Genomic DNA, 57671 nt, shown 5'->3' on the forward strand with positions numbered 1-57671 from the left:
TCGGTACTTTTAGGAACTATTTGGAACGCCTGAATTTATAAATTGGGTAAGTAGGGATCGAACCTACAAATTGCGGATTCAGAGTCCGCTGCCTTACCATTTGGCGATTACCCAATGAAATTTACAACTTTTATAGTATATGAAATATCACAAAGTTTGTCAATTACATATTGTTAATTTCTTGGGTAATGTTACTTATTTCAGGGTGTTGCGGGCTTAAGTTCAGGGGTTGGATGAATTTCCGAAAAAACGAAATCCAGCTTGCCCGTTGGTTGAATATAAACAATGAGTTTCGTGTTTGCCAAATCCATTGTTTCAAAGTGTATTGCAAAAACCTCATCTTGGTGATTTTCATACAATGCTTGCTGATTAATGGTTAAACCGGGGTTACGAAATAGATCCATTTCAAACACCTCCCAAAGAAGTTGCTAAAAAATTAGCGGTTGGCCGTATCCAGCAATTGTTGGGTTAAATAGCGGGGGTCATTTTCAGGTGGCAAAACTTTGACTGGAAAGTTATCATGCACATTTTGCACAGCTTGTTGTAAATTCCCCTTAGAAATGACCTGCTTTTCAAGTGCGGCCTGAACAGCTGTGAATAAATCGGATCTTGCAACTGAATCATATTGTAAAGCTGGGTAACTGTCAAATAAATACAACTTAGACAGACGAGCCAATAAAAGATCAGTCGTTTGATTGGCTTTGGCACTGATTGATTCCAGGATCGTTAAGAAAACCCAAACTGTGTGTAAGTGTTGCTGAGCGTATTCCCAACTGATTTGTTTATCCAGAATTTCTGCGATAATGCTGTAGTCTGAGCGGGACAGGACTTGCATATTTTCTAGCACAAATTCTGTGTTGATAGCTTGTGTTAAGCCATAACGATCTAATAGTTTTTGACTGCGATATTGACTCATAATGGATACCTCATGATTTTTAGGAGAATGGCTACTGAATACAAAAAAAGCGAACCTAGTATTTAGATTCGCATTTTCAGGGTTCAACTGACTTAGTCTATTTTATGATTTTGAATTGATGAACTGTTCCAGAGCAACTTCCGTTTGCGTTCATTCCAAAATGTTTCTTTCATGTCACGATAATAGATATGGACATGACAATTTGGACATTCTTTAAGACCATAAGCCATCGGTTGATGACATTCTGGACAAACAAAGTCTTTTGAAGTTTGATCCTGTGATTCAGACATAATAACAAATCCTTTATTATTTATTAAAGCAGTAGCTTACGATATAATTTGATAATTAATCAGCTTGCTAAGCATATCGGCTTCTTGGTTAACGTGGGCAGCGGTGGTTTGTGGCAAAATAAAGGCTGTCTCCATTTTGTGGGGATCTAAGTCGCCAGTGACTGTGATTAAAGAGTAAAAGGTATTTTCACTCATATCAACTGTATCAACCGTTCTAAACGTATATGCCTTAATTTTATCCAGGTTGTCCGAAAACGGCAACAAGAAGTTCGCAAGAACGCGATAAGAGTAATAAACAGTTTCTTCGTAAGTTTTACCTTTGGCGAAGATCTGAGGGATATTGATAAAATTGATTGTGTAGCCATCATTAGTCTTGGTGTTTTTGACGCCAAAAACAAAATTTTGATTGGATTCAGCTTGAATCATAAACAATCCTCCGAATTGGTGAGAAGTTTTCTTGGTCTGTCATTTCTTAATCATATTCTAATATTAAAGGTTTTTTACCGATTTAGCAAGGGAAATTGTCGATTAATCATTAGAAAACGATAAGAATGTTATAATCTTGCAAAAGTTGATTTACTTTTTAAAATCGAGCTGGTAAAATAGTACAAGTACGCGGGTGTAGTTTAGTGGTAAAATCCCAGCTTCCCAAGCTGAAGTCGCGAGTCCGATTCTCGTCACCCGCTTTAAATAACTTTCTGTGTTAGACCAATGCTGTGGTGTTGGTCTTTTTTGATGCCTTAATTAACAAGTTCTATGCAGATTCATCTGAGTCATGGGGGAGTTTTTCTTGCCGGTGATTAACCGCAATCAAGCAGAGCACGGTGATGACAATTAAGCTACTCCCGACTAAATCACTCACGGTAAAGCTCACACCTAAAACGGTAACCGCCAGAATGGTGGCTGACAAGGGTTCAAAGGCATCTAAAATACTGGCCAGCGTTGTAGAAATATACTTGAGACTGGTTAAATAAAAAACATACGCCAACAAGGTGCCGAAAATAACCACGAAGCCAATGGCAGCAAAGTCCTTACCGCTCAAATGCAAAGGTGTCTGCCAAAATGGTTGAATGCTATTAAAGATGATGCCACCTAACAACATCGCCCAAGTCATGACGATCAACGGGGGATAATGTTCCAACAGTTTCACCGGCAATAAGGTATTAGTTGCCACTGCCACACCTGAAAGTAAGCCCCAAAATAGCGCTAATGGAGATATCACCAAATGCCGACTGTTACCATGGGTCACTAATAAGTAAGTCCCTAAAATCGTCAAAATGATAGCGATGATTTCAATTAAGTTAGGTCGCTGCCTTTTGGCAATCAAAAGCCAAAGGGTAATGAAAATGGGACCGGTGAATTGTAAAACCGTGGCCGTAGCAGCGTTGGTGAAATTTATGGCCACAAAATAAGTGTATTGGGACATAATAACGCCAAAAACTGCAAAAAGTAGCAGTGAAACAACATTGGTTTTACGCTTCCAAATTGACCAGAGATCACGCTTGGTCACTAAGCAATAGCCAAAAAGTAATAGACCACTACCCAATAGGCGCACGCTGGTTAACCAAAAAGGGGATATGGGTAGATTTTCAAAGAGATGCTGGGCAATAACGCCGGAAATACCCCAAAAAGTTGCCCCCACACCAGCCAGTAACATACCCAATAAGGCACTGTTTTTATGTAACATGATTTACTCCTATGATCATAAATTCTAAACCTTAAATAGCGTACCACATCCTTGGCGGTGAAGGGGAAATAATTTTTCGACTGGCGCGGGTTGACAAGGTTAGACACTTTACATTAGAATAAGAAAGAAATCTAGAGAATAAGCTAATAATTGAGGGATATAGTGACTGGGTGATAGTGAAAACCCAGCGATTCAAGTTAGCAGTCGCGCCCTAGACCTAAATCAAGTATATATTAAGTGGGCTTTTGAGCCAATTAGAGTGGTACCGCGGAATTTTTCGTCTCTTCTGTAAGTTAATTTACAGGGGAGCTTTTTTAATATTAGGAGGCAGTTATGGAGTTTAAACAACAAGTGATTTCAGCATTACAGCCAGTTTTAGGCGACAATGTGGACGAAGCAACTTTGAGCAAGTTAATCGAAGTGCCTAAGAATTCTGAAATGGGTGATTATGCTTTTCCAACTTTTATATTAGCTAAGAGCCTGCATCAAGCACCACAACAAATTGCAGCTGATTTAGTCGCAAAAATTGATCAAGCACCCTTTGAAAAAGTCGTTGCGACAGGGCCTTATATTAACTTCTTTTTAAATAAAGCGGCTTTCAGTCAAGTGACACTACAAGAAGTACTGACTCAAAAACAAACTTATGGTGATCAAGATCTAGGCGAAGGTAAGTCTGTTCCCATCGACATGTCTTCACCTAATATTGCCAAGCCAATTTCGATGGGGCATTTGCGCTCCACAGTCATCGGCAATTCAATTGCTAAGATTTTAACAAAAACGAACTATCAACCTGTTAAGATCAACCACTTAGGTGATTGGGGCACGCAATTCGGGAAATTGATCGTAGCTTATAAAAAGTGGGGTTCTGAAGCCGAAGTTAAGGCGGATCCCATCACAAACCTGCTGCGATATTATGTAAAATTCCATAAAGAAGATGTGGCGCATCCTGAACTCGATGAGGAAGCTCGGGAATGGTTTAAGAAATTAGAAGATGGTGACCAAGAGGCAACTGCACTTTGGCAATGGTTCCGTTCTGAATCACTCAAGGAATTCCAAAAGATTTATGACATGCTAGGGGTTGAATTTGATTCCTTCAATGGGGAAGCTTTTTATAATGACAAGATGGATGAAGTTGTCAACTTGTTGGCAGAAAAGCATTTGTTAGTTAAGAGCCAAGGCGCTGAAATTGTTGATTTATCAAAATACAATTTAAATCCAGCCTTGATTCGCAAGTCTGATGGCGCCACACTTTATATGACCCGGGATTTGGCTGCAGCAATTTATCGCAAACGAACTTATCATTTTGTTAAATCATTATATGTTGTGGGTAATGAACAAAGCGAACATTTTAAACAATTAAAAGCTATTTTAAAGGATATGGGCTATGCTTGGGCGGACGATATCATTCATATTCCATTTGGCTTGATTACTGAAAATGGCAAGAAATTATCTACACGGCAAGGACGGGTCATTCTTTTGGAAAAAGTCTTAAATGATGCCATTGACCTGGCTAAACAGCAAATTGAAGCTAAGAATCCAACTTTGGCTAATAAAGATCAAGTTGCTAAAGAAGTCGGCGTTGGCGCCGTAATTTTCCATGATTTGAAAAATGATCGGATGGATAACTTTGATTTCAATTTGGAAGAAGTTGTCCGTTTTGAAGGCGAAACTGGTCCTTATGTCCAATATACAAATGCTCGGGCGCAGAGTATCTTGCGTAAGAGTGGGGTGGACGTGCCGGATACGGCAGAAACTGGGTTAGATGATCCGGCTGCTTGGGAAATCTTGAAATTATTAAATGATTATCCAAATGTGATTCAGCGGGCGTTGGCCGCCTATGAACCATCGGTGATTGCTAAGTACAGCTTGCACTTGGCTAAAAGCTTTAACAAGTATTATGCCCATACTCGAGTTTTAGTAGATGATGGTCAATTAACAGCTAAGTTACGCCTAGTTAAGGCTGTTAGTACTGTTTTGGAAAATGCCTTAGGCTTGTTAGGCGTCGCCAGTCCAAAAGAAATGTAAATCATGAGGTAATGTCGTATGAAAAAAACAGAACGTCAGATGATTTTAGAACAGATTATCCATCAGCATGTGGTCAGTACCCAAGATGAGCTATTGGCTTTGCTTAAAGATGAAGGTGTTGATGCAACCCAAGCAACAATTTCTCGAGATATTCGAGATCTACAAATTGTCAAAGCGCGGGATGAAAGCGGCAATTTACGTTATATGATTTTTCAAGGTGATTCCGTCAGCAACGATGAACGGCTTGAAGATACGATCAGTAATGTGGTGTTGTCGGTGGTACAAGTTCAATTTCTAAATGTTGTCAAAACATTACCTAGCAATGGCAATGTTTTAGCAGCTGTGATTGATGATTTATCAATGCCCGATGTTGTGGGGACCGTCGCTGGCCATGATACGGTGGTGATCATTTCGCCGGACAATGACGCCGCAAAACGGATGCACCAACGTATTTCAGATAACATCATCGAATAGTTTTTTTCAAACGCATTCAAATAGGCTGTCCGCCAGTGTTAGCGGGACAGCCTATTTTTCACTTAAAAAATGGTTAAATATTGCTGGATATGGCGTTTGAATGGCGACTTGTTGGTCGGTGAAAGGTAGACTCAAATCAAGTTGGTAAGCATGCAACATTAATCTGGGAAAACTTTGTGGTGTTTCATAAAGGGGATCGCCAATAATCGGCGCGCCAATATGGGCTAAATGCACTCTAATTTGATGTGTTCGGCCAGTTTCCAAAGTGAGTTTTAGCAACTGATAGTTATTATTTTCTGCTAATATTTCATAACCGGTTTTAGCCGGCAGACCATCTGTGCGGACTTGACGCTTGCGCTTGTCATTGGGGTCAAGTCCAATGGGTGCTGTTATCTGACCAGTGGCCGGCAAGTTAGGATGGCGCTGAATCAAGGCGATGTAGTGACGGTGGATAATTTTATCACGAAATTTGGCGTTTAAAATTGGCACGACCAACGGATTTTTGGCAAATACAATCAGACCGCTGGTGGCCATATCTAAACGGTGTAAAATATAAGGTTTTTGTTTTGTCTGAGCCAAATAGCCGGCGACTTGATTTAATAATGTTCCCCGTTCCCCTGGTTGGTTAGGGTGGGTTTTGATATTGGCGGGTTTAGCCACTACGATGAGATCTTGATCTTCAAAAAAGATAGTCAGACCATTAAAATCATCCACTAGGTAATCTTGCTCGGAGGCCAGTTTGGTGAACCGTAAGGTAATTTTATCCTGCGCGTGGAGGCGTGAGTTAAAGGGTTGATAGACATCATTAACTAAGATATTATGATCAATTCTTAAAAAATGTTGCCATTTTTTGGGAATAAACCAACGTTTTAATTGTTGACGTATCCCCGTGGTTTGGTAATTGTCCGGTAATATAATTGTTCTAGTAATCATGGCAACCTCATTTGTTTTAAAATCCTTCTAAAGGCGGGTGTGGTCAATGCCATTTAATGTTACAATATTTGAAGTATTTTTGTAAATTAAATTGGAGTTAATGTATGAATAATCCAAATAATCCAGCACCATTTAAGAAATATGCTTTACAATTTTGGCAGTGGTTTAAGGCCGTATGGCATCGATTTTGGCATTTCATGCGCTTGCTAAATCATCGCTTTCAGCTAGTTCGGTGGATTTTATTGATCGGGCTAGTGCTATTCTTTTGTTTAAGTGCTTTTTTAACTTACAAGGCCAAGACATCAGATGTTCAAGATTTAAAATCCGCCCTTAAGACCACCACAACGATCTATGATTCGCAAAATCAAAAGGCGGGGTCACTGTACTCACAAAAAGGTACTTTTGTGGAATTAAACCAGATTTCAAAGAATGTACCTAAAGCAGTTATTTCAACTGAAGATCGCAGCTTTTATACTAATCCCGGTTTCGATATCAAAGGGATTGCTCGGTCTGTCCTCAGCTATGTGATTCACCGAGGACAAATTACCGGTGGAGGGAGTACGTTGACCCAGCAGTTGGCTAAAAATGCCTTGCTGACCCAGCAACAAACCTTTTCTCGAAAACTAGAAGAGTTATTCCTGGCCATTGAAATCAATCGCGTGTATTCAAAAGATGATATCATGACCATGTATTTAAATAACGCTTACTTTGGCAATGGAGTTTGGGGGGTTCAAGATGCCGCTCAAAAATACTTCGGCAAAAATGCTGCGGATTTAACCGTTTCTGAAAGTGCCACGTTTGCGGCCATGTTGCGCTCGCCAAGTTACTATAATCCCATTAATCATATGGATAATGCCATTTCAAGGCGTAATCTAGTGTTGGATTTAATGGTGGATAATAAGCAATTAACTTCCCAAGAAGCCAGTGCGGCCAAACAGCAGCAACTCACATTAAATGATACTTATGCCCAAAGTGACGGGTATCGCTATCCTTATTTCTTTGATGCGGTGATTGATGAAGCTATCAATCGTTATGGCCTTAAAGAAGAAGACATCATGAATAAAGGCTATCGCATTTATACGACGTTGGATCAGACGCAACAAGCTGCCATGCAGCGGTCCTTTAACCAGGATTGGGCATTTCCGGCTGATGCTGCTGATGGGACCCCGGTTCAAGGCGGTTCCATCGCCGTTGATCCTAAAAATGGCTATGTTACGGCGGTGGTCGGTGGCCGTGGCGATCATGTTTTCCGAGGTTTAAACCGTGCAACGCAAATTAAACGGCAACCTGGTTCGACCATGAAGCCTTTAGCTATCTATGAACCGGCGTTGGAATCTGGTTATCACTATGACAGTGTTTTGCAAGATAAACTGACTAGTTATGGCAAGAATCACTATACGCCGGGCAATGCAGATAATACGTATGCCGGACAAGTGCCAATGTATGTGGCTTTGGCCCAAAGCAAAAATGCCCCGGCAGCCTGGCTGCTAGACAAAATAGGGGTAAAAAAAGGCGTGGGTGCTGTTGAAAAATTTGGCATCAATGTACCTGAGTCTGATCAGAACTTAGCCTTTGGCCTGGGTGGTTGGGGCAAAGGTGTTTCCCCTTACCAAATGGCCCGGGCATATACCGCTTTTGCCAATAATGGCAAATTAGCCAATACGCACTTTATCACAAAGATTGTAGATGCCACTGGCGCGGTTATCGTGGATAATAGCGATTTAAAGAGTAAGCAAGTCATTTCTAGCAGTCATGCTAAAGAAATGACCAGTATGCTGTTAGATGTCTTTAAAAACGGCACTGGGCAAACTGCGAAACCAAGTGGCTATACAGTTGCTGGTAAGACTGGAAGTACCGAAGTACCGGATAGTTACGGCTATGGTACCAAGGATCAATGGATTGTGGGTTATACCCCAAATATTGTCGTTGCAACTTGGATCGGTTTTGATAATACTGATCAAACTCATTTCTTAAAGGGGATTAGTGAGCAAGGTGTGGCGCCTATTTTTAAATTAGAAATGGAAAACATCTTGCCAAATGATGGGGATTATCAATTTAATACACAACCGGCTTCCACCATCGCTGCCGACGAAAATGCCAATAATAAAGGTAATTGGTTCGATGATATTGGCAAGAATATCGAAGATGGCATCGAAAATGGAAAAAATGTGTTAAAGAATGCCCAAGAAAAAGCTAATGAATGGTATAATGATTTGAAATCGTTTTTTGGTAACTAAATCACAATTTAAAGGAGATCGACATGGCTGTTAATATTTATGATACTGCAAACAAATTAGAGGAAGAATTACAACAAACCGAAGAATTCATGCTGTTGCAAAAAGCTTTTGCTGATGTTAAAAAGGATGATTTTGCCTTTGCAACATTCAAGAAATTCCAACAACTTCAAATGGAATTACAACAACAACAAATGAATGGTGAAGAAATCTCTGATGACAAGATCAAAGAAATTCAAGATATGAGCGAACAATTATCTAAATATGACTCTATCAAGGGCCTGATGGATACTGAACGTAAAATGAGCACTTTGATGGATGATTTAAACCGGATCATCTCTAAACCAATTGCTGACATTTATAAATTACAGTAAGCTTTAAGCTTTGAATTTGAATATTTCCACTGCGATTTTTGCAGCTGGGAATATTTTTTTGCAAAAAATTGGGAATTTATGCGAATTCTTAAGCTTATCTTTAGCTTTTTTACGTATACTATTATATAAGTCTATACATTTTCACCAAATAAGCATTGGAGGTGGCTTTATGAAATTTATTCATTGTGCTGATGCCCATCTAGATAGTCCATTTTTAGGCTTGAAACAAATGGATGCACAAATTGGGGCGCAATTATATCAAGCACCCTTTACAGCATTTGAAAAAATGATTGAGCGCGCCATTAGTGATGACGTGGCATTCGTATTAATTTCAGGCGATACATTTGATTCACAAAATCAAAGTTTAAAAGTACAGTGGTTTTTAAAGAATCAATTTGAACGCCTCCAAAAGGCGCAAATACAAGTTTATCTTATATTTGGAAATCACGATTATATTAATGACACCACGACTCATGTGAACTATCCGGAAAATGTCCATGTTTTTGGACCAAGTGTTCAAACTTATCGCTTCATTAGTCAAGAAGGTTATAAGATCGATATCAACGGGTTTAGCTATGATCAACGCCATATTCCCACATCACGGACTAGTGAATATCCAAAGCCGGCGCCAGATGCCAAATTAACCATTGGTATGTTACATGGGGGGCTTTATGGCAATGGGGCTAATGACTATGCACCCTTTACATTAGAAGCGCTCCAGCAACAGGGTTATGACTATTGGGCCTTGGGACATATTCACCATCACCAAATTTTAAGTCAGCGGCCTTTGATTATTTATCCCGGTAATTTGCAAGGGCGTCAAGCTGATGAAAGCGGAGCTAAGGGTTTTTATGAAGTGAATTATGATTTCGACGAATTGAAACCAACTTTTATGCCAGTGGCACCATTTCAATGGCAGACCTTGACGGTGGAATCCCCTGAACCACTGAATATTAATGCTGTAGTGGCCCATTTACAAGATATGCTCATAGCTTTTCCAAGACACACTAATTTCTTGTTATCCATCGTTTTAAAGGCCAATTCAGTGGCCAAAGAAGTTCAAGAGGCGTTAATCAACGAGCAGTTATTGAGTATCTTGCAAGATCAACTAGGCAATACCATGGCGAATCAAATTATTTATCCGGTTTCAGTTCGCCTGATGGCTGAAGCAGATATGAATTTGCCAGAAATAGATACGAAGTTTTGGCAAGCCAATGTGGATCAAGTTTTCAATTTAAAAAATTTACGCGAAGTTCTGGGTAATTTAACCAGTGAACGCTTCATTACCCAGGAGTTTATTCATGAAGATAGACTAAATGAATTGCGTAAGAATGCCGAACTGAAAATTTTAAATAATATCCAAGAAGAGGATGCGGATTAATGTATATTCGACAGGTGAAAGTATTTGGCTTTGGGAACTTGATTGAGCGCGAATTTACCTTTGATCCCAAATTAACGGTTGTTTACGGGTTGAATGAAACTGGGAAGAGTACGCTATTAGAATTTATTGTGAGTATTTTATTTGGCTTTGCTACGAAAAAGCGTCCCTTTGAACAATACATTCCTAAGAATTCAGGTCGTTATGGTGGTGAGTTAACGCTCAATATCAAGGGCAAAGATTACCTTGTACGCCGGGTAGACGGCACTTCCGGTGGTGAACTAGAAACGTATATTGATCAGCAAAAAGTGCCCAACGAATTATTCTACAATGCCTTGAAGCCTTTAAATAAAGATTTATTTAAGGAATTATTTTATTTTGATACAAATGAAATGCTATCTATTGCGAATCTAAATAAAAATGAATTGATGCAGCAGATTTTAGCGATCGGGGCAATCAATAGTGGCGACTGGCTCAAGCAGGCTGAAACCTTTGAAAGTCAGGCTAAGGCCCTGTATAAACCTAGTGGCCGTAAGCCGCCAATTAACCAAAAGTTAAATGATTATCATGCGTTGGAACAAAAAATTCAGCGAACACGACAAAACTTGCCCCGTTATTTGGCCTTAGAAAATGACCAAGCTACTGTCAGTCAGAAATTAACAGACATTGTGACCCAACAAGGCCAATTGGATGACGCGGTTAAACAACTGGCACACTTACAAGCAATTTGGCCGAGTTACCAGCAGTATTTGGATCTGCAAGCGGAACAAACACCTGATATGGCAAATCAAGGTGATGTAGTGGCCATCAATGAGAAATATCAGCAAATGCAGACGAAAATTGATATGCAAACTGATTTCATTGAAAAGCGCCGAGGCCAGAGTTTACAACCGACAACGGGGAATACTTATTATGACACCCATGCGGATGAATTTTTACAAATGCAACAAAAATTACCTCATATTCAGACTTTGGCCAGTCGGCATGAGGTATTACAAAAGCGCATCACAGAAAATAAAACACAACTGGCGCAATTACAAGAAAGTAATGCTGCAGTAACGAAAGACATGCAACCGTTGTCCAGTGAAGATTTGAGTCTAGTGAGTCAATACAAAGCGCAAGCGAAAACGCAAGAGACCTTAAAGACCCAATTAGATCAAACCGATGCTGAGTTGCAGTTGCAAGAAAACCAACACGTTCGGACTTTAAATGATTTACAGGCGGTTCAAGCTCAGGGCTCACCGGCTGAGAGCAGTGGCTTTTTAAATGGATTAATGGTCCTTGGTGGGCTTATCTTCATTGTTGGGTTATTTCTACCAAGTTTTGTCAAAATCATTTCTTTGGCTGGTATTGGATTGGTAGCTTTAAGTGTTTATCAAAAGAAAACGGTGGCAACACGCACGACCGATCCGCAAATTGATGGGCAGATTCAAGTGGTACAGGCACAAATTGAAAGTGTCAAACAACAGCGGCATCAATTAGGAGCCAAGCAGCAAGAAGTGACACAAAAGTTGCAGGAATTGACCCAAAATATTCAACAAATTCAACAGAAATATCATTTGAATGATCAAGTGGATCCGTTGCAAGTTCAATCTTTGTTAACTACAATTAATCAACTGCAGGAAGATATTGAAAACCAGACTGCAGAATTAGAAGATATGCAACAACAATTAATCGAATTCGACAATTTAGCAGCATTTTTAAAGGATAAATTAGGACAAGTACCTACTTTTTCAAAAGATTATTTCCAAGTCTTAAATGACGCATTAAAAGATTTTGAGAAGGTTAGCGCCCAAAATCAACAAACGATTTTGGAACAAGAACAATTAAAAACGTGGTTAAAGCAACAAAATGTGGAATTAGCTGATTTGCGTTATCAACAACAACAACTTTTAGCTGATAATCATTTTAAAGATTTTACAGCGTTACAAAAGGCTTTAGGGACGCTTAAAACAGCACGCGACAATCAAGAACGCTATCATTTCTTGAAGAATCAATTAGCCCCTGAACTGGATAGTTTGACGCATTTTCAAACGGAGGCTGAATTAAAGCAGACTTTGGAACAACAGCGCAAACAATTGGTAACACTTAATGAGCAAGCTGAAAAACTGCATCAAGACCATAATGAGCTCACGGTTAAAACGACGCAATTAGCCACCGGTGATCGTCTCCAAGAACTCCAACAACAACTGGCTAACTTGCAAACGGCGTTACTGGCCGACATCAACGACTATTTACTAGCGACTTTAACCGCGCAGTGGGTTCGGGGTACTTTGGAAGCTGCTAGTCAGAATCGCTTACCTAAAATATTAGAACATGCCCAAGCTTATTTTAGAATATTAACATTTGATAATTATCAAAGGATTATCTTCAAGGCCCAAAATATCTACGTTCAGTCTAAGGATATTCAAGAGTTTAACGTCAATGAGTTGTCTTTGGGAACGATGGAACAGCTATATTTGGCGTTACGTTTAGCATTCACAGTGGAATTAAGCGATTTGGTGAAGATGCCAATCTTATTAGATGACGTCTTGGTGAATGCTGACCAGCAACGGTTAACGCAATTGGTCAAACTTGTTGAGCAGATTAGTGCGGACAATCAAATTATTCTGACAACTGCCCACAATGAATTTTTAGATTTGTTTAAAGCAGCAAAAGTTATTCAATTGTAAAGGAGATTCTATGTCAAAAGGGTTAGTAGACTATCAAGATGGGGAACATATCGATCAAAATGTTTTAATTCGAGATGCCGATATTCGCACCGCAAAAAATGGGAAGCCATTCATTGCACTTATTTTCTCAGATAGTTCTGGACAAATTAAGGGAAAATTATGGGGCGCTAAACCAGAAGATATCGCACAATTTGTGAAGGGCACGATTGTCCATTTGAAGGGTTTGCGGGAGATTTATCAAACCACCCCCCAAGTTCGTATCGATAAAATGACGGTGAGTACAGATCCAAATATTTCAGTTGATGATTTAGTACCCCATGCACCAATAAATAAAAGTGATTTAGAAGCTCAATTGAATCAATACCTATTAGAAATAACAGAGGCCAAATGGAATCGGATTGTCCGCTGGTTGTTGGCCAAAACCGATGGTAAATTTTTTGATTATCCTGCAGCCAAATCTAACCATCATGCTTATGCGGGTGGGTTGGCTTATCACACCATCAGCATGTTGAAATTAGCGGCGGCTATCAGCCAAGAATATCCACAAATTAATCAAGCTTTGCTATATGCTGGCACTATTTTGCATGATCTAGGCAAGGTTGTTGAGTTAACCGGCCCAGAGACCACCACCTACACCTTGAGTGGCAATTTGATTGGGCACATCGTCTTAGTTGATGAGGCAATTGTAGAAGCCTGTGAGGCTCTTAATTTTGCTTTAACTGATGAGAAAATTATTTTACTGCGTCATATGGTTTTAGCCCATCATGGGCAGTTGGAATTTGGATCACCGGTTCGACCTAAATTATTGGAAGCTGAAGTGTTGCATCAAATTGATGAAATGGATGCTTCCTTGACTATGATTTCAACAGCGTTGGCCCATACCAAACCTGGTCAATATACACCCCGACTATTTGCATTAGAACAAAGACAGTTTTATCAACCTAAGTTATAAAAACATACAAAAACAGCGCAGCCATCAAATTGGCTGCGCTGTTTTTGTAAGTACTTTTTGATTCAAGATAACCGATTCGGCTATTTACTTTGCAGAAGAAGTAGTTGAACCAGTACCTGAGGTAGATTTGCTAGATTGTAGGTAACCAGCTAAGATATCTTTCATATCATTATCCTTGATGGAGACGTTACCCTTTTTCAAAGACTTGGCGATAACGCCCTGCATAACGGTAGAATCTTGCATCCACTTGTTATAAAGTTGTGTCTTTAATTCAGCAGTGTGGTCTGACATCTTACCCTTACCAGGGTTCTTGATCATTTCAATGACTTCATAGCCAGATTCTGTTTTAACAGGTGTTTTGGTGTATTCGCCATTCTTCAGCTTAAAGGCAGCCTTTTTAGTGGCAGAGTCCATTGAAGTGTCTGTGTTATCAAAGGCAGGTAACTTACCACCATTGTTTTTAGTAGCAGAATCAGTTGAAGACTTCTTAGCCAGATCAGCGAACTTAGCACCGCTGTTCAATTGATTAATAATATCATTTGCAGCATCTTCAGATGAAACGACAATATGTGCCACGGTAACTTTAGGCTCGTAAGATTTCCATTGCGTCTTCAAGTTAGCATTCGTGACTTTCTTGTTAGCTTTTAAAGCAGCTTCCGTTAACAAGTTTGTCCGGATATTCTTTTTGAACGAAGCGGTTGTCATACCGTTTTGTTGGAGCAAAGAACTGAAGGAAGAGCCGTATTGATCTTTATACTTGTTGTATTCCTTAGTCACTTGCTTGTCGGAAACTTTTTTACCATATTGATCTTCTAAAACTTGTGTGATGATCATGGTTTGCAATGTGGATTTACCAGCTGAGGACTTCTTCATTTCGTTATAGTAGTCGTCCTTGGTAATTTTGCCGCCTTTAGTTGTGGCAACGGTGTTGTTATTGGAACAGCCGGCTGCAACAAAAATTAGCATGATACCAGCCAAAGCTAGTAAAAGCTTCTTTAAACCTTTTGACATCAAATAAACACATCCTAATAAAAAAAATTTTACTGTTCAACGCAGTAAGTCCTCGAATAATATACCATAATCAAGAAAATAATGATACGAATTCTCAAATATTCACACTTATTTCAAACTTTCTATATAATTGAAATTATTACTTCGGTGCCACATCGTTAAGGCTTTCCGTCAGCTCAGTGACGGTGTCATTGAGCTGGTCAATTCTAGGCTGTGTTTCAAATTGAAAAGTGTCCAGGGTATCCTTTAAGCCCTCAGCAACGGTGACACCAGTGGTTTGGACAGTGTCGTTAAAGTGATTGACCGAATTTTTGAAGTGGGTTAAACTAGTTTGAAAATCTTGGGTAGCCGCTGTCACATCATCGACATAATTTGTCACGGCTTCAATGTGTTGGGTCCCGGTTTTTTTAGTGGTCAATAGCCCGTAAAGGCCACCGGCAAGTGCGCCCAAAAGTAGCCCGGTTGCAAATTTTGCCATATTTAAACCTCCAAATGCGCCTTGATGTTATCGGCGATTTTTTGTAATTTTTCAGGGGTATATTGATCTGTATGGTCACCCCAATGCATCCAGAAGTCGTCTTTTTTAGAATAGCGGGGGACAAAATGAACATGGGAATGGAAAACTGACTGATAGGCGATTTCACCGTTATTATTACAAATGTTCATCCCAATAATTTTGGGGTCACTGGCCTTAATAGCTTTTGCAATCAAGGGGATCCGGCTGAAAACTTGTGCTGCTAATTCCTCATCATATTCGAAAATGTCAGCCACATGTACTTTAGGAACCAGTAAAGTATGACCTGGGGTGACTTGGGAAATGTCTAAAAATGCTTTGACATAGTCATCCTCATAAACGGTTGTGCTGGGAATTTCATTTCGAACAATTTTACAAAAAATACAATCTTCCATAAAAACTATTCCTCCTTGAGTGGATAAATGAATTTCTAATCTTTAATTTTCATGCTATCATAAAGTGATTAACTTTAACAGAATTCAAAAAATAAGGGGCAACTAAATTGAGTTTAGAGATCAAAAATTTGACTGGTGGCTATGCCCATGTAGCCGTTTTAAAAGATGTTTCCTTTACCGCAAATGACGGTGAGATCACCGGATTAATTGGATTAAACGGCGCTGGCAAGTCCACGACCATTAAACATGTTATCGGTCTATTGATTCCGCAAAAGGGCGAAATCAATGTGAATAATATGACCCTAAAGGCAAATAAAGATGCATACCATCAACAAATCGCTTATGTACCGGAGACACCGGTGTTATATCCTGAACTAACACTAAGAGAACACATTGAATTGGCGATTTTGGCTTATGATTTAGATCATGATGAAACGATGGCTAAAGCCATGGTTTTATTAAAAAAATTTCGGTTAGATAATAAACTGGATTGGTTTCCAAATAACTTTTCCAAAGGTATGAAACAAAAGGTCATGATTGTTTGTGCTTTTATGACGGATGCCAAATTATTCATTATCGATGAACCTTTCACAGGATTAGACCCACTGGCGATTCATGATTTGTTAGACGTTGTTGAAGCTAAAAAAAAGGCTGGTGCTGCCATTTTAATGTCAACGCATATCTTAGCCACCGCCCAACAATATGCTGATCGTTTCGTCTTGCTAAATGACGGTAAGGTTCGCACCAGTGGTACGTTGGCAGAGTTAAAGCAAACCTTTAATATGTCAGATGCTAATTTGGATGATATCTATCTCCAGATGACAAAAGAGGCGGTTGATAACCATGCTTGAGTTATGGCAACAACGTTTACGTCGACATATCAGTCGGCAGTTTAAATACTTGCGCTTAGTGTTCAATGATCATTTCGTGATCGCCCTTATTTTTTTAATTGGTGCTTTGGCCATGGGCTACGCTAATTTATTAAAATTATTGCCCACTGCCCCTTGGTGGGGAGGCTTAGTAGTGGGATTATTGTATGGTGTGGTCCTTGGGGTGGGGCAATTAGCCACCTTGCTGGAACAAGCCGATGATACCTTCTTATTGCCTAAAGAAAGTGACCTTTTCCACTATTTGGTCGCTGCACGTAATTATAGTTTGATATTGCCCACTATTTTTAGTATCCTAGCAGGTATTGCAATTTTGCCCTTAGCGGCGGTTTTGGTGGCAAATTTTGGGCTTTGGGCCGGTGTCATGATGATCTTGACCTTGATCATTTTAAAGGATACCCAATTGTGGCTAGCACTCCTAGGAGCCTATGAAGTCAACGGGAAAACACCGACATTATACCAACACAAAACCTACTTTTACGGTGTGGTCTATGGCTTAATGTTACTGGGGCTTTATTTATCGCCGTTTATTAGTGTTGTATTAGCGTTGGCTTGGAATTTATGGATGCGGCGCAACATTACGGGCTATGTTTTAGAAGGTCAGTTGCGCTTTGAAGCCAACATTGATCTGGAGGCTGCACGCCAGTATAAGATTCTAAAGATTTATAATTTGTTTACGGATATTCCAAGTTTGCAACGGCATGCCAAACGCCGTAAATATTTGGACTTTTTATTAAAACTATTTCCAGCCAATCATCGCAATACTTATTTATACTTATTTGCCCGGGGGTTTTTGCGGGGGACTGAGTATTTAGGTTTTTATTTACGCTTTTTATTGATTGGCACCCTTATTTTATGCTTTGTCCATCAATTATGGGTCAGTCTGGTGCTTTATTTACTATTTTTATATCTATCCGGGTTCCAACTGTTACCATTCTTTGATCAATATGATAGTATTGTTTTTACGAAACTTTATCCGATACCGGCTAAAGAAAAGTTGGCCGGTTTTCAAAAATTATTAATGACAATATTAGGCCTGCAATGGTTTGTGACCTCTATCCCATTAGTGTTTGTGTTTGGGGTTAGCCTCCAGACGGGATTGATGATCATTGGGGGATTGGCGTTGACGCTTGTTTTTGTTTTTGGCTATGCCAAGACACGCTTAAAAAAAGGCTTGGCCGAGTAATAGCTAATTTAAAAACTGTTAATATATAACCATGTAAATAAAATTTGAGGTTTTAAGTTTGTGATTACCTCGGCATTAATCTATTTGAATGCTGATTTAATGGTGATTGTATGCTTTAAAACTTGTTAGAGGAGTTTGGCTGTATGACTTTTGGACTCAGTCAAGATTGGGAGATTGAATCTGCTGGTGGCAGTACGGGTAATGCCTTTATTGGAATTTCCACGCAGCATGATACCAAAAAGATTTTTTTGAAACGAAATACCTCACCTTTTCTAGCTGCACTATCCGCTGAGGAGATCACACCCAAGTTACTTTGGACAAAGCGCATGCCTTCTGGGGACGTGATCACTGCCCAACAGTGGGTCGATGGCTGGACGTTAACCAAAGGGGAAGTTCAAAATCAACGGACTGCACAACTATTGGCTAAGGTGCATAGCTCCAACTTATTAAAAAGTATGCTGGAGAAGATTGGCGGCAGTTTTGTGACCCCAGATCAAATGTTACAGCAACTCAGTGCCGGTTTACCAACTAAGGCCAAGCAAAGTGCTGCAATTGCTACTGGATTACGCTGGCTAGAAAATCATACCTTACAAGTTCCAATTTCCAGTTACCGTGTGTGCCATGGCGACTTGAATAAGAAAAATTGGTTGCAGACACGGTCTGGCAATTTATTTTTAGTGGATTGGGATCAAGCAATGTTGACCGATCCCGCTTATGATTTGACGACGGTATTGTTGAATTATATTCCCTTTGGAAAATGGTCTTGGTGGCTGAGTGCCTATGGGTTAACCTTGGATGAGGTGTTATTGCAAAGAATACAATGGTTTGCAATTTTGCAGCAAGTTGCGCAAGGCTGCGCCCAGAGCACAGCCAAAGATGTGGCGGCAATGCAGCAAACCATTGCCAGTTTAACAAAAATGATTAATGTGAATGATTAGGAGAATGTATGAGATTAAGAAATAAACCTTGGGCCAAAGAACTTATCGCGGCGCATCCGGCGTATATTTTAGTGCGGCCAGAAACCATTAAGGGCCATTGGCAAACCCGGTTTGAAACCGAACAACCCTTAAGAATTGAAATTGGCTCTGGTAAGGGACAATTCATCGTAGAAATGGCTAAAGCTTTGCCACAATTTAATTTTATTGCAGTGGAGGTTCAAGAAGCGGCCATTGCCATGATTTTAAAAAAACAAGTTGCTGCGCAATTACCAAATTTGCAGTTATTGTATGCCAATGGTGCTGATTTAGGCGACTATTTTGCCCCAGATGAAGTGGCACAAATTTATTTAAATTTTTCTGATCCCTGGCCTAAAACCAGACATGAAAAACGGCGGCTGACGTACCAATCGTTTTTGCGGCAATATCAAACTATTCTGCAGCCCCAGGGGAAATTAGCATTTAAAACAGACAATCTTGGGTTGTTCGAATATTCGTTGGTGAGTTTAAGCCAATTTGGGCTGATTTTAGACTTTGTTTCGTTAGACTTGCATCACGACCCTCGGGTGACTTTTAATATTGAAACCGAGTATGAAACCAAGTTTGCCACCAAAGGTCAGCCAATTTACCAGCTAAAGGCACATTTTAAATAAAAAAGCAAACGCCAAAAATAAGGCGTTTGCTAAAATTTAGAATGTAAAATCAATGATGGCATTAAATCTTGTAAACATCTAATAATTCACCAGTAGCTGTATCAGCGGCAAACTCATACTGCTGCAAGCCGTCATCTTCTTGGCGAGTAATACCGCCAAAATAGGCTTTTGTATGACGCTGATTGTCAGAATATTGGGCAGGTCTTTGTTCGATCCATGCGCCTTCAATGGGACCTTCCCGTAAAAATAAGGCTTTAACATGGTCTAAGATCTCATCTCTTCGCTGACGTTTTACAAATTGACAGCCATAAGTCATGGCACCACTTAAAAGCACACCAGCCACAAAGCTAAGACCATACAATTTCAGACCTGAATTAGAGCTGTTTTCTTTTGACATAATAAATGCCTCCTGTTCTCCCAGTTAGTTAACCTGTATATGGACAAGTATAACGTGTTTTCTTGGTAAACAAAATTATTTTCTTTTTCACTTACTTATAGTAAACTGTAGTATAGCATAATAAATGGGGAGTGGATATTTTGAAACAACTTGAAACTTTAACAGATGAATCTTTAGCACAAATTGCAAACACTGGCAAACATGTCTTTATGTTCACCGCGACTTGGTGTGGCGATTGCCGGGCACTAGCCCCATTTTTACCGGCAATTCAAGCAGAATATCCTGATTACGAATTTATCGAAGTTGATCGGGATAAATTTATGGATCTAGCCCAAAAGTGGCAAATTTTTGGTATTCCTTCTTTTGTGGCCTTTGATGGCGGCAAGGAAATCGGACGTTATGTCAATAAAGATCGCAAAACTAAAAAACAAGTAGAAGCTTTCATGGATAGTTTACCCCAGTAAAACAAATCAAAGGAGTTTTGAAACACATGCTGATTGCTAGTTATAATCTTAAAGCTTTAGGGGATGTTCTAATTACCATTGTGGCCCCAGACACTAAAACCCAAGCGGTCACGCAAAAGGGCGATGTGGTTCGTATTTTTGATCCAGAATCTAAGCAAACCCTAGGCTACAATTTCTTTAATATTTCAGACTATTTACCAGGATTAGCTGTAGCTGGTCAAGTAGATACAACGACGCAATTAGTGCAAAAATTAAACGATATCTTGCAACAAAATGGGTTTAAACCAGAGCTTGAAAATGACGATACGCCTAAATTTGTCATCGGTTATGTTGAAACATTAAGTGAGCATCCGGATTCTGATCATTTGCACATTGCCCAGGTGCGTGTTGATCACGACCAAAAATTGCAAATTGTTTGCGGTGCGCCAAACATTGCGCAAGGACAGCGGGTCGTTGTGGCTAAAGTTGGGGCAATGATGCCAGATGGTGCGATTATTTGGCCGGGCAAATTGCGGGGCGTTGAATCTGATGGTATGATTTCATCAGCTCGGGAGCTAGATTTACCTAATGCGCCGCAAAAACGGGGTATTTTAGTGTTAGCTGATAATGCGCCTGTCGGCGCAGCTTTTGATTTTCAGCAAGCTCAAAATACATTTGCTTAATTTTTCAGTTAAATTTGTAAGGCCTAGAAGTTGGTGAGTATTTACCAACTTCTTTTTTGTAAACTGTTTTGAAAATTACCGGAAACGGTCCTATGTGTTCGTCGCAACTTGTTATATAATGAATATTGTCTGAAAGGAGAGTCATACCATGACGCATTACGATGGCCCGGCTTTTTATCGAAAAATCGGTGATAAGCCAGTAACGAATACCAAAAGACAAGCTAGACCAAAAGTGTCTACGGTTAAGACCAGTGTGGCCAAGCCAAAGCCGCCAGTCTCCTCAGGACGGCCAGGTCTGGATGAAAATTTTGCAAGATCGCATATTGTTACATATAAACGCGCTCAAAATGAACAACGCTATTATCAAGCCCTACTAGATGAGATGCAAAAGCCTAGGTGGAGCTATTATTTGTTAGGGCAGCCAGAACAAGTCGCTAAGCCAACTACAAACACGAGTACGACAAGTTATGCATTTGAACCCCAACCGACCCCGCCAGCAACTGAACAGGCTGCTGCTGATAATAGTGACGTGACACTTGAAGAGCCTGAACAAGCAATTAACGGTGCCGATAAAACCAGCGAGACATTGCCACCGGTTGAAGATCAGACTGCTGAGCCAGCTGAACAAACGACTACTGCGGCTGATTCTTTGCAACAGCCGTCCATTAAAGTGCCAGATGTTCCTCAAGATAATGCTCGGCAACAACAGCCAGTTGAGCCGAAAGTCGAAAACACAAGTCAGATTTCTGCAACTGACAGCGCCGCGTCTAAGACAACAGCGGCGCCAGAAACTGTCAACCAACCAGAGAACAAGCGCATGCATACCGAAATGTCTGCTGCCGCATCTATTGCCCCTAAAACGACCGTGTCGTCTGCCGATACCCGCTCAACGGCTACGATGCCGATACAGGCTGAACCACAGGCAACAGCCTCAGATAAGCCTTATGTATTGCCACCCCTAAGTCTGTTACCAACGAGTGCTAAACCGCAACAAGCTGAAATGACGGATTGGGCGGACCAGCAAAAACAGGTGTTAGATGAAACCTTGCAAGCTTTCCATGTAGCCGGGTCTGTAACAAAATATACCATTGGCCCCACGGTGACTCAATTTGAGGTTGCACTGGAACGTGGTGTTAAAGTGAGCAAAATCACCAATCTTAACGATGATTTAAGACTGGCGTTGGCCGCTAAAGATATCCGCATTGAAGCGCCAATTCCTGGGCGTAGTACTGTGGGTATCGAAATTCCTAACTTGAAATCTCGAGAAGTTCGCCTGGCAGAAGTATTACAGTCTGATGCGTTTCAAAACAGTCAATCACCGTTGACGATTGCCTTAGGGGTCAATTTATTTGGTCAACCAGTCGTCGGTGATATTGCTAAAATGCCCCATGCGCTGATTGCCGGCTCAACTGGTTCAGGGAAAAGTGTCTTCATCAATTCGTTATTAACTTCATTGATGTATAAAGCTTCACCAGATGAAGTGAAACTATTATTGATCGATCCTAAAGTCGTTGAGTTGGCGCCATATAATGGGCTACCGCATTTACTGGCACCAGTGATTTCAGATACCCGAGAGGCGGCTGCAGCTTTAGAGTGGACGGTTGATGAGATGGAGAAGCGTTATCAACGCTTCGCTGCAGCCAGTGTGCGCAACATTGGTCAATTTAATCAAAAAGCATTACAAAATCACAAACCCGGCTTAAAGATGCCCTATATCGTCTTAATTATTGACGAATTGGCCGATTTAATGATGACTGCTTCCAACGACGTTCAAGACAGTATTGCCCGGATCACTCAAAAGGCCCGGGCGGCGGGGATTCATTTGATAGTGGCTACCCAACGACCGAGTGTCGACGTGGTAACCGGCACCATTAAAAATAACATTCCAACGCGTATTGCGTTCATGGTTTCGAGCCAAATCGATTCCCGGACGATTCTGGATACGGGTGGTGCAGAACGTTTGCTGGGTAAGGGCGACATGCTTTACTTGGGCAGTGGCCAAAACAATCCGGTCCGACTTCAAGGGACATTTATCAATAATGAAATCGATACGGTCATTGATTTTGTGAAGCAGCAACAAACTAGTGCCTATCAATTTCGCGCCAGTGACTTGTTGAAAAAATCAATTGCCAAGTCCCAAGAAGATGATCTGATGCCGGAAGTACTCACCTATTTAGCTAGTGAGAAGACGATTTCTACATCAAAATTGCAGCGGATGTTTTCCATTGGTTATAATCGGGCGGCTAATATTATCGATGATTTAGAAGCCCAAAATTATATCGGTCAAGCACAAGGTTCTAAACCCCGCGAGGTCTATTTTAGTTCTGAGGATTTGAAAGCTAAAAACATCACGCAATCATCAGGTGGGCCTGTTCATTTTCAACGGCCTGATTCACAAGAATAAAACAAAAATGCATAAGGAGTTTTTATTGTAATGGCAAATTCACCAATTTATTATTTTATCGGTATTAAAGGCACAGGGATGGCTGCTTTGGCCATGATTTTACATGACATGGGCCAAGAAGTTGAGGGCTCTGATATCTCGAAGCATACCTTCACCCAAGGACCATTAGAAGCTGCTGACATCCCAATTTATGATTTTTCAAAGGCTAACCTCAAACCAGGCATGATCGTTATTGCGGGGAATGCCTTTGACGATGACCAGGTGGAGATCAAGCAGGCTAAGGCCATGAATTTGGAGTTTTATCGCTATCACGAATATGTGGGTAAGTTAATGGCCAACTACACCAGTATTGGTGTCGCCGGCACTCACGGTAAAACCAGTACCACTGGATTATTGGCCCATGTTTTGGGTGGTGTTGCCAAAACAGCCTATCTGATTGGTGATGGCATGGGTAAAGGTGATGCCGACGCTCGTTTCTTTGTGTTTGAAGCTGATGAATATCGGCGCCATTTCTTAGCTTATCATCCTGATTATTTAATCATGACCAATATCGATTTTGATCATCCTGATTATTACAAGGATATTAATGACGTGGTGGCTGCTTTTCAAACGGAGGCCAACCAAGTTAAAAAAGCGCTGTTTATCTGGGGTGATGATGCGCACTTGCAACAATTGACAGCCAAGGTGCCAATTTATACGTACGGTACTAAAACAACTGACGATTTTCAGGCGGTCAATATCAAGCGGGGTGTCAATGGTTCAGAATTTGACGTATTACACCATGGCAAGAATATCGGCCATTATCAAATACCGCTATTTGGGGAACATAATATTTTAAATAGTTTGGCCGTCGTGGGTGTGAGCTTCTTAGAAAAAATCAGTGCCCAGGAATTAGCTGCTGAATTTTTGACGTATAAAGGGGCTAAACGCCGCTTTGCTGAAAAAGATATCGCGGATATGACCATCATCGATGATTATGCCCATCATCCTTCTGAAATTAATGCTACTTTAGATGCGGCCCGGCAGAAATTTCCCGATAAACAAATCATTGCTGTTTTTCAACCTCATACTTATAGTCGCTTAAAAGCCTTGTTAAGCGGCTTTGTTCAAAGTTTGAATAAAGCTGATAAGGTTTATCTTACCGATATTTTTGGATCAATTCGTGAGCATTCAGGAAATATTTCCATCAATGATCTGGCTGATAAGTTAGATAATGGTGGGGATGTTTTGAAGGTCGATGATATGAGCCCATTATTGCAATATCACAATGCCGTTGTCGTATTCATGGGGGCTGGTGATATTCCAAAATATGAAGTGGCTTATGAAAACTTACTTCAAGGTAAGAAATCAGTATAAAGTCGGATGGATTGCAAAAATCTCTGAGATACAATAAAATTATAAGGTTAAGATAAGAAGGGGGACTGAACTATGCAACAACAAGTACCTACAAATGAAGTCGTTGCTAAAGATGAAGGCTTGAGCCGGTTCTTTACAAGAGTTTATGGCTACATGGCTGCTGGCGTGTTAGTCTCGGCATTGGTTTCATATTTAGCATTAAATACGTTTAGAGATCAATATGCATCATTACTGCAAGCTCATCCATCCGTGATGTGGTTGTTGTTTATTGTTGAAATTGGCATGGTGTTTGCCTTTAGAGCCACAACTAGACGATCTTCGGCGGTCAATGCGGCGTTGTTCTTTAGTTTTGCAGCGGTCAATGGGTTAGTATTATCTATTACGTTGTCTTATTACAGTGGCCGAGATATCACCATGGCCTTCATCACTGGGGCAGCATTATTTATTGCCTTGGCCATTATCGGCTTTGTAACCAAACGTAATTTGAGTCGTATTGGCCAGTTGTCCATGGCTTTGATTGTGGGGCTGATCATAGCTTCTGTGATTAATATGTTCGCGCAATCAAGCTTTATGCAATTGATTATTTCATATGCTGGGGTTGTGATCTTCTCACTGTTAACAGCTTATGATAATCAGTGGTTAAAACAAATCTACTACCAAGCCACCAATGTAGAATCTGGTGTCGGATCGGTACCATTGACCAACATCGCCATTATGGGTGCCTTGAATTTATACCTGGATTTCATTAATATTTTCTTATATATTTTGCAGATCTTTGGGTATGATACGAATAATAATTAAGGATGTCATTTAACTGAGGCTTTTGAATCAATTCTGTTGATTCAAAAGCCTTTTTTTAAGGAAGCTCATTTTAATCTGAGCCTAAGCTCTGGTAAAATAAGGGTAAGTATTCGAGGAGGGCCAAATGAACAAACAAGATAAATTATTACTAATTGACGGGAACTCATTAATGTTCCGGGCATTTTTTGCACTACACAATGCCTTAGATCACTTTACCAATCATGATGGCTTACATACAAATGCCATTTACGCATTTAAAACAATGTTAGATGATGTTTTGAAACAAGTTGAACCCACCCATATTCTGGTAGCGTTTGATGCAGGCAAAACGACCTTTAGGACAGCCAAGTTTGAGGATTATAAGGGTGGGCGGGCTAAAATGCCCAGTGAATTGGCTGAACAACTCCCTTATATGCGCCAATTTTTAGATGCCTATGGGATAAAATGGTATGAACTAAAGGATTTCGAAGCAGATGATATTATTGGCACCGTGGCCAAGGATGCTGAAGCAGCTGGCTTTAAAGTCACGATTATTACCGGTGATCGGGATTTGACCCAATTGACCACGGCAAACACCACGGTGGAAGTGACCGTCAAAGGGGTTAAGCAACTGGAAACGTATACGCCAGAACATGTTCAAGAGAAGCTTGGCATTGACCCCAAACAAATTGTGGAAATGAAGGGTTTAATGGGGGATACGTCAGACAATTATCCTGGTGTCACCAAAATTGGTGAAGTTACCGCTTTGAAACTGGTGAAAAAGTATGGGTCCATTGCGGCATTGTATGACAACATCGATAGTATGAAAAAAAGTAAAATGAAAGAAAATTTGATCAATGATCAGGCTGCAGCTTTCATGAGTCGGGATTTGGCGCAGATTCGCCAAGATGCCCCAGTGACGGTTCAAATCAATGATTTAGTTTATACTGGTCCAAATTTAGATGCTTTGATTGATTTTTATAAAGAAATGGACTTTAAATCATTTTTAAGCGCCTTAGACGCCGATACCGATGCAGCCACAGCTGCAGAGTCAGACGTGTTGACCTATGAGACTTTAACCAGCGCGAACTTAAAAGACATTGAAGCCCTGCAAGGCCCCCAAGCTTTTTTGGTGGAAATGTTAGCGGATAATTATCATTCGGCAACGCTAGATGGCTTTGCCATTGGAAATGGCAATAAGTGGTATGTATCCAATGATGTCAACTTATTATCTGATCCCATTTTGAAAAATTGGCTGATGGCCAAGGATCAAGAAAAATATGTCTTTGATTTAAAACGCACCTATGTAGCCTTAAATCGGCTAGGCATTCAAATTCAAAACGTAACTTTTGATTTATTGTTGGCGTCATATTTGCTAGATACCAATGAAAATAGCAATGATCTCGGTGAAATCGCTCAGCTGCATGGCTATACTGCTGTCCAAACAGACGAAGTTGTCTATGGCAAGGGTGCTAAGCGGGCAATTCCCAGTGATCAAAGTATTTATTATGACCATTTAGCTAAAAAAGTCCGAGCTATTTTTGAACTTCGGGATAAATTAATGGCAGAATTAGATAAACATGAACAAACTGACCTGTTCAAGCATTTGGAAATGCCTTTAGCCTTGGTATTAGCGAATATGGAAATTGCTGGGATCACTGTGGATGCCACCCGGCTAGTGAAAATGCAAGGGGAATTTAAAAGCCAACTGGAGATTATTGCTGGTGATATTTATGACATTGCCGGAACAAAGTTTAATTTAAATTCGCCCAAGCAGCTCAGTGAAATTTTATTTGAAAAGTTACAGTTACCAGTGATCAAAAAAACCAAGACAGGATATTCCACAGCAGTGGATGTTTTAGAAAAGTTGCGGACAGCATCACCAATTATTGACAATATCTTGAAGTACCGTCAGATTTCTAAAATTCAATCCACTTATGTGAATGGTTTACTCAAACAAATTTATCCAGATCATAAGGTACACACCCGTTACTTGCAGACGTTGACCCAAACTGGCCGCTTATCCTCAGTGGACCCTAATTTGCAGAATATTCCAGTGCGAATTGAAGAGGGGCGTAAAATTCGCCAAGCTTTTGTACCCCGCCATCCGGATTGGGAGATTTTTTCTTCTGACTATTCTCAAGTTGAATTACGGGTGTTGGCCCACATTTCTGGGGATGAAAATATGCGCGAGGCCTTCAGAGAAAATCGGGATATCCATGCCAATACTGCTATGAAGATTTTTAATTTAAAGGATGCCAGTGAGGTTACCCCAGATATGCGGCGGCAGGCTAAAGCTACCAATTTCGGGATTGTCTATGGCATCAGTGATTATGGGTTATCGCAAAATATAGGTATTACGCGCAAAGAAGCTAAGCGTTTTATCGATGCTTATTTTGAACAATATCCTAAAGTTAAACTTTGGACCGAAGACATTGTAAAATCTGCTCGGGAAAAAGGGTATGTGGAAACTTTGATGCATCGGCGGCGTTATTTACCGGATATTCATTCTAAAAACTTCAATTTACGCTCTTTTGCTGAACGGACAGCCATGAATACACCAATTCAAGGCAGCGCAGCGGATATTATTAAAGTGGCGATGATCAATATGGCTGCCAAATTAAAAGAAGCTAATTTACAAGCAGTCATGTTACTTCAGGTCCATGATGAATTGATCTTTGAAGCACCACAATCAGAAATTCCAGTGTTGGAAAAATTAGTGCCTAGTGTGATGGATTCAGCCGTGAAATTAGCTGTACCGTTAAAAGTTGATTCTGGTTACGGCAAAACATGGTACGATGTTAAAAAATAATTAGTTTTCAAGGAGATATTATGCCTGAATTACCTGAAGTTGAAACCGTTCGTAAGGGATTATTGGCTTTGGTTCAAGATAAGAAAATTGCGACGGTCGATGTGTATTGGTCCAAGATTATTACCAACGACACGGCTAAGTTTCAAAAAGCGTTACAGGGCAAAGTGATTAAAACCATTGATCGGCGCGGCAAATATTTGTTGTTTAGGTTCTCTGACAACTTGACCATGGTCAGTCACTTGCGCATGGAGGGGAAATATCATTTAGATACTGCTGCTACACCAATTGATAAGCATACCCACGTGGTCTTTAATTTTACCGATGGGACTCAGTTGCGTTATGCAGACGTGCGCAAATTTGGCCGGATGACCTTAGGCTTGACAGGTTTTGAACAAAGCTTGTCGGGCATTGCGGCTCTGGGACCAGAGCCGTTGTCAAAGGCCTTTACCATCACCGGTTTTACCCAAGCCTTGAAAAAACACCATAAAAATATCAAAGCCGTTTTATTGGATCAGCATACTGTGGCGGGATTAGGCAATATTTATTGTGATGAAGTGTTATGGCTGTGTAAGATCCATCCCCTCCAGCCGGCAGATACGCTGACTGCTGATGAAATTAAAGCCCTACACGCAGCCATTCAAACTGAATTGAGAACAGCTATTGCTGCCGGTGGAACCACCATTCGTTCCTATGTGGATGCCAGTGGACAGCAAGGTCATTTTCAACTACAGCTGCACGTTTATGGCCGTGAAGGCCAGCCCTGTGAACGCTGTGGGACGATTATTGAAAAGTTTAAGGTTGCTGGGCGTGGGACGCATATTTGTCCAAAAGAGCAACAGTTGAGGTGAAAGCATGACGTACGTACTAGGTTTAACAGGTAGTATCGCTACAGGAAAATCTACGGTGGCGCAAGTTTTTCGCGATCAAGGTTTTCCAGTAGTAGATGCTGATGCACTGGCCCATGCTGCTGTTGCCCCTAACACACAGGGGCTAGCAAATATTATTCACGCTTTTGGGCCGGCTATTTTGACGGCAGATGGTCAATTAGACCGAAAAAAGTTAGGTCATATTGTGTTTGCTGATCCGGCAAAAAGAGCATTGTTGAATCGTATCAATGGTCCTTTGATTCGCAAAAGCATCCTTGATGCGGTTGATCATTGGCGGCAAGAAAATGTGCCCTTAGTCGTTTTAGATATTCCTTTGTTATTTGAAACCCACTATGAACCCTATGTAGATGGTGTGATGGTGGCTTATGTCCCTGAAGAATTGCAATTAAAACGCCTGATGGCTCGGGACGGTTATGACGAAAAGGAAGCTCGGGCTCGAATGGCCAGTCAAATGAGCATTGAGACTAAAAAACAACGCGCTGATTTTTACACAGATAACACCAAATCAGTGGCAAGTTTACAAACCCAAGTGTTAGATTTTTTAAAAAATAACCATTTTCTAAAAAATAGTTGAGTTTTCAAATGGCTTGCATAAAATTGATGTTTACGATATTTTTATAATAAGTTTAGTTTGTCTGATAAAACCCAACGCATAAAAATTTTAGGGGAGATTCATAATATGATTTGTCCACATTGTCATCAAAATAGTTCCCGCGTGATCGATAGTCGACCTTCCGATGAAGGTCGAGTGATTCGGCGCCGGCGGGAATGTGAAAATTGTGGTTTTCGTTTTACGACTTTTGAGCGCGTTGAACAAACGCCACTATTAGTCATTAAGAAAAATGGGACTCGGGAAGAATTTAATCGGGAAAAGATTTTGCGCGGCGTGGTTCGTGCAGCGGAAAAACGGCCAATTACCATGGAACAAATGACCCAATTAGTGGATCAAGTGGAGAATAAAATTCGCGCCACTGGTGAAACTGAAGTTAAATCGGGCGAAATTGGAGAGTATGTCATGCAACTTTTGGCAAAAATCGATGATGTGGCTTATATTCGCTTTGCCAGTGTTTATCGAGAATTTAAAGATATGAATGGCTTCATGCAAGAGGTTCAAGAAATGATGGGTAAAGCCAATCAAGATGGCCAAAATTCAACAAAACCAGAATAGAGGTGGCCTGAATGAATGGTCAAGATGTGCAATTTTCACCCCAAGATGGTTTTTTAGTGACCCATGTGGATTATTTTAATGATGCCCAACAAACTTACCTTATCTATCTTTATCAGCCAATTTTAGGACCAGTCGCTACCGCTTTATTTAATACTTTAAAAACATTGGAGAGCCCAGAGTTGATTCGCTCCCAACGACCAATGCACCGCATCTTATTAGATTATTTAAATGTGGATTTAGTTGCGATTGAAACAGCACGGCGGCGGTTAGAAGCACTGGGTTTACTCAGGACTTTTGTCAATGAGGATCAGTTAGGTAAATATTTTGTTTATGAATTATATCCGCCGTTAAAACCCAATGAGTTTTTTAGTGAGGATTTGCTGAGCTTATTATTATGGCAGACAATCGGTACTAAAGAATTTGATCGCTTAAAAAACCATTTTATGACCCATCCGGTGACCAAAGATTTATCGGAGATCACCAGTAATTTTTCAAGTGTCTTTCCAGAAATTGTTCAACAAGCCGTGCAACTTCCCCAGCAAGTGGCGGCAGCTAAAAAGCTGGCCGCTCAAAAGCAACGACCAGCCGTCCAATATACCCAGGCTGATCTAGATACCTTTGACTGGGGCTTCCTGCAACAAATATTAAGTAAGTATCAAATTACCAAAACTCAATTAGATAAAAATAAACAAGTTATTTTTCAATTGCATCGTTACTATGATATTGATGAAACTAATATGGCGAATTTAATCGCTAATACACTAGATATTGTGACCAATGAGATTAATATTAACAAATTGGAAAGCTTGGTCTTAGCCGAATATACCCGGACCGTGGGTAGTCCAGTGGCCATGGCTGAGCCTAATTCTGATAGTCGATCTGAATCAGAATTTGATAGCAATGCAAGTGGTAAGACCCAAGATTTGCTAAAGCATGTTAGAGAGTTATCCGTTTTTGATTTTTTGGCGTGGCAAAAGAAATACCAACATGGTTTTATTGGAAAAGGAGAGACAAGAGTATTACGGGACTTACAAAACCGCAATATTTTTCCGGATTCAATTATTAATATGCTGACTTATGCTAATTTACTTGCTGGACCTACTGTTACTTTGGCTTTTATAGAGACAGTAGCTAATGATTGGTTGCAAAATAACATCAACACGCCAGAGCTAGCGTTAAAACGTATTCAATCAAAAAACTATAGTAAGTATGGTAAGCCTAGTACAACTGCTCGGCCCAAGGAAGCACGACGAGATTCAAATAGAAATCGTATTATTGAACCTGTTCCAGAATGGTATGAACGTCAGCGAGAAGAGCGGAGAAGAAGAAATGGTATAGCAAAGAAGGATGATCAAACATGAAGAATTTGCAGAGCCAGTTAGCTGCCTACATGGATAAGCGTCAACTTAGTGAAAAATATCAAAAAGTGATGCATGACGCTGTAAGAAATCCTAATGTTTTGGATTTTGTGAACAAACATAAAGAGGCTTTAAAACCAGATGCTATTGAAAAAAGTGCTTCTAAAATATACGAGTTTGTTCGTGAAAAGAAGAAAGCGGATAATGGTGAAGTTGGATTGGTGCCAGGTTATGTGCCAGAACTGTTGGTAAGTAATGGGCTGATCGATGTTTCGTATGTACCCTCAAAGGCTCTAATCTCTCAAGAGAAACAGAGAAATCTTGCCAAACGAGTTCAACGAATTAATATATCAAAAGATATAACTAATGCTTCTATTGAAAATTATTATGTGAACCCTGATAGACAAGCTGCTATTGATGCTGCTAAGGAATTTATATTGAATTTTAAGACTGCCCCCAAGACTTTTCATCAAGGTTTGTATCTTTATGGTCCAATGGGAGTGGGAAAGACTTATCTGATTGGAGCTATTGCCAATGCTCTGGCACATGAGGGATACTCTTCCTTAATGCTTCATTTTCCAACACTATCTGTTGAAATGAAAAGTGCTATTGGTGATAATTCAGTATTATCAAAGATAGAAAGCATTAAACGGGCACAAATTCTCATGCTAGATGATATCGGTGCCGATATGGCCAGCGCTTGGATTCGTGATGATGTATTAGGCGTTATTTTACAGTATCGTATGCAAGAACAATTGGCTACTTTTTTCACTTCCAATTTTTCAATGGATCAATTGGAAGATATTCTAGCTGGTAGTGTAAAAGGTATTGAACCTATAAAGGCATCGAGAATCATGGAACGTATAGCCTATTTAACTCGAGAATTTAAGATAGATGGGATAAATCGTAGGTTTGAAAATTAATTTTTGCAAACAAGGTTGCATGAAAATTGAAATAGTGGTTTAATAAATGTGAGTTGAAAGATAAGTTATTTCAAGATTTCAGAGAGTTGATGCCTAGGCTGAAACGTCAACAACTTTGAAGTAATACCACTTTCATAATTTTTGAATTGTTACGCGGTTTGCCACCGATATCAGCTAAGAGAGAAAATCAATCGATTTTAATATGGGTGGAACCGCGCTTAAATAAAGTGCCCCTAAAGTAATTTTTAATTGCTTTAGGGGCTTTTTTTTATTTTTAATGTAAGGTAAGGCCAATGTTAAGATCGTTTGAAAAATATGGAGGGCGCTATATGTCAATTTCAATTGAATTTCCAGATGGTTCCAAAAAGCCTTTTGATGATGGTGTCAACGTTTTAGACGTTGCCAAGTCTATCAGTACTTCTTTAGGTAAAAAGGCGATTGCCGGTAAGTTTAACGGTGAACTAGTAGATTTAGATCGGCCATTAAAGCAAGATGGGAAATTAGCAATCTTAACCAATCAAGATGCTGATGCCTTAGTCGTTTTAAATGATACAGCTGCATTTATCCTGGCAGCAGTTTTGAAACAAACTTATCCTAAAATGCATTTTGGCGAGGGTCATTCCACAGCTGATGGGTTCTTTTATGATACCGACAATGCTGACGGCCAAGTTACGGTCAATGACTTATCCACATTAAAAGAAAAAATGATGCAACTCATTAAGGCTAATGGTGAAATTAAGCGGGTTTTAGTTTCAAAAGACACGTTGTTAAAAGAGTTTGCCGGAGATCCTTATAAGGAATCTTTGATCAATGCCCAGGCCGGTGTTGAAGTCCCTGCCTTTCAATTAGGTGACTTCATTGATTTTGGTTACCGGGCTTTATTGAAAAAAGCTGGTGAGGCCAAAGTGTTCGATTTACTTTCAGTTGCCGGGGCCTATTGGCAGGGCAAATCCAGTAATCCAATGTTACAACGGATCTATGGGACGGCATTTTATAAGCAAGCTGACTTAGATGCTGATTTGAAACGGCGTTCAGAAATTAAAGAACGCGATCATCGTACATTAGGCCGAGAATTAGATTTATTCTTTGTAGATCCTAAAGTTGGTGCTGGGTTGCCATATTGGATGCCAAACGGGGCGACAATTCGGCGGACAATCGAACGTTATATCATCGACCGTGAAGTTGCTGCGGGTTATGAACACGTGTATACACCAGTTTTGGCCAACTTAGATCTTTATAAGCAATCTGGTCACTGGGATCATTATCGTGATGACATGTTCCCACCAATGGACATGGGTGATGGTGAAATGCTGGAATTACGGCCAATGAACTGTCCTTCCCATATTCAAATTTATCAACATCATTTACGTAGTTACCGGGAATTACCAATTCGTATTGCTGAATTAGGTATGATGCATCGTTATGAAAAATCTGGGGCATTGTCTGGGCTGCAACGTGTTCGGGAAATGACCTTAAATGATGGCCATACTTTTGTCCGGCCTGACCAAATTCAAGATGAATTCAAAAATATCTTGAAATTAATGATGAGCGTTTATGATGATTTTGATATTACGGATTATACGTTCCGCTTAAGTTACCGTGATCCGCAAAATACTGAAAAGTACTTTGATGATGATGAAATGTGGAACAAGTCTCAGGCTATGTTAAAGGGTGCCATGGATGACTTGGGCTTGGATTACTATGAAGCAGAAGGCGAAGCCGCTTTTTATGGGCCTAAGTTAGATGTTCAGACTAAAACAGCCTTAGGCAACGATGAAACCTTATCCACCATTCAGTTAGACTTTATGATGCCTGAAAAATTCCACTTGGTTTATACTGGTGAAGACGGGGAGGAACATCGGCCTGTGATGATTCACCGTGGGGTTATTTCCACGATGGAACGTTTCATCGCTTACTTGACTGAAATCTATAAAGGGGCTTTCCCAACTTGGTTGGCACCAACCCAAGTCGATATTATCCCGGTTAATTTGGATTTACATGTGAAATATGCCGAAACCATTCAAAAGCAATTGTTGGCTGAAGGCATCCGAGTTAAAATTGATAAACGCAATGAAAAGATGGGTTACAAGATTCGTGAAGCCCAAACCCAAAAGATTCCGTACACCTTAGTTGTTGGGGATCAAGAAGTTGAAGATGCCACTGTATCCGTTCGACCTTACAGTGCCGATAAACCTGAAAAAGAAGACTTAAACGTCTTCTTGGATTCCGTCGTGGCTGAAGTTCACAACTATAGTCGGACGGGTAAGAAAAACAAAGCTGAAGCAAAACTTGACAAATAGCTAGTTCTTCTTGTATACTATTATTCGTTGTGAAAAATAAATGAAGTAGAAGCCCGTCTTCTCACCTAAGCTATTAGCCTCTGGGTCATAATTTTCTTAAATTTGATTGAAGATTATTGGCGGATTTCTACTGGAAGTCCGCTTTTTTATACTTTTTTTACTTTAATGGAGGTGCTTGACCATAGCAAAAGACTTGATGGTAAATGAAAATATTCGTTTTCGGGAATTACGTTTGATTGCTGAAAATGGCGATCAATTAGGTGTTAAAACAAAACAAGAAGCATTACAATTAGCCGACCAAGCTAATTTAGATCTTGTGATTGTGGCACCCAAAGCCAAACCCCCAGTTGCTAGAATTATGGATTATGGGAAATATCGTTTTGAGTTGCAAAAGAAAGCTCGCGAAGCCCGTAAGAAGCAAAAAACCATCAGTGTTAAAGAAGTTCGCTTGAGTCCAACGATTGAAGATAATGATTTTAACACCAAGCTTAATAATGCCCGTAAGTTCTTAGGCAAAGGCGATAAAGTCAAAGTTTCCATTCGTTTCAAAGGCCGCGCGATTACCCATAAGGATATTGGTCGGACAGTATTAGAGAAGTTAGCAAAAGAAACGAATGACATTGCCAACGTTGAATCTTATCCCAAGATGGACGGTCGCAGTATGTTCTTGATGCTAGCGCCTAAAGCTGAAAAAGAAAACTAATCAGCAATATTTTGTATCAGATGAACTTAGCACTTGGTGTTAAGTTCAATACTTAGGAGGATTTTTGATTATGCCAAAGCAAAAAACAAATCGTGCCGCTGCAAAACGTTTCAAAAAGACAGCGTCTGGATTATTATCTAGACATCATGCTTACACACGTCACCGTTTCCACGGCAAGACAGTTAAGCAACGTCGCCAATTGAGAAAAGCAGGCTTAGTACCACGTACTGAAATGAAGAAGTACCGTAAGATGCTTTCTCAAATGAAATAGTTCGTTCAAAAAGATTGGAATAGGCAATCCTGACCTAGTCAGTGAATAGCTTCAAGGAGGAAATATAATGGCTCGTGTTAAAGGTGGTACGGTTACCCGTAAACGTCGTAAAAAAGTATTAAAACTCGCTAAGGGTTATACAGGTTCTAAGCATTTACTGTTCAAATCCGCAAATGCCCAAGTGATGAACTCTTATCGTTATGCATTTAGAGATCGTCGTCAGAGAAAACGTGATTTCCGCAAACTTTGGATCGCACGTATCAATGCAGCTGCACGTCAAAACGAATTAAGCTACAGCAAATTGATGCATGGCTTAAAAGTTGCTGGTATCGACATCAATCGTAAGATGTTAGCCGACTTAGCCGTTAATGATGCAACTGCTTTTACAGCATTTGCTGATGCAGCTAAAAAAGCACTTTAATATTTGATTAAAAAATGAGGCAAGCACGGGTTTTGTGCATTGCCTCATTTTTTTGAATTATAGGATAGCCACTTGATGGCCGTTGGTTTGATGGGACTCAATGCGCTGGTGGGCGGTGGTAATGCCAGTCACATCAAAGACAAGCGGTGTATCAATTCTTAGAGATAAGCCAGTCGTAGTTGCGAGCTTTATCAAGAAGTTTAAAGCGGCTTGGGTGCTGAATATCTTGTCCTGGTGCACATAAGCAACCCGGACACCAGTTTTTGTGACAGCTGGCGCTTGATCACCAACCGTAGCAATAAAGCCCCGACCAGGTTTGATCAGCATGTTACTCATGCCGTGATCTTGTCCACCACTGGCTGCGTTGACCACGTAATCAGCTTGATTTTCAAATTTCTGGCCCACAGCTTCAGTATCATAAAAGCCCAATTCATCGGCACCAATTTGGGACATGAAGTCCTCATTTTTTTCAGCGCCAATGGCAATAATGTGTAAGCCTAAAGATTTGGCAATTTGTGTCGTTAAGGCGCCCACCGTACCACTGGCGCCAATAATCGCGATGGTTTTGCCGGATTCCAATGGCAAGAAGTGATGGGTGATATTATAAGCCGCATAGCCGGCAGTAGGTAGACTGGCAGCTAAGGCTAAATCAAGGCCCTGGGGTAAGAGCACAATTTTATTAGTGGAGGCGGTAACGTATTCACTATAACCCCGTAAGGGTCGTAAGTTAATGACCTGCTGGCCGACTTTAAAATCAGTTACATCAGCGCCAACAGCCGCTATTTCACCCACCACGTCTGTTCCTGGGATAATTGGGAAAGGCAGGGGGCGATTATGTTGCTGGCTGCCTGATCGTAATAGGGCATCATAAGGATTAATGCCCACGGCTTTTGTTTTGAGTAAGACTTGGTTTGCTTTAGGTTCTGGGGTGTCTTTTGCTAGTTGTTCAAAAACGCTGGGATCGCCATATTGATTGATACCAATTGCAAACAAAATTAAAACCTCCTAAATTAAGCATTGATTCGGATAAAAGTCAGCGGGGCCGAATCATTTTGAAGGTGTGATCAACCTGCACATAATTAGGCCCGGCCAAACGACCAATTGGTTGCAAAACTTCAGTCCGGATATGTTTATTATCCGGGTTAAAAACACTTTGGTCAAAGTAAAAATCTGAAACTTTTAAAATGAATAGATCGGTCATGACGGCTTGATTGGCATTTTTCAAGGGAACGTATTCAAAAACACTAGTCTCAAAGCGGATTTTAACTTCAGCTAGGCCAGGGACCTCAATGCTTTGGCTGGCCGTAAGGGGCGCATCGATCAGTGCCGCTTCTGAAGCATTGGGCGCTAAAGTGGCCGCGGTTTGATTCATCTTTTCAGCGAATTCACTTGAAACTACATGAACAACTGCTTGACCATTTTCAAGTAGATTGGCCGCTGTATCTTTAGGTTGGCCCTGCTTGCGTAAAATGGCTATGGATAACAAAGGTTCTTGATTACTCGCCACGGAAAAGAAGCTAAAAGGGGCTAAGTTGACCACGTTTGTTGTAGTATTTAAAGTTGTTATCCAGGCAATTGGCCGGGGGGAAACACTGCCTGACAGTAATTTATATTGTTCTAGTTGGGATAAGTCCCTTTGATTGTAATGAATCATCGTAGCCGCCCACTTTGGGCTAGCCAGTCTTTGGCCGCTTGGAGTTCATTTTCTGATAAATTATGGGATTGCTTGGCCTCATAGGTTTCAACTTTAGCGTGTTTAGAGGTGAAGGCGGTCGCCAAAGCTTTAAAATTAGCTTCAGTGACGATGGGATCCAGGCTGCCATGGGACATCCAAATAGCGCTATCCGATAAATCCGTGGTGGCGTCATCAGGCGTTAAAATCATGGGATGGAAGAAAATACCGGTTTTAATAGGAACCTTCCCATCCAAAATAAATTTGGCAGCCACATTTGCACCATTGGAATAACCCATAACGATCAGCCGATTTAAATCTAATTTATGCTGGCTGGCCAGTTCTTGTAAGGTTTCAATCAGCCAAGTTGTTTCACTTTCTAAGTTTTTTAGATCAAAGCCGCCAGTTGCGGTGTGTTTGAAGTAACGATTGGCGCCTTGTTCAACGATTCGACCGCGAATGGCTAGCAAGCTTGCCTGTGGGGATAAAAAATGGCCTAAGGGAATTAAATCCTGCTCATCACCACCAGTGCCATGAAGTAATAGCAAAGGGGCCACGTCAGCTTCTCCTTGAACGAAAGTATAATTCTCATAATTTGTCATAGTCGATAGCTCCAATCATTGATTTTTTAACAATTATATTATTGCGCTGGTGTTTGGGCCAAATAGGCCAAAATTTCAGCCCGTTTGTTTTCTAAATGTGCGGGTAATCCCAACGTTTCCCCAAGGCTTTCAAGGGGTTCGTCTAAGGTGAAACCAGGGCCCATGGTGGCTAGTTCAATGCGGTTATGATTGGGTTCTTGAATGTACAAGCTCTTAAACCAACCCCGATTTCGCACGACTTCTAAGTCCCAATGTTGAGCTTTGGCTTTTTGAACCATCTGCTTTAAAGCTGCATCATCAGCTACAGTGAAAGCGACATGATCCATGGAGCCACGGCCAAAACGATGCTTTTCAGTGCTGTTTGAGTTCATAATTTTGATGAAATGGCCATTTGCCAGCTGAATAGCCCCGTTTTTAAAAGGTAAGTTTAAATAAGTTTCAAAGAAATTAGCTGAAGCTTCAATTTCTGGGACCCGTAGTTCCGTCCCGAGAATACCAGAAATTTGATAGGCACCCGGAATGTCATTTGGCACAACTTGGTCGGCGTTTAAAGCGTGGTCGACTGGCTGCAGGGTTATCGCCACTTGATCTGGATCAAAGAATTGAATGGTTTGCTGGCTGATTTGAAAGGGTATTTGCTGTTCAGTTAAGCGGGCTTGCCAAAAATCAAAACTAGCGGCTGGTATGCCATAATAGATGCCATTGAGGTAGCTGTTACCATCATAACGAGGGCCTAAGTGATGCACTTCAAAAAAAGATGTGATACTATCAGGGCTGCCTAAATAATCCCCGTAGAATAGATGACGCATGTGAATGTTTTCTTGGTTCACAGTATTTTTTACCAAGCGAAAACCCAAAATGGTTGTGTAAAAATGTTGATTGACGTCTTTGTCATGCGTGAGCAGTGAAATATGATGAATATCGGTCATTTAAAGCACCTTCCCATCTGTAGTAGTTACTATCATTCTATATCACTTACTTTTTGTTAGCAACTTTTTGGCGACTTCAGAATAAAACATGCAATCTATCAGAAAATCTATTATAATGAAAAATTGAAATGATGGACGTAGAGGAGTTTATATGTTAAAAAGTTTTAAGCCAACTTTCATGCTGAATTCGCTATATGATTTGGATCCAGATCAGCTCAAAACCGTGGGGATTCGAAATATTTTAACGGATCTGGACAATACTTTATTACCCTGGAATAATAAATTAGCTGACGCCAAGACCAACGCCTGGCTGCAAAAAATGCGCCAGGCTAACATTCAGGTAATTGTTGTTTCAAATAATAGTCACGCCAGAGTTGGCATGGCTTTGGAACAATTGGAGATGCCTTTTGTGGCCCGGGCCATGAAACCGACTGTCAAAGGCATTCGAGAAGCTTTAACAACCTATCAACTGTTGCCAGCTGAGACAGTCATGGTGGGTGATCAGTTGATCACAGATGTTTATTCGGGCAATCGGGCCGGTTTACGAACGATTTTAGTGAAGCCATTAGTGACCAGTGACGGTTGGAATACTTCAATTAATCGCTTTATAGAACAATATATATTTAAATATTTAAAAAAGCACTTTGTAGGTTTGGATTGGCAGAGCAGTTTAACACCAGCCGCCAATCAAAAACGATAGGAGACCTCGATGGAGAAACAAGAAGCACTATATTGTATTGGCTGTGGCAGTCGGATTCAAACTGAGGATAAAACTGCGCCTGGCTTTATTCCCAAGTCGGCTTTGGCAAAACAGCTGACTGATGAAAACGCAGACATCTACTGTCAGCGCTGTTTCCGTTTGCGACATTACAATGAGATCACACCAGTTTCCATTGCAAATGATGAATTTGTGAGTTTGCTCAATGAGATTGGTAATCATGATGCCTTAATTATCAACGTGATCGATATTTTTGACTTCAATGGCAGTATTATTCCTGGATTACATCGTTTTGTAGGACATAATCCGGTCATTGTGGTGGGAAATAAAGAAGACGTCTTGCCAAGAGATGTTTCCCGAGGAAAAGTACGCCAATGGTTGTTTGATCAAAGCCATGCTCAAGGCTTGCGTCCAGACGAAACTCTTTTAGTATCTTCTAGAACAGGACATAACGTGGATAAATTGATGGCTTTGATCGATCAATATCGTCTCGGCCGGGATGTCTATGTGGTGGGGACGACCAATGTGGGCAAATCCACGTTGATCAATCAGATCATTCAAGAAAATATGGCTATTAAAGACTTGATCACCACTTCTAGATTTCCGGGGACAACGTTGGATCGGATTGAGATTCCTTTTGGGGATGGCCATACTTTAATTGACACACCAGGAATCATTCATGAACACCAGATCGCCCATTTACTCAGTCCAAAAGATTTAAATTTAATCGCGCCGCAAAAACCTTTAAAACCAAAGACTTATCAGTTAAATGATAATCAGACTATTTTCTTGGGTGGTTTAGGGCGTTTTGATTATATTCGTGGCGATCGTCAAGGGATTATTGTCTACGCGGATGACCAATTAATGTTACATCGGACTAAGCTGGAAAATGCCGATGCTTTTTATGCCAAGCATGTTGGCGAATTGCTGGTGCCACCGCGGGCCAAAGATTTGGCAGACTTTCCCAAGTTGGTGCGCCATGAGTTCTCGATCAATACCAAAACTGACATTGTATTCGGTGGACTTGGTTGGATCACCGTGGCCAAAGCCGGCATCGTGGCTGCTTATGCCCCTGAAAATGTTGATGTTGTTGTACGCAAAGCTATTATTTGATAAGGAAGATTATATGTTAACTGGGAAACAAAAAAGATTTTTACGGGCGCAAGCAAATGTATTGCGGCCTTTGATGCAAATTGGTAAAAATGAATTAACGGATAACTTTTTAAAGCAACTCTTGCCTGCTTTAGAAAAACGTGAATTAATCAAAATTAGTATTTTACAAAATACGGATTTAACCCCCAAACAAGTGGCACAATGGTTGGTGGATCAAAACCTAGATTTAGAGGTACCCCAAACAATTGGGCACTCGTTATTGGTTTATCGACCAGCTTCAAAAGAGAAGTATCAAGTTATCTCTAAAAAAGTGCAAGCTATTTAATTTTACAACGAGGGGTGGGCAGATTCGTGCAGACAAGAACAACAACTTTAAAACAACCGGTTATTTCAACGGAAGTTCAACGTAAACTGATTAATTTAAATCATCGGCGACAAGTGGGTATTTTAGGTGGTACATTTAATCCACCGCATTTAGGTCATTTGGTTATGGCTGATCAGGTTATGAAACAATTAGCTTTAGAAAAAGTTTTGTTTATGCCGGATAGCCAGCCCCCACATGTGGATGAAAAACAAACAATTTCAGGTAAGTTGCGTCAAGCGATGGTTGAACGGGCTATTTTTGATAATTTGAATTTCGAATTGGAGACAGCCGAGTTACAACGCGGTGGGGTTAGCTATACCTATGATACAATAAAAATATTAAAACAACGTCATCCAGATACGGATTACTATTTTATTATTGGTGGCGATATGGTAGCCTATTTACCAAAGTGGCATCGGATTGATGAGTTAGTGAAATTGGTTCGTTTTGTGGGCGTACGGCGTCGCGACTTTTCGGTGCATACCCCTTATCCGGTGATTTGGGTGGATTCACCTTTAATTGATATTTCCTCCAGTACGATTCGACAGCGGGTGGCTAATCATCAGTCCATTCACTACTTAGTACCTGAAGGCGTTGAAGATTATATCTATGAAAAGGGGCTTTACGTTGAGCGAAAGTAATTTGGCAGATTTATTGCCTTATAGTTACGCAGAATTATTGGATCGCGTTTCCCAGAAATTAAAACCGAAACGTTTTGAACATGTACAGCGGGTGGCCGATACTGCTGAGAAATTGGCTCAAAAATATGGTGCTGATGTCACACGAGCCCGGGTGGCGGGTATTGTACATGATTATGCCAAAGATTTACCAGATGAGGCGTTTAAACAGGTCATTTTATCCCAACAACTTGATCCGGCCTTATTAGGGTATAATAACGGTATCTGGCATGGTGTCGTGGGGACTTACTTTATTCAACGGGATCTGCAGATCTATGATCCGGCTATTTTAAGTGCGGTGGGTAAACACACTATTGGTGCACCAAAAATGTCTAAGTTAGATCAAATTATCTTTATTGCTGACTTTATTGAACCTGGCCGTGAGTTTCCTGGTGTCGATGCTGCGCGCAAGGCGGCTGAAACATCATTGGCTGCTGGGGTAGCTTTTGAGTTAGCACAAACCCTGAACTTTTTAGTTTCTAAAAAACAAAAGATTTATCCCAAGACGATTGCTAGTTACAATGCTTGGGTCGTCCATAATTAGCACAAACAATCAAAGGAGCGATTTATTTTTTGGATAGTAAACAAATGTTAGAAATCGCCGTTAAAGCGGCAGATAGTAAACACGCAGAAGAAATTGTAGCGTTAGATATGCAAGAAGTTAGCCTGCTGGCAGATTATTTTGTCATCATGCATGGCAATTCTGAACGCCAGGTAGAGGCTATTGTTGATGAAATTGTTGCCAAAGAAGAAGATGCAGAAGTACAAGTTCGTCATATGGAAGGCAAACGCGGCTCACGTTGGTTTTTGATTGATTTAGGCGATGTGGTTGTTCATGTATTTCTAAAAGAAGAGCGGGCGTTTTACAATATCGAGAAACTTTGGTCAGATGCGCCAATCGTCAATGTGTCACAATGGGTTACTGAATGATTTACACCACATTTGCCCGGGTCTATGATCGTTTGATGGATGAACAGTTATATGATGAATGGCAAAACTATGTGACCGGGTTTATTTCTGAGCCTAAGGGAACTTTGTTAGAGCTCGCTTGTGGTTCTGGGACGTTAGCTGTCAAGTTAGCCCAAGCAGGTTTTCAAGTCACTGGTTTAGATTTATCTGAAGAAATGCTGGCACTAGCGGATGCCAAAATTCAAGCTGCGCATCTAGAAATACCACTCATTCAAGGGGATGCCCGGGATATGGTATTTGATGATCCCTTTGACAATATCACTTGTTTTGATGATTCTATTTGCTATTTGCCAGATATTACAGCGGTAACGGCTGTATTTCAAAGAACTTTTGCAGCTTTAAAACCCGGGGGCTTATTTTTGTTCGATGCTCACACACCTTATCAGATTGATACAGTTTTTCCAGGTTATATGTATAATGCCAAATTTGAAGATTTGGCTTTTATGTGGACCAGTTATGTGGGAGAAGTTCCCCATAGCATTGAGCATGATCTGACATTTTTTGCTTGGGATGAGTCTATCAAGGGGTATCAAGTTTTAGAAGAAACCCATCATGAACGAACTTATCCCTTAGCAACGTATCTAAAGGCGTTAGAAGCTGCAGGGTTTGTTGATGTGGAAGTAAGTAGTGATTTTGGTAAGGGACCAGTTTCTGAACACACAACGAGGTATTTTTTCAAATGCAGGAAAGCCGATTAAACGCATGTGGGATTATTGCAGAATATAACCCCTTGCATAATGGACACGTTTACCAACTAGATCGCGCGCGGGCACTGACCAATGCAGACGTATTGGTGGTCGTCATGAGTGGCAATTTTGTGCAGCGGGGTGAAATTGCCCTAGTGGATAAGTGGTGCCGCACCCAGATGGCACTGGATGCCGGGGCTGATTTAGTCCTGGAACTGCCCTTTAGTGCGGCCACACAGCCTGCCGATGGTTTTAGTACTGGGGCAGTCAATATCTTAGCTGACTTAGGGTGTGATTTTTTAGCCTTTGGCACGGAAGCACCTGATATAGATTATGCCAAACTTGGGCAAGCAATGGCTAAATTACCCCAGCGCCAAGATATTTTTGTGGATTATACCAAAACTTACGCTACTCAATTAAATGAATTACTCCAACAAACGTTAGGGGTCACCTTAACCCAGCCTAATTTATTGTTGGCAGCCAGTTATGCCAAGGCTGTGATGGTAAAGCCAAACCCCATGGCTTTGATCCCAATTCAAAGAATTGGGGCCCAACATGATGCGGGTCAAGCTTTTGGCAAATACAGCAGTGCCAGCCATATTCGGCGGGTATTACAAGCTGGTGGCGCCATTCAGGATTTAGTGCCATATTTGCCTAACAGCAGTGTGATGGCATTAGCCGGTTATCCGGGGCCGTTTTTAGACTGGTCAGATTGCTTTGGTTTTTTAAAGTATCAAATTAATACCATGACTTTAGCGGATTTAAGTCAAATCTATCAAGTGACAGAGGGTTTGGAATACCGGATTAAGAAAGCTATCAACCAAAGTCATACTTTTGCGGAGTTTTTGCAAAATTTAAAGACAAAACGGTATACCAATGCCCGCTTGCAGCGGGTTTGTTTGAATGTGCTATTACAAATTACCAAAGTGCAAATGGCCCAAAGTGAATTATTCATTCATCCTTTGGGCTTTAACGAGGTAGGACGGCAGTTTTTGCATCAAACTAGGCAATCTAGAACACTACCCTTGGTAACGAAGCCAGACGCTAAAAATACGGCTGAATCTGGCTTGTTTTATTTACAGAGCCGTGTTGACCGATTCATGGCCCAGTTATCCGGTCAACCTCAGAATTTTCGTCGCGAACCTTTGTATTATCGAAAAGGAGAATAAGTTTTGCTTAAATGGAAATTAGCTGAATTAGGAAAGTTTCAAAAGACCCCTTTGGAAGTTGATACAACCGAAGATTTATCAACGAGTTTACAAACTCGGTTTGAAGAGATATTAGCTGCGACGCCTTTTAAAATTAAAGCAACCTTGACTTTTGATGATCCTGTTTGGTTATTGGATGCCCATGTACAAGGCACAGTCACCGTACCGTCTACCCGTAGTTTAACGCCGGTTAAATGGCCAATTGATCAACATTTCACCGAAATTTATGTGACTGATGATGCTGATGCTAAGGAATTTGAAGAAGATGAAGTGGTTTTAAGTTTTGAAGATGAAGTCTTTGATTTACAAAAGGCCATTGAAGATAATATTATTTTAAGCTTGCCCACGCAGATTTTAACGCCTGAAGAAGCTCAGGAAAATCTCATGCCTAAGGGTAAAGACTGGGATGTCATTTCTGAAAATGACTATCAAAAACAAGTTGAAACTGATCAAGGCACACCGAATCCTGAATTTGAAAAATTGAAAAATTTGTTCAACGAAGACCATCAAGATAAAGGTTAATGATTGTGATGGCTTCTTAAAATGTGATAGGATAAAGACATAAAATATTAGGAGGATGATTGTTGATGGATAAACCACAAATTGGTGTCATTGGCATGGCCGTCATGGGTAAGAATTTGGCCTTAAACATTGAAAGCAGAGGCTATACCGTTGCCATCTTTAATCGGACAGCTGCTAAAACCGAAGCGGTCATGAAAGAACACAGTGAAAAGAAATTAGTGCCAAGTTACACAATTGAAGATTTTGTGAAATCTTTAGAGAAGCCAAGACGTATTTTAATGATGGTCAAGGCCGGTGCTGGGACTGATGCTGTTATTGATGAATTACTGCCTTTGTTAGATAAGGGCGATGTTTTGATTGATGGTGGGAATACTTTCTTCGAAGACACAATGCGGCGCAATGCTAAGTTAGATAAATCTGGCATCAACTTCATCGGTATGGGTGTTTCTGGCGGTGAATTAGGCGCCTTAGAGGGGCCTTCTATGATGCCTGGTGGCCAAAAAGAAGCTTACGACCTAGTTGCCCCTATTTTGGAACAGATCTCTGCTAAAGCTAAAGACGGTGCACCTTGTGTGACTTACATTGGGACCAATGGTGCCGGACATTATGTCAAGATGGTACATAATGGGATTGAATATGGTGATATGGAATTGATCGCCGAAAGTTATAACATTATGCGTAACGTCTTAGATTATTCTGTGGAAGACTTAGCAGATACGTTCAAAGATTGGAATGAAGGCGAACTTGAAAGCTACCTGATTGAAATTACGGCCGAAATTTTGACCCGTAAAGATGATCTAGGCACTGGCAAACCAGTCGTTGATGTTATTTTAGACGCTGCCGGCAACAAAGGGACTGGTAAGTGGAGTTCACAAAATGCCTTGGAATTAGGCGTTCCCCAATCCTTGATCACCGAAGCTGTTTACGCACGTTATATTTCAGCTTTAAAAGAAGAACGGGTCAATGCTAGTAAAGTATTACCTGGTCCTGATCATAAACCTGAGATCAAGGATGCGAAGGGTACTATTGAAAAAGTTCGTGAAGCTTTATACTTCAGTAAAATCATGAGTTATGCCCAAGGTTTTGAACAAATGCGGTTTGCTTCTGAAAAGTATCAATGGGATTTACAATATGGTGAAATTGCGAAGATCTGGCGTGCTGGCTGTATCATTCGGGCTCAATTCTTGCAAAAGATTACTGATGCTTATAACCGCACCCCTAACTTGCAAAACTTATTGTTAGATCAATATTTCATCGACATTGCCAAGAAGTATCAACAATCTACCCGGGACGTTGTTGCGCTAGCAGCTCAAGCTGGTATTCCCGCACCTGGGTTTAGTGCCGCTATTTCTTATTATGATTCTTATCGTAGTGAAGTTCTGCCAGCCAACTTGATTCAAGCGCAACGGGATTATTTCGGAGCACATACGTATAATCGTGTGGATCGGGATGGTATCTTCCATTACACTTGGTACAAAGAACAATAAAGGTTGAATTCAGTTAACCACAATTTACAAGAAGGTCGTGGACAAAACCCTGTTTTGCCATGGCCTTTTTTGTCAGTTGTTAAAAAATAATAATTTTACGGTATTCAAGTGTCGACAGCGTTTTTTAGACGTTTTCTCATTTTTACTAATGTTTTAACTTGAACATTATGGTAAAATGACAAATGGTGAATTAGACTGAGACGTAATGTATTTCTTAGATAAGGCCAGAATTTTATGAGGGGTGTAACTAATTTAATGAGTAGAGTATTAGTAATTGAAGATGAAAAAAACTTAGCCCGTTTTGTTGAGCTTGAACTCAAGCACGAAGGATATGATGCAGAGGTTTATTTCAATGGCCGGACAGGTTTAGATGCCGCTTTAAACGAAGATTGGGATGCCATTTTACTGGATTTAATGTTGCCAGAATTGAATGGCTTAGAAGTTGCCAGACGGGTTCGTGCGGTAAAAAATACGCCAATTATTATTATGACGGCTAGAGACTCTGTCATCGACCGCGTATCTGGGTTAGATCATGGGGCAGATGACTATATCGTGAAGCCTTTTGCCATTGAGGAACTTTTAGCACGTTTACGTGCTTTATTACGGCGGATCGATATTGAAGGTGAGCACAATGCCAATAAGCAACACACAATTACCTATCGTGATTTAACGATCGAAAAAGAAAATCGCGTTGTCCGTCGGGGTGAGGATATTATCGAGCTCACCAAACGGGAGTATGAATTATTATTAACATTGATGGAAAACGTCAACGTGGTCTTGTCCCGCGAACTGTTATTGCGTAAAGTTTGGGGCTATGATTCTAACGCTGAAACGAATGTGGTAGATGTTTACATTCGTTATTTGAGAAATAAAATTGATGTCGCTGGCAAGCCTAGCTACATTCAAACTGTCCGTGGTACCGGATATGTGATGCGTTCCTAGTTTTTTGTTTGAGGAGGATCTCTATTATCCATGGAAGATCAAGAGAATCAACAACGAAATCGGAGTTTGAAGACATCTTTAAAGGCTAAATGGGCCTTTGGGATGTCCCTTATTATATTAGGCACACTGGTGATATTTTCTTTTGTCATTTACTACACGGTTCAAAATGTATTGATTGGCCAGGAAAGGACAACGGTGCAAGAGACTTTGACAGCCGTTGATCGGCGGTTATCCTCTGTTGAGACTAATTTAACCATTTCAAAGGTATTGCCCCGGTTAAATATTGAAACCGTGCATAACTCTAATATTGCGACGTCACCTGATTGGGATCAAACCGATGTTTTTCAAGATTCCGTGATTCAAAAGTTATCTCGCAATGATATTAACATGGGGGTGTATAATGCCCAGGGGACCCAGCTCTTCACGTCAAAAGCAACGTCACTGCCGCTTGATGATCGAACCGGGGGGATATGGTCTAAAAAAACTGACCATACCACTGTTCTAGTGGGGGTACGAGCCGTCCAGTCCGCTGAAACGCATAAGAAGATTGGCTATATCCAAGTGGTCAATGGGATGCAAGGGTTTCATAGTAACATGGCCCGTCTGCGGTTATTTATGCTGATTTTCACGGTGATCGGTGTCCTTGTGGGTGGTTTTGCGGCATTCTTAATCATTCGCCATTTTCTAGTGCCAATCAAGAAAATGAGTGATGCAATTCAAGTGGTAAAAGTTGAACCAAATACCACCATGCGTATCCCCGAATTAAGTTCCGGAGATGAATTATCAGAATTGACGTCTGAATTTAATCATATGCTGGATAAAACTCAGCGTTTCGTGGATGCCCAAAGCAGTTTCGTCACCGATGTTTCCCATGAATTAAGAACGCCTGTGGCAGTTTTAGAAGGTCATCTGCAGTTACTTAATCGTTGGGGTAAAGATGACCCAGAAGTCTTGGATGAGTCCTTGAAGGCATCTTTACAGGAGCTTCAGCGCATGAAATATTTAATCCAAGAGATGTTGGATTTGTCTAAAGCTGATCAAATCGAGGAACTCTATGCCCATGAAACGACAGAGGTTAGTGGGTTACTAAAAGAGATTTACAACAATTTCAAGATGATTCATCCAGATTTTAGTATTGTGCTAGATTTAGATTTGGAAGATGAAACTTATGTCCAAATTTATCGTAATCACTTGGAACAAGTTTTGATCATCTTGATGGACAACGCCGTGAAGTATTCGGAGAAACGTAAAGAGATCCATATGTCTGCTTCTAAAGATTCCCGTTTCGTCAACATTGCGATTCAAGACTTTGGTGCGGGTATTCCAGAAGCTGACCGAAAAAATATTTTTGACCGCTTTTATCGGGTGGACAAAGCTCGAAGTCGCGACAAAGGTGGCAATGGCCTGGGATTATCCATTGCTAAGAAACTTATTGAAAGCTACCATGGCGAAATTACCGTGGAGAGTTCAGTGGGCTCAGGTTCTATTTTCAGGATCGATGTGCCCCTAGCTATTCAAAAAGAAGAAGCGCCTGACCCAGACGACGACAACGATGCAACGTCAACTGATGACACAAATGATTAAAAAATAATATCTAAAAATCATAATTTGATTTTTAGATATTATTTTTTTATTTTTCTTGACAATTAATAAGTAATCATGAATAATACAAATATATTAATAAGCAATTGTGTAAAAGATGAGTAAAGTTTGATCTGATTTTTAGAGAGCTATGGCTTGGTGTGACATAGTAACAGACAAACTTGAAGATGGTCTTTGGGTCACATTATTACTGAGTATTTAACAAAGTAATAACGGCTGCCTCCGTTAGCAGGCCCGAGTATCGGCCTTGGCCCGCACTCAGTGAGGATCAATTCGCAAGAATTGGTCAAATTAAGGTGGTAACACGAAGTTTAAAGCTTTCGTCCTTGCATTTATTGCGGGAAGAAGGCTATTTTTTTGTCAAAATTAAGGAGGAAATTTTTTATGTTTAGATTCAAAACCAAAGTACTAGCTATATTAGCGGCCAGCGTTATTTCGATTGGCGCGCTACAACCACTATTGCAAACGAACGCCAATACCGTTCAGGCTGCTAGCAGCAAGACTTTTCGCGTCGCCACCAATCAAAGTCTGGACTCATTGGATCCAGCTTCACATACATCCATGACTAGTACTGAAATGATCGATCAGATCACTGAAGGCCTTTATCGTTATGATCAAAAAAATAAAGTCATCAATGGATTAGTCGCTGGTGACCCCAAGGTAAATGCGGCCAAAACGGTTTATACTTATACTTTGAAAAAAGCAAAGTGGTCCAACGGGGATGCTGTAACGGCCAACGATTTTGTGTATGCCTTGCGCCGCAAAGCCCAGCCAAAGTATGCCACCAGCGCCATTGACTATATTAAAAATGGGCAAGCTGTCCGTTTAAATCAAAAACCTGCCACAGAATTAGGTATCAAGGCACTTGGGGCTAGAACATTAGAGATTTCTTTGGAAAATCCCATTCCATTTATTAAACAATATCTGACCAGTCCATTCTTCTTGCCAATTGATCAAAAATTTGCTGAGAAAGTTGGTCCCAAATTTGGGACGGCGGCGAAATACACCGTTTCAAATGGACCCTTTGTCTTAAAGGGTTGGACGGGAACTAATGATACCTGGACCTTGGTGAAAAATAAAAATTATTATGGTGCCAAAAGCGTTAAGTTGGATAAAGTAAGTGTTTCCGTCATTAAGGAAACTACAACTGCTTTGAATCTGTTTGATAGTGGCCGTATTGATTATACCGTAGTGGGGGATAGTAATGTTCAAAAATATACGGGATCTAAATCATTGCACCAAAAAACCAGTCCAACTATTGGCTTTTTAAGTCTAAACAACAAACGGACGGATACCGGGAATGTCCATTTAAGACGAGCTCTAGCTATGGCGGTGAATAAGAAGGCATTGACGAATAATTTCTTAAAAGATGGCTCCAAACCTTTAAATGGGCTAATTACCAGGGGCCTAGCCACGAATCCCACCACGGGCAAGGATTATCGTCAGGATACTGGGGACCTCTTAAACTACAGTCCTAAAAAAGCGGCAACCGAGTGGCGAAAAGCTAAAAAGGAACTGGGTAAAGATTCAATTGAACTGGAACTATTGTCTGCCGACACGACCCAAGCTAAAAATGTGGCTGAATTTTTACAATCTCAGTATGAGAAAAATTTGTCTGGACTGAAAATTGATATCAAAGCCATTCCCGTGGCGCAACGGATTCAATTTGAACAAAATGGCAATTACGACTTAGCCTTTGGAACTTACGCCCCTGACTATGGGGATCCAATGTCTTTGCTGTTCCAGTACACGACTGGTCAAAAATTAAACTTCTCCCATTACAGCAATGAGACCTACGATAGTTTGATTAAAAAGGCCACGACTACTCAAGCCACCCAGCCAGTAGCGCGCTACAAGACACTACAGCAAGCCGAAAAAGTTTTATTAGATGATGCGGCAATTAACCCAATTTATCAACAAGGCATTTCTTATCTTCTAAGCAATCGCTTCACCGGTTTTTCAATGCATCCCTTTGGTCAAATTGCCGATTATCGCTACTTACAGCCTAAGTAGTTTTCTGAAAATTGATCAAACAAAGTCATGGTTTTGAAAATCATGACTTTGTTTTTGGCCTAGATAAGTGGCTATAATAAGAAGTACCAGAAAATTATAGGGAGGTCTTTATGAAAACTTATCCAGTGGCATTGAAAATATCGGGTTACCAAGTATTAATCGTTGGTGGCGGCCGCGTGGCGTTGCGAAAAGTCCGGGGGCTGCAAGATACTGGGGCGCATATTACCGTGGTGGCGCCTGTAATTAAAGCAGAAATCCTGCCATTAGTGCAGCAAGTCGAACAACGGGAATTTCAATTTAGAGATCTATTAGACAAGGACATGGTCTTTTGTTGCACCAATTCCCTGCAATTAAATCAACGTATCGCGCGCAGTGCCAATGGGGATCAATTGGTCAATAATACATCTGCTCACGAAGATTCCAACTTTTATAACTATGCCGTATTAGTTGAAGAAGAATTGAATATTCTTATCGGCAGTGAAGGCCATCATATTCGCGCAACTAAAGCCTTAAAAGAAGAGCTAAAAGCTTATTTTCAGGATAAACGGAGGTAAGGGATTCCCCTATTTCCAAATGAAGGTCATTTTTTCGCCGCTAATTACTATTTCCTTTGCTATAATGAAAAATAATTATTAGTCTGTTCAGTAATACACATAAAAGGAGACAACTTATGGCAGAGAAATTAGTGGTCATTGGTAATGGCATGGCAGGGGTTCGCGCAGTTGATAATATTTTACGGGCGAACCCAGATTTATTTGAAATAACGGTTATCGGTGCTGAAAATTATCCGGGTTATAATCGCATTTTGCTGTCTGAAGTTTTAGAAAAAGAAATGGATTGGCCGGATATTATTACCAATGATTATGACTGGTATGCTGAAAACCATATTAATTTAATCAATGATAATCCGGCTACCGCGATTGATCCAGTTAAGCAAGTGGTTACTACCCGTTCTGGGACAGTCTTTAGTTATGATAAATTAATTTTGGCCACTGGCTCGATGCCCTTTATCTTACCCGTGCCGGGGCATGATCTTAAAAATGTGGTGGCTTTTCGCAGCATTGAAGATGGCAAATACATGCAACAAATGGCCGCAAATGGGGCTAATATTGCCGTGATTGGTGGCGGCCTATTGGGTTTAGAAGCCGCCGTGGGGCTAGTGGATCAAGGGGCGACAGTCAGTGTCATTGAATTAGCACCTTGGCTAATGGCCACCCAATTAGATGAAACGGCGGGCAAGATGTTGCAGCGCGACTTAGAAGCTCGTGGCTTGAAGTTTTATTTAGGCAAACGGACAAAGTCGATTTTAGGAGACGACAAAGGCCAGGTTGCCGGTTTAGCCTTTGATGATGGCCAACAACTAGATGTGACAATGGTAGTGATGTCTTTGGGGATCAGACCAGAAACTACCCTGGCCAAAACAGCAGGGTTAAACGTTGCCAGAGGGATTACCGTGGATTCTTTTATGCGGACCAGTGATAATAATATCTTTGCTATTGGTGAATGTACTGAATTTGAGGATCAACTCGTGGGGACAGTAGCCCCATCTTATGCCCAGGCTAAAATTGTGGCCGATGTGTTGTGTGGTGAACCCACCCAGCCTTTTTGCCCCGTCTTAGAGACCATTGAATTAAAAGTGCCAGGAATTGACTTGATTTCAGCTGGTCATATTAAAGAAGATGGTGACGTCCGCTCTATTATTGCCCAAGATGGGGTCAACCACGCTTATAAACGGATTTTTGTAAAAGACGGCATCGTTTGCGGTGAGATTTTATATGGGGATGTTAGTGATGGGAATCGCTATTTCAGCATGATCAAACGCCAAGATGAAATTGCACAGTATCAGGCGACTGGGTTGCTTTTAAAAGAAGGCGGCAGTGATAGCACTGAGGATTTGGCCAGCATGCCCTTAGATGAAATTGTCTGTGGCTGCAATGGGGTCAGCAAAGGTACTATTTTAGATGCTATCCGAGCAGAACAACTCACTTCAGTTACGGGTGTGGGAAAGGTCACCCGGGCTGGGACCTCTTGTGGAAAATGTAAACCAACTATTGAAGCTTTATTGCAATTGGAATTAGGGGATAAAGCGCAAGCCATGACGGAAACTATGTGCCCTTGTACAGATTTAGGCTATGATGAAATCATCACTGCGATCAAAGCCAATCACTGGCTGACGTCTGCGGCTGTCCGCCGGGGGTTGAATTGGCGAACTGAAGAGGGCTGTGACAAGTGCCGGCCGGCTTTGAATTATTATTTAAATATGTTATTTCCAACTGAACATCAAGAAGAAATTACCGCGCGGTGGGCCAATGAACGCTATTTAGCGAACATTCAAAAAGATGGGACCTTCTCAGTGATTCCACGGATGGCTGGCGGGAAGACTTCACCAGAACAGTTGATTAAAATTGCCAAGGTAGCCGAGAAGTTCCATGTACCAATGATCAAAGTCGTGAATGCCCAACGTATTGGGCTATACGGTATTCGCAAAGAAGATCTGCCTAAGGTTTGGCATGACTTAGATATGGATTCTGGGGAAGCTTATGAAAAAACAGCAACTCGCGAAGTTAAAGCTTGTGTGGGTCAAGACTGGTGCCGTTTTGGGACGATTGATTCTGCAGGCTTGGCCGAAAAGATTGATCGAAATTATGTGGGGATCGACACGCCCCATAAAGTGAAGTTGGGTGTTGCGGGCTGCCCTAGAAATTGTGCTGAAGTATTGACTAAAGACTTTGGTGTGATTGGCATCGAAGGGGGCTATCAGCTCTATATTGGGGGTAACAACGGGACGCAAGTGGTTGAAGCCAGTCTGCTGACAACCGTTAAAACTGAAGCTGAAGTCTTAACTTATTTCGGCGCTTATTTACAATGGTATCGCGAACATGCCCACTACGGCCAGCGGACCTTTAAAGTGGTACAAAAAACCGGTGTTGAAAATGTTATCGCCATGTTAAAAGATGATAGTCAGCGGAATGCTTACCTGGAACGGTTAGCCATTGCTAAAGCAGCCTACCAGGACTATCGTCATGGGCTTGCCCCTTGGCAAGCCCGGTTGCAAGATGAAGAAAATTTGCAAGCCTTATACACTGTGGTTGATATCACGGGCCAAACCGTTAAGGAGGGTGTCTAAATGACACGTAAAGCATACATTGCCGAGATGGCGGATATTCCCCTGAAAATGGGGCTTGAAGTGCAAAATGGCGCGCAGTCTATGGCTATTTTTAAATTAAGTGACACCGAAGTTTATGCCATAGGCAATATTTGCCCCCATCGCCAAGGCCCTTTGGCAGATGGCATGGTCACGGGTAAAGCAGTGATTTGCCCCTTGCACAGCTGGCAGATTAGCTTGTTGAACGGAGAACCTTTATTAGAAAATGCGGGAAAGGCTGGCGTACCAACTTATGAAACGATTATTGAAGCTGGTAAGCTGTATGTAATGGTGGACTAATCATGATTAGTTTTGTGGGTGCTGGTGCTGGTGATCCTGATTTAATCACCGTGGCCGGCCTGAAAGCTTTGCAGGCAGCTGATATTGTTTTTTACGATCGACTTTTAAATCCGTTATTATTATTACTGGCCCCCAAAAAAGCTGAGTTGGTTAGTGTGGGTAAATCCCCTCGTTCTAAAGGCCATGCTCAAAATTGGATAACGAACTTATTGCTGCAAGCAACTAAGACCCAGCAACATGTTGTCCGACTCAAAGGTGGCGACGCTGGCATATTTGGGCGCTTGGATGAAGAGATCGCTCCAATTAAGGCCGCGGGTTTACCTTACCAAATTATTCCTGGCATCACTGCGGCTTCCGCATTAGCCGCGTATAGTGGGATCCCGCTAACCAAGCGGGGCATCAGCCATGGTGTAACTTTTTTAACAGGGACCCAACTGTTAGACGGCCAACTGCCAATTTCATTACAACAGCAAGAACAGACAATTGTGGTCTATATGGGCGTGAAACATGCCCCGGCAATTCAAGCCAGTTTGTTAACGCAATTACCAGCTGATTTACCCATGTTGATTGGCCGTTGGGTCAGTTATGGTCGCCAGGAGATCATCCCAGCTACCCTGGCAGATTTTGTGACCATTATGCAGCAACGCCAAATTGAAAACCCAGCCATCTATTTATTTGGGGCAGTCGCCGCTGACTATCAAGCCAATACCAATTGGTTTGCGGCCAAACCTTTATTTGGCACGCGAATATTACTAGTTTTACCGGAATTGAATTATGAAAAGGCTACTTTTTTCACAACCCAAGGGGCTGATGTTTGGGTGATCAGCCAAGATATGGCAGAAAATCAGCGTTTTAAGACGATTACTAAAGCTTGGTTGGTTGACGTGGCGCAGGTGCAGGTTTTGTTGACGGCGAGCATCTCAGCGGTGCTATTTGAACAGCAGCTGTTAAATTTAGATTTACCAGCAATACCAATTGAACAGATTCAAACGGCTTCAGAATTTTTAGCTAAAAGGGGATATTCACGTGACGCAACAGAAGATTTTAGTGGGTAGTCGGGCTAGCAAGTTAGCACTGGTCCAAACCCATGAAGTGATTCAGCGTTTACAGGCAATTGATCCAACTTTGGATTTTGAGGTTGTGCCTATCAAAACAAAAGGAGATTTAAAGCCTAATACAGCCTTGGTGCAACTGGGCAGTAATGGGCTATTTGTCCGAGAAGTTGAAACAGAATTATTGAACCAGCAAATTGATTTCGCGGTGCATAGTGCTAAAGACTTACCGGCCAAATTAGCGCCAGGTTTAACCATTGCGGCCACACCATCCCGAGCTTTGGCCCAAGATGTGTTGGTGGTCAAAGATAGCCAACTCAAACACTGGCAAGATTTACCCCAAGGGGCGGTGATCGGCACCGGTAGTCCCAGACGCCAGACATTATTGCACCACTTACGCCCAGATTTCAAGCTCAAAAATATTCGGGGCAATGTGCCAACACGTCTGAAGAAGCTGGCTATGCAGGACTTTGATGGGATTGTTTTAGCTGCTGCTGGGTTGCAGCGTCTCGGGCTGTTAGATCAAAGGCAGTTACATCACTTTGACTTACCCACCGCACAGTTTATCCCAGCAGCTTGTCAAGGCACCCTGGCACTGGAGTGTGCAACACAAAACCAGGCGATTGTGAAGCTGCTCCAGGGCATTAATGACGTCAAGAATTATCAGGCAATGCGTTGTGAACGGGCATTTTTAAAAACCCTTGAAGGCGACTGTACCATTCCTTTGGGCTGCCTGGCAGAAGTTTCAGATGATGGTCAGATCCAAGCCCGAGCATTTTTGGCGGATAAATTTATACCAGCTCGTTTTACCTATGTGTCTGGTCAAAGTGCTGATCCGGAAAAATTAGGCACCACTTTGGCTCAAAACGCGATGACACAACTACAAAAAAAAGATTAAGACAATTTGCCTTAATCTTTTTTTAATGAGAATTTATTTACGCGTTGGACGCTGTTGTTTACCAGCATTCCGACGGCGATTGCGTTCATGGAGTTTTTCGAGAGATTCATTGGTATTGCTGGCAGTGGCCCCAGCGGCTGCGGTGCGCCCTAAATTGTTGATAACGTCCTTGGTAACAACCTCAACAACAGGTTTTTTATCCAATTCGGCGTCAATGTTGCGCCGAATTCTAGGGGTCATGACATAGCTGACAATGATCTGTTGGATGACGAAAATAATACCACCCACTAAGAAGTAAAGACCCAAGCCAGAAGGGGCAATAATGGCAATGACGAAGGTCGTCGCTGGAC

At 41.1% G+C, this 57671-nt stretch carries 58 protein-coding genes, 2 tRNA genes and 1 other annotated feature (1 of these 61 running past the window's edge); of the genes, 45 read left to right on the forward strand and 15 right to left on the reverse strand.

The genetic code is table 11. The features are described 5' to 3' along the window. Positions 1-42: 42 nt before the first annotated feature. The 4 genes from FC83_RS03015 to FC83_RS03030 all read right to left on the reverse strand — a co-directional run bounded on the left by FC83_RS03015 (position 43) and on the right by FC83_RS03030 (position 1632). Positions 43-114 (reverse strand) — tRNA-Gln (locus FC83_RS03015). Between the two features lie 86 nt (positions 115-200). Then, on the reverse strand, positions 201-404 hold the full coding sequence (locus FC83_RS03020) for a hypothetical protein (RefSeq protein ID WP_035452308.1): 204 nt from the start codon (positions 402-404) through the stop codon (positions 201-203). Between the two features lie 32 nt (positions 405-436). Then, positions 437-916 carry a hypothetical protein gene (locus FC83_RS03025; RefSeq protein WP_035452311.1) on the reverse strand — a complete coding sequence of 160 codons (480 nt, stop codon included), beginning with the start codon at positions 914-916 and terminating at the stop codon, positions 437-439. A 326-nt stretch (positions 917-1242) separates the two neighbouring features. Then, positions 1243-1632 carry a hypothetical protein gene (locus tag FC83_RS03030; protein WP_035452313.1) on the reverse strand — a complete coding sequence of 130 codons (390 nt, stop codon included), beginning with the start codon at positions 1630-1632 and terminating at the stop codon, positions 1243-1245. A gap of 189 nt (positions 1633-1821) precedes the next feature. Here FC83_RS03030 and FC83_RS03035 point away from each other — a divergent pair. Then, positions 1822-1892 (forward strand) — tRNA-Gly (locus FC83_RS03035). A 68-nt stretch (positions 1893-1960) separates the two neighbouring features. Here FC83_RS03035 and FC83_RS03040 read toward each other — a convergent pair. After that, positions 1961-2893 (reverse strand): DMT family transporter, encoded by a 933-nt coding sequence (locus FC83_RS03040; protein ID WP_052004582.1) that lies wholly within the window; start codon positions 2891-2893, stop codon positions 1961-1963. A 333-nt stretch (positions 2894-3226) separates the two neighbouring features. Here FC83_RS03040 and argS point away from each other — a divergent pair, with 333 nt between their 5' ends. Next, positions 3227-4918 carry an arginine--tRNA ligase gene (argS, locus tag FC83_RS03045; protein WP_035452315.1) on the forward strand — a complete coding sequence of 564 codons (1692 nt, stop codon included), beginning with the start codon at positions 3227-3229 and terminating at the stop codon, positions 4916-4918. 18 nt (positions 4919-4936) lie between these two features. Continuing rightward, positions 4937-5392, forward strand: coding sequence for an arginine repressor (gene argR, locus FC83_RS03050; protein WP_035452317.1), 456 nt, complete (start codon positions 4937-4939; stop codon positions 5390-5392). A gap of 51 nt (positions 5393-5443) precedes the next feature. Here the strand turns inward: argR and FC83_RS03055 are convergent, their stop codons facing one another. Continuing rightward, positions 5444-6325 carry an RluA family pseudouridine synthase gene (locus FC83_RS03055; protein WP_057002378.1) on the reverse strand — a complete coding sequence of 294 codons (882 nt, stop codon included), beginning with the start codon at positions 6323-6325 and terminating at the stop codon, positions 5444-5446. 197 nt (positions 6326-6522) lie between these two features. Here FC83_RS03055 and FC83_RS03060 point away from each other — a divergent pair, with 197 nt between their 5' ends. The 5 genes from FC83_RS03060 (at position 6523) to FC83_RS03080 (ending at position 13935) form a co-directional block, all read left to right on the forward strand. Beyond that, positions 6523-8562 (forward strand): PBP1A family penicillin-binding protein, encoded by a 2040-nt coding sequence (locus FC83_RS03060; RefSeq protein ID WP_057002405.1) that lies wholly within the window; start codon positions 6523-6525, stop codon positions 8560-8562. A gap of 23 nt (positions 8563-8585) precedes the next feature. After that, entirely contained in the window at positions 8586-8933 is a 348-nt protein-coding gene (locus FC83_RS03065) for a YlbF family regulator (protein WP_035452318.1), read from the forward strand. A 169-nt stretch (positions 8934-9102) separates the two neighbouring features. Next, complete coding sequence (locus FC83_RS03070; protein WP_052004585.1) at positions 9103-10314, forward strand: metallophosphoesterase family protein; 1212 nt, start codon at positions 9103-9105, stop codon at positions 10312-10314. Further along, positions 10314-12983, forward strand: coding sequence for an ATP-binding protein (locus FC83_RS03075; RefSeq protein ID WP_035452320.1), 2670 nt, complete (start codon positions 10314-10316; stop codon positions 12981-12983). Before FC83_RS03070 ends, FC83_RS03075 begins: the two co-directional genes overlap by 1 nt. Positions 12984-12993: 10 nt before the next feature. Continuing rightward, on the forward strand, positions 12994-13935 hold the full coding sequence (locus FC83_RS03080; RefSeq protein ID WP_035452321.1) for a 3'-5' exoribonuclease YhaM family protein: 942 nt from the start codon (positions 12994-12996) through the stop codon (positions 13933-13935). Positions 13936-14019: 84 nt separating this feature from the next. On the opposite strand, the gene FC83_RS03085 is transcribed toward FC83_RS03080, so the two are convergent. The 3 genes from FC83_RS03085 to FC83_RS03095 all read right to left on the reverse strand — a co-directional run bounded on the left by FC83_RS03085 (position 14020) and on the right by FC83_RS03095 (position 15855). Further along, positions 14020-14946 carry a peptidylprolyl isomerase PrsA gene (locus FC83_RS03085; protein WP_035452322.1) on the reverse strand — a complete coding sequence of 309 codons (927 nt, stop codon included), beginning with the start codon at positions 14944-14946 and terminating at the stop codon, positions 14020-14022. A 139-nt stretch (positions 14947-15085) separates the two neighbouring features. After that, positions 15086-15424: a YtxH domain-containing protein gene (locus FC83_RS03090; protein WP_052004586.1), complete on the reverse strand. Its 339-nt coding sequence runs from the start codon at positions 15422-15424 to the stop codon at positions 15086-15088. Between the two features lie 2 nt (positions 15425-15426). Next, on the reverse strand, positions 15427-15855 hold the full coding sequence (locus tag FC83_RS03095) for an HIT family protein (protein ID WP_057002379.1): 429 nt from the start codon (positions 15853-15855) through the stop codon (positions 15427-15429). A gap of 107 nt (positions 15856-15962) precedes the next feature. On the opposite strand from FC83_RS03095, the gene FC83_RS03100 reads away from it, so the two are divergent. From FC83_RS03100 to trmB, 4 genes are all read left to right on the forward strand, one after another. Beyond that, a complete protein-coding gene (locus FC83_RS03100; RefSeq protein ID WP_035452323.1) occupies positions 15963-16706 on the forward strand; it encodes an ABC transporter ATP-binding protein in 744 nt (247 codons plus the stop codon). Further along, a complete protein-coding gene (locus FC83_RS03105; protein WP_057002380.1) occupies positions 16699-17928 on the forward strand; it encodes an ABC transporter permease in 1230 nt (409 codons plus the stop codon). Before FC83_RS03100 ends, FC83_RS03105 begins: the two co-directional genes overlap by 8 nt. 143 nt (positions 17929-18071) lie before the next feature. Then, complete coding sequence (locus FC83_RS03110; RefSeq protein WP_035452324.1) at positions 18072-18866, forward strand: phosphotransferase family protein; 795 nt, start codon at positions 18072-18074, stop codon at positions 18864-18866. A gap of 8 nt (positions 18867-18874) precedes the next feature. Beyond that, the gene (gene trmB, locus FC83_RS03115) at positions 18875-19516 is read left to right on the forward strand and encodes a tRNA (guanosine(46)-N7)-methyltransferase TrmB (RefSeq protein WP_035452331.1); all 642 of its coding nucleotides are present in this window, start codon (positions 18875-18877) and stop codon (positions 19514-19516) included. Positions 19517-19577: 61 nt separating this feature from the next. Here trmB and FC83_RS03120 read toward each other — a convergent pair whose 3' ends face one another. After that, entirely contained in the window at positions 19578-19913 is a 336-nt protein-coding gene (locus FC83_RS03120) for a hypothetical protein (RefSeq protein ID WP_035452333.1), read from the reverse strand. A gap of 140 nt (positions 19914-20053) precedes the next feature. Here FC83_RS03120 and FC83_RS03125 point away from each other — a divergent pair, with 140 nt between their 5' ends. The 15 genes from FC83_RS03125 (at position 20054) to rplT (ending at position 36422) form a co-directional block, all read left to right on the forward strand. After that, positions 20054-20377, forward strand: a complete 324-nt coding sequence (locus tag FC83_RS03125) for a thioredoxin family protein (protein ID WP_035452334.1) — start codon at positions 20054-20056, stop codon at positions 20375-20377. 26 nt (positions 20378-20403) lie between these two features. Continuing rightward, positions 20404-21039: a YtpR family tRNA-binding protein gene (ytpR, locus tag FC83_RS03130; RefSeq protein ID WP_035452337.1), complete on the forward strand. Its 636-nt coding sequence runs from the start codon at positions 20404-20406 to the stop codon at positions 21037-21039. A gap of 148 nt (positions 21040-21187) precedes the next feature. Continuing rightward, positions 21188-23443 (forward strand): DNA translocase FtsK, encoded by a 2256-nt coding sequence (locus FC83_RS03135; RefSeq protein WP_052004588.1) that lies wholly within the window; start codon positions 21188-21190, stop codon positions 23441-23443. 30 nt (positions 23444-23473) lie between these two features. Further along, positions 23474-24799, forward strand: coding sequence for a UDP-N-acetylmuramate--L-alanine ligase (gene murC, locus FC83_RS03140; protein ID WP_035452339.1), 1326 nt, complete (start codon positions 23474-23476; stop codon positions 24797-24799). A 72-nt stretch (positions 24800-24871) separates the two neighbouring features. Continuing rightward, positions 24872-25600 (forward strand): Bax inhibitor-1/YccA family protein, encoded by a 729-nt coding sequence (locus FC83_RS03145; protein WP_057002381.1) that lies wholly within the window; start codon positions 24872-24874, stop codon positions 25598-25600. A gap of 124 nt (positions 25601-25724) precedes the next feature. Beyond that, the gene (polA, locus tag FC83_RS03150; protein WP_035452340.1) at positions 25725-28391 is read left to right on the forward strand and encodes a DNA polymerase I; all 2667 of its coding nucleotides are present in this window, start codon (positions 25725-25727) and stop codon (positions 28389-28391) included. A gap of 20 nt (positions 28392-28411) precedes the next feature. Then, positions 28412-29239, forward strand: a complete 828-nt coding sequence (gene mutM / locus FC83_RS03155; protein ID WP_035452344.1) for a DNA-formamidopyrimidine glycosylase — start codon at positions 28412-28414, stop codon at positions 29237-29239. Positions 29240-29243: 4 nt separating this feature from the next. Then, complete coding sequence (gene coaE / locus FC83_RS03160) at positions 29244-29852, forward strand: dephospho-CoA kinase (protein WP_035452346.1); 609 nt, start codon at positions 29244-29246, stop codon at positions 29850-29852. A gap of 105 nt (positions 29853-29957) precedes the next feature. Continuing rightward, positions 29958-30446 (forward strand): transcriptional regulator NrdR, encoded by a 489-nt coding sequence (nrdR, locus tag FC83_RS03165; protein ID WP_035452348.1) that lies wholly within the window; start codon positions 29958-29960, stop codon positions 30444-30446. 11 nt (positions 30447-30457) lie between these two features. Next, positions 30458-31807 carry a DnaD domain protein gene (locus tag FC83_RS03170; RefSeq protein ID WP_035452350.1) on the forward strand — a complete coding sequence of 450 codons (1350 nt, stop codon included), beginning with the start codon at positions 30458-30460 and terminating at the stop codon, positions 31805-31807. After that, positions 31804-32727 carry a primosomal protein DnaI gene (dnaI, locus tag FC83_RS03175; RefSeq protein WP_057002382.1) on the forward strand — a complete coding sequence of 308 codons (924 nt, stop codon included), beginning with the start codon at positions 31804-31806 and terminating at the stop codon, positions 32725-32727. Before FC83_RS03170 ends, dnaI begins: the two co-directional genes overlap by 4 nt. Positions 32728-33056: 329 nt before the next feature. After that, on the forward strand, positions 33057-35027 hold the full coding sequence (gene thrS, locus FC83_RS03180; protein ID WP_035452352.1) for a threonine--tRNA ligase: 1971 nt from the start codon (positions 33057-33059) through the stop codon (positions 35025-35027). Between the two features lie 196 nt (positions 35028-35223). Then, on the forward strand, positions 35224-35730 hold the full coding sequence (gene infC / locus FC83_RS03185) for a translation initiation factor IF-3 (RefSeq protein ID WP_035452469.1): 507 nt from the start codon (positions 35224-35226) through the stop codon (positions 35728-35730). A gap of 70 nt (positions 35731-35800) precedes the next feature. After that, positions 35801-36001, forward strand: a complete 201-nt coding sequence (rpmI, locus tag FC83_RS03190; protein ID WP_035452355.1) for a 50S ribosomal protein L35 — start codon at positions 35801-35803, stop codon at positions 35999-36001. A 67-nt stretch (positions 36002-36068) separates the two neighbouring features. Beyond that, positions 36069-36422: a 50S ribosomal protein L20 gene (rplT, locus tag FC83_RS03195; protein ID WP_035452360.1), complete on the forward strand. Its 354-nt coding sequence runs from the start codon at positions 36069-36071 to the stop codon at positions 36420-36422. A 57-nt stretch (positions 36423-36479) separates the two neighbouring features. Here rplT and FC83_RS03200 read toward each other — a convergent pair whose 3' ends face one another. From FC83_RS03200 to FC83_RS03215, 4 genes are read right to left on the reverse strand one after another with little or no spacing between them, the layout of a single operon-like run. Continuing rightward, positions 36480-37415, reverse strand: coding sequence for an NADP-dependent oxidoreductase (locus FC83_RS03200; RefSeq protein WP_035452362.1), 936 nt, complete (start codon positions 37413-37415; stop codon positions 36480-36482). Positions 37416-37455: 40 nt separating this feature from the next. Next, positions 37456-38076, reverse strand: a complete 621-nt coding sequence (locus FC83_RS03205; RefSeq protein WP_035452365.1) for a flavin reductase family protein — start codon at positions 38074-38076, stop codon at positions 37456-37458. Further along, positions 38073-38696, reverse strand: a complete 624-nt coding sequence (locus FC83_RS03210) for an alpha/beta hydrolase (protein ID WP_035452366.1) — start codon at positions 38694-38696, stop codon at positions 38073-38075. Before FC83_RS03210 ends, FC83_RS03205 begins: the two co-directional genes overlap by 4 nt. 38 nt (positions 38697-38734) lie before the next feature. After that, entirely contained in the window at positions 38735-39625 is an 891-nt protein-coding gene (locus tag FC83_RS03215) for a VOC family protein (RefSeq protein ID WP_035452368.1), read from the reverse strand. A 151-nt stretch (positions 39626-39776) separates the two neighbouring features. On the opposite strand from FC83_RS03215, the gene FC83_RS03220 reads away from it, so the two are divergent. The 18 genes from FC83_RS03220 to hemC all read left to right on the forward strand — a co-directional run bounded on the left by FC83_RS03220 (position 39777) and on the right by hemC (position 57321). Then, positions 39777-40325, forward strand: coding sequence for a YqeG family HAD IIIA-type phosphatase (locus tag FC83_RS03220; protein WP_035452370.1), 549 nt, complete (start codon positions 39777-39779; stop codon positions 40323-40325). Positions 40326-40334: 9 nt separating this feature from the next. Then, positions 40335-41456, forward strand: coding sequence for a ribosome biogenesis GTPase YqeH (gene yqeH, locus FC83_RS03225; RefSeq protein ID WP_035452375.1), 1122 nt, complete (start codon positions 40335-40337; stop codon positions 41454-41456). Positions 41457-41469: 13 nt separating this feature from the next. After that, complete coding sequence (locus FC83_RS03230; protein ID WP_035452376.1) at positions 41470-41781, forward strand: YhbY family RNA-binding protein; 312 nt, start codon at positions 41470-41472, stop codon at positions 41779-41781. A 26-nt stretch (positions 41782-41807) separates the two neighbouring features. After that, positions 41808-42461, forward strand: coding sequence for a nicotinate-nucleotide adenylyltransferase (locus tag FC83_RS03235; protein WP_057002383.1), 654 nt, complete (start codon positions 41808-41810; stop codon positions 42459-42461). Next, a complete protein-coding gene (gene yqeK / locus FC83_RS03240; RefSeq protein WP_035452377.1) occupies positions 42430-43041 on the forward strand; it encodes a bis(5'-nucleosyl)-tetraphosphatase (symmetrical) YqeK in 612 nt (203 codons plus the stop codon). The genes FC83_RS03235 and yqeK overlap by 32 nt, the downstream gene beginning before the upstream one ends. A 44-nt stretch (positions 43042-43085) precedes the next feature. Then, the gene (rsfS, locus tag FC83_RS03245) at positions 43086-43427 is read left to right on the forward strand and encodes a ribosome silencing factor (protein ID WP_035452471.1); all 342 of its coding nucleotides are present in this window, start codon (positions 43086-43088) and stop codon (positions 43425-43427) included. Continuing rightward, positions 43424-44164: a class I SAM-dependent DNA methyltransferase gene (locus tag FC83_RS03250; RefSeq protein WP_035452379.1), complete on the forward strand. Its 741-nt coding sequence runs from the start codon at positions 43424-43426 to the stop codon at positions 44162-44164. Before rsfS ends, FC83_RS03250 begins: the two co-directional genes overlap by 4 nt. Next, positions 44146-45321: a nucleotidyltransferase gene (locus FC83_RS03255; protein WP_035452381.1), complete on the forward strand. Its 1176-nt coding sequence runs from the start codon at positions 44146-44148 to the stop codon at positions 45319-45321. Before FC83_RS03250 ends, FC83_RS03255 begins: the two co-directional genes overlap by 19 nt. Before the next feature lie 3 nt (positions 45322-45324). Continuing rightward, complete coding sequence (locus FC83_RS03260; protein ID WP_035452382.1) at positions 45325-45882, forward strand: YceD family protein; 558 nt, start codon at positions 45325-45327, stop codon at positions 45880-45882. Between the two features lie 65 nt (positions 45883-45947). Then, the gene (gene gndA, locus FC83_RS03265; RefSeq protein ID WP_057002384.1) at positions 45948-47369 is read left to right on the forward strand and encodes an NADP-dependent phosphogluconate dehydrogenase; all 1422 of its coding nucleotides are present in this window, start codon (positions 45948-45950) and stop codon (positions 47367-47369) included. 255 nt (positions 47370-47624) lie between these two features. Beyond that, entirely contained in the window at positions 47625-48311 is a 687-nt protein-coding gene (locus tag FC83_RS03270; RefSeq protein WP_057002385.1) for a response regulator transcription factor, read from the forward strand. Between the two features lie 30 nt (positions 48312-48341). Continuing rightward, positions 48342-49895, forward strand: coding sequence for a HAMP domain-containing sensor histidine kinase (locus FC83_RS03275; RefSeq protein ID WP_057002386.1), 1554 nt, complete (start codon positions 48342-48344; stop codon positions 49893-49895). A 97-nt stretch (positions 49896-49992) separates the two neighbouring features. Next, positions 49993-50244: a binding site (T-box leader), on the forward strand. Between the two features lie 53 nt (positions 50245-50297). After that, positions 50298-51926, forward strand: coding sequence for a peptide ABC transporter substrate-binding protein (locus FC83_RS03280; RefSeq protein ID WP_035452389.1), 1629 nt, complete (start codon positions 50298-50300; stop codon positions 51924-51926). Between the two features lie 110 nt (positions 51927-52036). After that, positions 52037-52480, forward strand: a complete 444-nt coding sequence (locus FC83_RS03285) for a precorrin-2 dehydrogenase/sirohydrochlorin ferrochelatase family protein (RefSeq protein ID WP_035452390.1) — start codon at positions 52037-52039, stop codon at positions 52478-52480. A gap of 116 nt (positions 52481-52596) precedes the next feature. Further along, a complete protein-coding gene (gene nirB / locus FC83_RS03290) occupies positions 52597-55053 on the forward strand; it encodes a nitrite reductase large subunit NirB (RefSeq protein ID WP_035452392.1) in 2457 nt (818 codons plus the stop codon). Continuing rightward, positions 55054-55371 (forward strand): Rieske 2Fe-2S domain-containing protein, encoded by a 318-nt coding sequence (locus FC83_RS03295; protein WP_035452393.1) that lies wholly within the window; start codon positions 55054-55056, stop codon positions 55369-55371. A 2-nt stretch (positions 55372-55373) separates the two neighbouring features. Next, entirely contained in the window at positions 55374-56426 is a 1053-nt protein-coding gene (cobA, locus tag FC83_RS03300) for a uroporphyrinogen-III C-methyltransferase (RefSeq protein WP_057002387.1), read from the forward strand. Next, the gene (gene hemC / locus FC83_RS03305; protein ID WP_057002388.1) at positions 56398-57321 is read left to right on the forward strand and encodes a hydroxymethylbilane synthase; all 924 of its coding nucleotides are present in this window, start codon (positions 56398-56400) and stop codon (positions 57319-57321) included. Before cobA ends, hemC begins: the two co-directional genes overlap by 29 nt. 33 nt (positions 57322-57354) lie before the next feature. On the opposite strand, the gene yidC is transcribed toward hemC, so the two are convergent. After that, positions 57355-57671 carry the 3' end of a membrane protein insertase YidC gene (gene yidC, locus FC83_RS03310; RefSeq protein WP_057002389.1) on the reverse strand. Its footprint extends 673 nt past the window's final position, so only the last 317 of its 990 coding nucleotides appear in the window; the start codon falls outside the window, past its right edge; it ends in the stop codon at positions 57355-57357.

This window comes from Agrilactobacillus composti DSM 18527 = JCM 14202, assembly GCF_001436375.1.
Classification (GTDB): Bacteria; Bacillota; Bacilli; order Lactobacillales; family Lactobacillaceae; genus Agrilactobacillus; species Agrilactobacillus composti.

What these genes read in the sequence shown, in the direction of transcription:
- FC83_RS03020 (WP_035452308.1), bottom strand. Translation starts at nt 404, where the DNA reads ATGGATCTATTTCGTAACCCCGGTTTAACCATTAATCAGCAAGCATTG.
- FC83_RS03025 (WP_035452311.1), bottom strand. Translation starts at nt 916, where the DNA reads ATGAGTCAATATCGCAGTCAAAAACTATTAGATCGTTATGGCTTAACA.
- FC83_RS03030 (WP_035452313.1), bottom strand. Translation starts at nt 1,632, where the DNA reads ATGATTCAAGCTGAATCCAATCAAAATTTTGTTTTTGGCGTCAAAAAC.
- FC83_RS03040 (WP_052004582.1), bottom strand. Translation starts at nt 2,893, where the DNA reads ATGTTACATAAAAACAGTGCCTTATTGGGTATGTTACTGGCTGGTGTG.
- argS (WP_035452315.1), top strand. Translation starts at nt 3,227, where the DNA reads ATGGAGTTTAAACAACAAGTGATTTCAGCATTACAGCCAGTTTTAGGC.
- argR (WP_035452317.1), top strand. Translation starts at nt 4,937, where the DNA reads ATGAAAAAAACAGAACGTCAGATGATTTTAGAACAGATTATCCATCAG.
- FC83_RS03055 (WP_057002378.1), bottom strand. Translation starts at nt 6,325, where the DNA reads ATGATTACTAGAACAATTATATTACCGGACAATTACCAAACCACGGGG.
- FC83_RS03060 (WP_057002405.1), top strand. Translation starts at nt 6,523, where the DNA reads ATGCGCTTGCTAAATCATCGCTTTCAGCTAGTTCGGTGGATTTTATTG.
- FC83_RS03065 (WP_035452318.1), top strand. Translation starts at nt 8,586, where the DNA reads ATGGCTGTTAATATTTATGATACTGCAAACAAATTAGAGGAAGAATTA.
- FC83_RS03070 (WP_052004585.1), top strand. Translation starts at nt 9,103, where the DNA reads ATGAAATTTATTCATTGTGCTGATGCCCATCTAGATAGTCCATTTTTA.
- FC83_RS03075 (WP_035452320.1), top strand. Translation starts at nt 10,314, where the DNA reads ATGTATATTCGACAGGTGAAAGTATTTGGCTTTGGGAACTTGATTGAG.
- FC83_RS03080 (WP_035452321.1), top strand. Translation starts at nt 12,994, where the DNA reads ATGTCAAAAGGGTTAGTAGACTATCAAGATGGGGAACATATCGATCAA.
- FC83_RS03085 (WP_035452322.1), bottom strand. Translation starts at nt 14,946, where the DNA reads ATGTCAAAAGGTTTAAAGAAGCTTTTACTAGCTTTGGCTGGTATCATG.
- FC83_RS03090 (WP_052004586.1), bottom strand. Translation starts at nt 15,424, where the DNA reads ATGGCAAAATTTGCAACCGGGCTACTTTTGGGCGCACTTGCCGGTGGC.
- FC83_RS03095 (WP_057002379.1), bottom strand. Translation starts at nt 15,855, where the DNA reads ATGGAAGATTGTATTTTTTGTAAAATTGTTCGAAATGAAATTCCCAGC.
- FC83_RS03105 (WP_057002380.1), top strand. Translation starts at nt 16,699, where the DNA reads ATGCTTGAGTTATGGCAACAACGTTTACGTCGACATATCAGTCGGCAG.
- FC83_RS03110 (WP_035452324.1), top strand. Translation starts at nt 18,072, where the DNA reads ATGACTTTTGGACTCAGTCAAGATTGGGAGATTGAATCTGCTGGTGGC.
- trmB (WP_035452331.1), top strand. Translation starts at nt 18,875, where the DNA reads ATGAGATTAAGAAATAAACCTTGGGCCAAAGAACTTATCGCGGCGCAT.
- FC83_RS03120 (WP_035452333.1), bottom strand. Translation starts at nt 19,913, where the DNA reads ATGTCAAAAGAAAACAGCTCTAATTCAGGTCTGAAATTGTATGGTCTT.
- ytpR (WP_035452337.1), top strand. Translation starts at nt 20,404, where the DNA reads ATGCTGATTGCTAGTTATAATCTTAAAGCTTTAGGGGATGTTCTAATT.
- FC83_RS03135 (WP_052004588.1), top strand. Translation starts at nt 21,188, where the DNA reads ATGACGCATTACGATGGCCCGGCTTTTTATCGAAAAATCGGTGATAAG.
- murC (WP_035452339.1), top strand. Translation starts at nt 23,474, where the DNA reads ATGGCAAATTCACCAATTTATTATTTTATCGGTATTAAAGGCACAGGG.
- FC83_RS03145 (WP_057002381.1), top strand. Translation starts at nt 24,872, where the DNA reads ATGCAACAACAAGTACCTACAAATGAAGTCGTTGCTAAAGATGAAGGC.
- polA (WP_035452340.1), top strand. Translation starts at nt 25,725, where the DNA reads ATGAACAAACAAGATAAATTATTACTAATTGACGGGAACTCATTAATG.
- mutM (WP_035452344.1), top strand. Translation starts at nt 28,412, where the DNA reads ATGCCTGAATTACCTGAAGTTGAAACCGTTCGTAAGGGATTATTGGCT.
- coaE (WP_035452346.1), top strand. Translation starts at nt 29,244, where the DNA reads ATGACGTACGTACTAGGTTTAACAGGTAGTATCGCTACAGGAAAATCT.
- nrdR (WP_035452348.1), top strand. Translation starts at nt 29,958, where the DNA reads ATGATTTGTCCACATTGTCATCAAAATAGTTCCCGCGTGATCGATAGT.
- FC83_RS03170 (WP_035452350.1), top strand. Translation starts at nt 30,458, where the DNA reads ATGAATGGTCAAGATGTGCAATTTTCACCCCAAGATGGTTTTTTAGTG.
- dnaI (WP_057002382.1), top strand. Translation starts at nt 31,804, where the DNA reads ATGAAGAATTTGCAGAGCCAGTTAGCTGCCTACATGGATAAGCGTCAA.
- thrS (WP_035452352.1), top strand. Translation starts at nt 33,057, where the DNA reads ATGTCAATTTCAATTGAATTTCCAGATGGTTCCAAAAAGCCTTTTGAT.
- infC (WP_035452469.1), top strand. Translation starts at nt 35,224, where the DNA reads ATGGTAAATGAAAATATTCGTTTTCGGGAATTACGTTTGATTGCTGAA.
- rpmI (WP_035452355.1), top strand. Translation starts at nt 35,801, where the DNA reads ATGCCAAAGCAAAAAACAAATCGTGCCGCTGCAAAACGTTTCAAAAAG.
- rplT (WP_035452360.1), top strand. Translation starts at nt 36,069, where the DNA reads ATGGCTCGTGTTAAAGGTGGTACGGTTACCCGTAAACGTCGTAAAAAA.
- FC83_RS03205 (WP_035452365.1), bottom strand. Translation starts at nt 38,076, where the DNA reads ATGATTCATTACAATCAAAGGGACTTATCCCAACTAGAACAATATAAA.
- FC83_RS03210 (WP_035452366.1), bottom strand. Translation starts at nt 38,696, where the DNA reads ATGACAAATTATGAGAATTATACTTTCGTTCAAGGAGAAGCTGACGTG.
- FC83_RS03215 (WP_035452368.1), bottom strand. Translation starts at nt 39,625, where the DNA reads ATGACCGATATTCATCATATTTCACTGCTCACGCATGACAAAGACGTC.
- FC83_RS03220 (WP_035452370.1), top strand. Translation starts at nt 39,777, where the DNA reads ATGTTAAAAAGTTTTAAGCCAACTTTCATGCTGAATTCGCTATATGAT.
- yqeH (WP_035452375.1), top strand. Translation starts at nt 40,335, where the DNA reads ATGGAGAAACAAGAAGCACTATATTGTATTGGCTGTGGCAGTCGGATT.
- FC83_RS03230 (WP_035452376.1), top strand. Translation starts at nt 41,470, where the DNA reads ATGTTAACTGGGAAACAAAAAAGATTTTTACGGGCGCAAGCAAATGTA.
- yqeK (WP_035452377.1), top strand. Translation starts at nt 42,430, where the DNA reads ATGAAAAGGGGCTTTACGTTGAGCGAAAGTAATTTGGCAGATTTATTG.
- rsfS (WP_035452471.1), top strand. Translation starts at nt 43,086, where the DNA reads ATGTTAGAAATCGCCGTTAAAGCGGCAGATAGTAAACACGCAGAAGAA.
- FC83_RS03250 (WP_035452379.1), top strand. Translation starts at nt 43,424, where the DNA reads ATGATTTACACCACATTTGCCCGGGTCTATGATCGTTTGATGGATGAA.
- FC83_RS03255 (WP_035452381.1), top strand. Translation starts at nt 44,146, where the DNA reads ATGCAGGAAAGCCGATTAAACGCATGTGGGATTATTGCAGAATATAAC.
- gndA (WP_057002384.1), top strand. Translation starts at nt 45,948, where the DNA reads ATGGATAAACCACAAATTGGTGTCATTGGCATGGCCGTCATGGGTAAG.
- FC83_RS03270 (WP_057002385.1), top strand. Translation starts at nt 47,625, where the DNA reads ATGAGTAGAGTATTAGTAATTGAAGATGAAAAAAACTTAGCCCGTTTT.
- FC83_RS03275 (WP_057002386.1), top strand. Translation starts at nt 48,342, where the DNA reads ATGGAAGATCAAGAGAATCAACAACGAAATCGGAGTTTGAAGACATCT.
- FC83_RS03280 (WP_035452389.1), top strand. Translation starts at nt 50,298, where the DNA reads ATGTTTAGATTCAAAACCAAAGTACTAGCTATATTAGCGGCCAGCGTT.
- FC83_RS03285 (WP_035452390.1), top strand. Translation starts at nt 52,037, where the DNA reads ATGAAAACTTATCCAGTGGCATTGAAAATATCGGGTTACCAAGTATTA.
- nirB (WP_035452392.1), top strand. Translation starts at nt 52,597, where the DNA reads ATGGCAGAGAAATTAGTGGTCATTGGTAATGGCATGGCAGGGGTTCGC.
- FC83_RS03295 (WP_035452393.1), top strand. Translation starts at nt 55,054, where the DNA reads ATGACACGTAAAGCATACATTGCCGAGATGGCGGATATTCCCCTGAAA.
- cobA (WP_057002387.1), top strand. Translation starts at nt 55,374, where the DNA reads ATGATTAGTTTTGTGGGTGCTGGTGCTGGTGATCCTGATTTAATCACC.